Consider the following 57671-nt stretch of genomic DNA (forward strand, 5'->3'; position numbering starts at 1 on the left):
TCATTCAAGTTTTTTATATTACTTGCTTATAATTCGAAAATTTTATATAAATTTGTATGGTAAACAATAAGGTAAACGATATGTTTGAACAGCAACAAAATACAGGGAAAAGTACGTCTTTGGCAGAGAAATATGCCAATGCCGTAGGCCAGTTGTCCGATGCCAATGATCGGGCAGCGCATGCAGAGCATGACCTGCAGGTGGAGCGCATTACTCGTCAAGACTTGATTGACGAGGAGGTGGCTCGCCGTGTTGCTGAAGCAGAAGAACGTATCAGAAAAGAGTTGGAAGCTCAATTAGCAGATAAGACCAAGGAGTTGGAGGAACGTAATAAGGCTTTGGATAAGCGTGAGTCTGATGTAGATAAGAAAGCGGAGACAATCGCCCAAAATGTAAGTGAACAGGTTCGCCAGCAGATGTCTGCAGCTAAAACCCGTTTCGAGAAAACTGCGCTGAATCGTTTGGCTGATATGTTTGACATGTTCATGCAGGCGTTCATCGCCCTTGGTGACAAGGATTCTTCCAAAGGTCAGGAACTGTTGCAGAAGTATCAGCTTGCGGCAAAGGAAGCGCATGAGTCTTTGACGGATGAAATCAAGGATAAACTGGCCAAGGTTGAAGCTAAAAGCAAGTCTAAGACCGAGCAGATAGCCTCTCTTGTCAGAATGATATTTACTCAAAAGCGTGAGCGGGTAGTCTTTAGTAAGGAAGAACGTGATACCATCTATGATAAGGTAATGGCATCAGTTGAGTTCACTGATGAGGAAAAGAAACGTTACCAAGAGTGCCGTGAATTCTGTGAGGAATATCGCAAGCGCAAGGCTATAAAGAAGCTTTTGAATAGCCAGAAGGAACAGAAGGGGCATGGACGAAATCCTATACCTGAGGATATGCCTCGCTTGGAGGAAAAGGTACTTTGGCCTGAAGGCTATATAGGACATGAGGATGAATATGTAATCGTTTACCAAGGCAAGGTGCAGGAGTTTATCGTGCCAGCCAAAGTACGCTACTTTGTTCAGCCATATCGTCGTCCTGTTGTTCGTCGCAAGGATGATCCAATGCAGAAACTCTTGCAGTCTCCATGCTATGAGGACGTATTTTGGAAGAGTTATGCTTCGGCAGAGTTGTTGGCACAGTTAGAGTGTAATAAGTATGTTCTTCATCAGCCGTTTAACCGGCAGATAAAGAAGATGAAACAGGATGGCTTGATACTCGCTCCTTCAACTGTTGATGACTGGCATCAGGGTGTATGCGACAAGATAGAACCTCTCTACAATCTGCAGATGGATCGGGTAATGTCCAGTTTGCTGCTTGGTGCTGATGGCTCTCCATTCCCGATATTGGACTGCGAGAAGCATAAGACGGTAAATCATTACTTGATTCAATATCGTTCTGTGGCGACAGGCATCCCAATCTTCATGGTTAATACGAAAAACAAGCATGGTAGGGGTACTGCTGACATCATGGACAACCTCAAAGATTGGAAAGGTGTGGCGCTGATGTGTGATGGTTACTCTGGCTATGATTGGCTGAAGAAGATAAATGGTCGCATATTGTGTCGTTGTGTCGTTCATGCCCGAAGACCAATGGAACGAGCCTTGAAGGAAAATCCTAATCTTGCAAAGATAGGTATTCTCTTCTACCAGAACATTAACCTGATTGAGGAAATGATAAAGGAGAAGAAACTTGAGGGCGAGGAGAAGGCACAGTTCAGGAAGGACAATGCTGAGCCACTATGGGAGGACTTCAAGCTATGGGCTGCAAGTGCCATCTTGGATGTGCCAAAAGACAGCAATATATACCAGGCATTGAACTATATGTTGCGCAACTATACAGAGTTGACCAATTATATAGACATCCCAAATATGCCATTGGATAACAATGATACCGAACGCCTGATCCGTGACATGGTGATGGGTAAGAAGGCTTATTTGTTCTGCCGTGACTTGGATGCTTGTAAGCGTGCAGCAATGATGTACTCCTTGTTTGGAGCATGTAAGGTGCTAGATAAAAATCCTGAGCGTTGGCTTTGTTATGTGTTGAAGCACATAGATTCTACGCCTGAGGATAAACTTTATACTCTTCTTCCTGAGTTTTGGGAAGATGAAGAACAATAAAAATGAATTTAATATTTAGTCAAATTAAGGTATAACCTCCATTAGCTTGTGCTGATGGAGGGCTAAATTGCGTATTCTTGTCTCAAAATTAGAAAAATGATGCCGCCGTGCAAAGGTACAACATTATTTTGAGATTTGCAATACGGAGTTGAGCGGATACTTACAATAGTCGTGGTCGTAAACTGTCTCATGATATTCCTAGAGAGAAACGAATGCGTAGGTATCCTGCTGTACTTATAGGAAGGCTTGGAATTAATGTTGACTTTCGTCATCAAGGTATAGGGTCAGAATTATTGGATTTCATTAAATCTTGGTTTATTGATGAAGAAAATAAAACTGGATGTCGTTTTTTGATAGTTGATGCCTATAACTGTATGGTTCCATTGGATTTTTATCAAAAGAATGAATTCTTGTTTTTGTTTTCGACGGAACAGCAAGAAGCTGAGAATCTTGGTTATGACATGACCAAGTCGTTGCATACGCGCCTCATGTATTACGATTTGAAGAAGTTAACTTCAAATTGAAAAACGTATTAATTCTATGCGCCATTTGTATTATCAGAAGTTTGACAAGAACCAGAGTTTTTTCTGTCTAGAGTTTTTGAGCTGTCCTTCCGATTTATGTGTTGAAGTGGAAGTATCATGCCTTGATGACAGAAGCACTTTTAGTTAAAGCTGCTTTAAAAATCGAAAAAGTCTAATTTCTTAAAATACTCTGTATCCCCAGTAAACACTGGGGATGGAGTGCTATTGCCTTAGGGGTTGGATGCTTACATAGTGATCGTAAATATATAGGTATATCACCATTACAGCGTAAGGTTTTAACACATTAAGTATTTACCTTTGCATCCGAATTCTTAAAAATCAGAATTATGGAAACAAAGGAATACTTCGAAAAGGTGATACAGGACTTTAACCAGAACCGTAGAGGTCGAAACATGCGTCCTTGGCTGATTTTCACCAAGCTCTAACAAAAGAAGAAGGTATTATTCCTAAAAATAAAGGAGATGAAGGGAGAAAGAAGTTCTTTGTAGTTGTGGGTAAAGACCAAGAAGGAAATGCGATTGGTTTTGTACTTGTCAACTCAGAAATTAATAAGAATGATTTGGTAGAAATAAAAAAGGCTATTTGTTCTTATGAGAATGTTTCCATGAAGTTGTTGAAACGTTTTGGATTGATATAACTGGGAAATTTATTGTGATTTTCTTGGGTGAAGGAGTATACTTAGCAATCCTTCACCCTAATAACGATACAAAATAACTTTTTTCGAAAACCTACCCATATCTAGAAAACACAAAAGGATTAGAATTTAATTTTTTAATTATATACGATAAGATTGGCTGAGCTTTGAATAAAAGCTCGGCTCATCTTGTTGGCTTATTTGCATTTAATGCGCTGGTTCTGGTATTGTGGAATAATATGAATACATCTGTTGTCTTATTGAACTTATTGCGAATTGCGGATAAAGGCTTTAGAAAATTCGATTTTCATACGCTTAACCACTTTTCAAAATCTTCTTGTTCTTCTTTATTGGCACGGATGAGACCCTCTGGCTGCTCTTTTCTTAATTTGGCATAGAGCTTTGCATCTTCGTAATCCTCGGCTATACCATTAAGTATATCCTCAATATAGTTTTTGAGGTTGGTTCCCTTCTGAATAGCCATTATGGATAGGGTCTTAAAAGTATCATCTTTTAAGTCGATGATCTTTCTTTTGGAAGGTGTTACTGAAACTGTACTCATAAATGTATTTATTTAAATGGTTCTACTTTTTGCAAAGATACATAATATATTCCATATATATGATATATCTCTATGTAAAATTAACAAAGATTTAAAGTTGAAGGAATTTCTTGGTGTTTTAGAATATGTTTATTAGCATAGACCAATCAATGGGCTATGCTGATGAGTTTACTACCTAGAGCTGTAGTCATGGCATTCTCAAAGAGAATCTATTGGTATCGCTGATATTATCCGGAGTAGTCAAACAATATGGCGAAAATATAACAATATTTAATTATAATTTGAAAATATGAATGTAATCAAGCTTTTTGATTACCAAGAGGATATGAAGGAACGGATTGAGAAGGCGTTGCGCCTTCATCGGTCCGTGATGGCACAAATGCCAACGGGTACGGGAAAAACGGTTCTACTCGCTTCGGTCGTAGAATCGTTTTTGAGGGAACATTCCAATTGTCATGTTTGGATTGTTGCCCATAGAAGGGAGTTGGTTTCTCAGATTCGAGAAACCATTCAAAGAGTTTTTTCGAAAACCCACCCGTCCTCCCTTACCCTTAAGGGAGGCTCCACCTCTTTCCCCAAGCCCCTTTCCCCTCAGGGGACAGGGGATGTAACCGCTCCTCCTCGTCGCTCGGAACCGCTACGCTCTAAGGATGGCGGACCATCAAAGGTCTCGCCAGATTGTTTGTCGGCTGGCGCATTAAAGGGGGCGTCAAAGGTCTCGCCAGATTGTTTGTGCGGTGTAAACCGCCTTGCTGAAAAAGAGGATGATACTTCTTTCAATTTGATAGAAAAGCCGTTGGATTCTTCACTCTTCACTCTTCGTTCTTCACTTATAAAGGCTGTGTCGATACAATGGTTGTCGAAACACTATGACGAGATAGAGGAAGAACCGGGAATGATAGTGATTGACGAGGCGCACCATGCGCTTGCCAAGACTTACAAGGGAATGTGGGATAGATTCCCGAAAGCTAAATTCCTGGGACTGACGGCTACACCTTGCCGATTGAATGGTAAGGGATTCACGGATTTGTTTGACGTATTGGTGCAGTCGTGGAGTGTTCCTGAGTTTATCAGCAAGGGAAGATTGGCGACATACGATTTCGTGAGCATCAAATCGGATGGTGTGACGCAAGGGCTCATTGATTCCTTGCAGAAGCGAGGAGCAGATGGTGATTATCAGAACAAGGAGATGGATCGGGTTTTGAACAAGAAACCGAGCATTGAAAGGCTTTATAAAAGTTTTGAGAAGTATGGCAAAGACAGGAAGGGCATCGTGTATGCCATCAATATCAGTCATGCTAATGCTATTGCCGAGTTCTACAGAGAACACGGCATCGCGGCTGTTGCTATTGATAGTAAAACGCCAAGTTCTTTACGAAAAGAACTTATTGAAAGATTCAAAGCTTCTTCTAATACTTCTCAATATTTTTCGAAAACCCACCCGTCCTCCCTTACCCTTAAGGGAGGCTCCACCTCTTTCCCCAAGCCCCTTTCCCCTCAGGGGACAGGGGATGTAACCGCTCCTCCTCGTCGCTCGGAACCGCTACGCTCTAAGGATGGCGGACCATCAAAGGTCTCGCCAGATTTTTTGTCGGCTGGCGCATTAAAGGAGGCATCAAAGCCCTCGCCAGATTGTGCGGGATGGGACCGCCTGGGTGCTACTTGTTTGCGGGCTGCTGATGGGGCTGCTCCTATACAAGTATTGGTGAATGTGGATATCTTCTCGGAGGGCTTTGACTGTCCGGATATTGAGTTTGTGCAGTTGGCTCGTCCTACCTTGTCGCTTGCCAAGTATCTGCAGATGGTAGGAAGAGGATTGCGAGTAGCCAGGGGAAAGAAGAGCTGTGTGATGATAGATAACGTGGGATTATACCGGGTGTTCGGATTGCCATCACAGGTATGGAACTGGAATGCGATGTTTGAAGGAAAGCTGAAAGTTGGCAAGAAGAAGGAGACTGCCAAGGAAAGAGCGTTTTTCCAGGGAAGTGAGGAGCAAGAGGGGCATCAGGATGATTCTGATTCGGAAATGGAGATGGTGGTGAGCCATGAGGAGTTGCTCCAGACGCTGCATTATCGAGAGTTTGTGGACAGTAGAGGGGAGTTTGCCATCATCAAGCTTCCTGATGGGAAGATGACGGTAGTGAACCGGCAGGGAGAACAAGTCTTGGAGCCAGGCGATTACCGTGACATGAAGCTGTTGGATGGCAACATCCTGTTCTACCGACATCGCAGAAAGGAGGTCTGCTATTATGACCTGTTGTCTGGAGCTATTATTGACGATGGTCCCAATGTTTACGATGTTCCAAAGGTGGTTACGCTAGAAGGTTGGGAGTTCATCAAATATGGAGATGTTTATATGTCTCGCACCTACGAACATTTCTCTTGGCCATATTGCCCTTCCAAATATGACCTGTTCAATTTTGGGGATTACCTGATATATCGTTATAATTATTTAGTAGATAGTGGTTGCCAGGAATGGTACTATTATGAAGGAGGCAAAGGCTTGATGATGAAGGCTACTATAGATAGTAATCGAGTATGTTTCTTGCGTGGTGATTATGAACATGTGTATTGGAAGTGTGCCACTCTTCATTGTGGTTGTATCGTGGTTATGGACAGCAAGCAGGACTACTACCTGGTGGATTCATATTTGAAGAAGACCTATATTGGATGCAATAACCCAAAGAATGAAAATGAAGATCTTCATATTGTAATGCCTCGCCTTGGCAAGAAATACTTTGATGAGATGATGTTACAGGAGAAGAAAAAGGAAGCAAGCGAGATGATCCTTTTGCATGAAAAGTCTGTAGCAGGACATGTGGAATTATATCAGGCTGGAAAGAAATGGGGCATAAAAGTGGATGGCAGAGTTGTCGTGCCACCCCTTTATCGCAGCATAGCGCAACCTGTTGGTGCCTATTGTGCCTTTGAAGAGATTCCAAGATATTGGGGTATTATGACCTTAAAAGGCAAGGTGATAGTTGATGCCAAATATGAGAAGGTCGAGATTCGTGATGGAGGGATCGCCGTGGTAACTGATATCACGGGGAAAACACAGACCATCCATCTGAAATGATCTATTATAGGGGCGTCAGTCTGAGAATATTAACAAAAAAAGAGTGTGTCATGAATTTATGATACACTCTTTTTTTTATTCTGTTTAATTACATCTTCTTTATCCGTTTGCGATATTTCCGAAGAAATCGAATGAGGCATCCCAATCCTTCCAAACTGGTTCTCTGCCCAATTCCTTCAATCTCGCATTGATTACCTTGGCGGTACGCTCATCGCTTACGGTGAACTGCTCCAATGCCTGAGGATAGGTATGATAACCACCAGGATTTACCTTTGATTCTGCCGACATGGTGGTGACACCCAGTGTTGCCATGTTGTCACGGATGTAGGCAGGCTCACGGGTAGAGTAGGAGATATCTACATCGTGGTCGAAGATACGCATGGCGAAAGTTGCCTGTGCCAACTGCTTATCGGTCATATAGCAGTTTGGCTGGAAACCTTCGTTCTGTGCAGGGCGCATACGAGGGAAGTTCACGCTGTACTTGGTCTTCCAGTAATGCTTCTGAAGGTAGCGCAGGTGATGAGCCATCATCACAACATCCGTGCGCCACTCCTTCTCCAAGCCGATGAGCACACCCATACCGATGGAGTGTACGCCTGCCATACCCATGCGGTCGAAACCGTCGCAGCGCCACTCAAACTTGCTCTTCATGCCACGTGGGTGGTAGAGCTTGTAGTGCTCGTGGTTGTAGGTTTCCTGGAAACAGATTACGCCGTTCATACCATGGTCGGCGAGGGTCTTGTAATCCTCTGTAGAGAGCGGCATCACCTCAATCTTCACGTTAGAGAAATACTTCTTGGCAATGTCGATGGCCTTGGCAAGATAAGGGGTGCCAGCCTTTGCCGGGTTCTCGCCCGTAACGAGAAGGATGTTCTCGAATGGAGCCAACTGCTTGATGGCCTTATACTCGTTCTCAATCTGCTCTGGGGTGAGGATGGTACGAGCCATCGGATTCTCACGATGGAAACCGCAATACACGCAGGAGTTAGAGCATGAATTGGTGATGTAGAGAGGAATGAACATCGACATGGTCTTGCCGAATCGCTCCTCGGTATATTTGCGGGAAAGACGCGCCATTACCTCCAGGTATGGCTCGGCTGCCGGTGAAATCAGCGCCATGAAGTCGTTTACATCGCAATGGTCCTTGGCAAGGGCACGGCGCACATCATTATCGGTCATTCGAGCAATGCGCTCCGTGGTCTCCTCCCAACTGATATTCTTTAATTCGTCTGAAAACATTTTCTTACTTTTTAAACTTTCTCAAATCGTGTGTCAACTTGGCTGCGCAGAAGTTTGGACCACACATGGTGCAGTACTCACCGTCTGTATGACCTGCCTCCTCGAAATACTTCAAGGCAAGTTCTGGGTCGAGAGAGAGGTGGAACTGGTCTCTCCAGCGGAACTCGAAACGTGCCTTGGAGAGGGCGTTGTCGCGGATGGTTGCGCCTGGATGACCCTTAGCTAAATCGGCTGCATGAGCAGCAATCTTATAGGTTACCACACCTGTGCGCACATCTTCCTTGTTAGGCAAGGCGAGGTGCTCCTTTGGTGTTACATAGCAGAGCATGGCGGTGCCGAGCCATGCAATCTGGGCGCCACCGATGGCTGATGTGATGTGGTCGTAACCTGGAGCGATATCGGTAACCAATGGGCCGAGGGTGTAGAATGGTGCCTCGTGACAGTGGTCGAGCTGGCGCTCCATGTTCTCCTTGATCTTCTGCAATGGCACGTGACCAGGGCCCTCGATGAATGCCTGTACATTCTTGTCCCAGGCACGGGTAACGAGTTCGCCCATGGTATCCAACTCGGCAAACTGGGCTGCATCGTTGGCATCGGCGATACAGCCAGGGCGCAGACCATCGCCCAAAGAAAGGGCTACGTCGTACTGTGCCACGATGTCGCAGATATCGTCGAAGTGCTCATAGAGGAAGCTCTCCTGGTCGTGATAGAGACACCACTTGCTCATGATACTACCGCCACGGCTCACGATTCCGCAGAGACGGCTATCGGCGAGATGCACGTTGTGGCGACGGATGCCGGCATGGATGGTGAAGTAGTCAACACCCTGCTCGCACTGCTCGATGAGGGTATCACGGAATACCTCCCAGTTTAGATCCTCTACCTTGCCGTTTACCTTCTCCAAAGCCTGGTAGATAGGCACGGTTCCTACTGGTACAGGACAGTTGCGCACAATCCATTCACGGGTTTCGTGGATATTGTCGCCGGTAGAGAGGTCCATCAAGGTATCGCCTCCCCACTTGCAAGACCATACAGCCTTATCCACCTCTTCCTCGATGCTGGAGGTAGTGGCAGAGTTACCGATGTTGGTATTGATCTTCACGAGGAAGTTGCGGCCGATGATCATCGGTTCGCTCTCTGGGTGGTTGATGTTGGCAGGAAGAACGGCACGTCCGCGTGCAATCTCATCACGCACATATTCAGGGGTGATATGGGTATCGATGCCCAACTCCTGGCAGTTCATGTTCTCGCGGATAGCCACGTACTCCATCTCTGGAGTGATGATGCCAGCCTTGGCATAAGCCATCTGAGTGATGTGCTTGCCAGCCTGAGCACGGCGAGGCAACTGGATGTGCTCGAAGCGGAGGTGGTCGAGGCTATGGTCAGCAAGGCGCTGCTTGCCATACTCGCTGGTAACTTCCTTGAGCTGCTCGGTATCGTTGCGGTCGAGAATCCACTGCTCGCGCATTCTTGGCAAGCCCTTCTTCAAATCTACCTGATAGTTAGGGTCGCTGTAAGGACCGCTGGTATCGTAGATGTAAACCGGAGCGTTTGGCTCTGTATGTGGAATGCCGCGCTCATCCTTCACAACAGTAGGAGTGAGGTTTACCTTGGTCATTCCAACCTTGATCTGTGGGAAAAGTTTTCCCTGCATATACGCCTTTTCTCTCTGGGCGTAAGCTTTCTTATCGTTTGGCATTATAATGTCGTTGTTACTATATATAAATAATGTGTAATATTAGTCGTTGAGGAATGCGGTGAGTGGAGAACTTGCCTCGGCACAATCGCTGATGGCTCCGAGACCAGCCTCGTAAGCACGGCGACCGCATACTACTGCCTCCTTGAATGCCTTTGCCATTTCTACAGGGTCTCCTGCAACGGCGATGGCTGTGTTGACCAAGCAAGCGCTGGCACCCATCTCCATGGCCTCGGCAGCGTGGCTAGGCGCACCGATACCTGCATCTACTACTACTGGAACAGTAGCCTGCTCGATGATGATCTGCAGGAAGTCCTTCATTCTCAAACCCTTGTTGGTACCGATAGGTGCAGCGAGTGGCATCACGGTAGCAGCACCAGCCTCTTCGAGGTGCTTGCAGAGGGTAGGGTCTGCCTGGCAATATGGCAATACCACGAAACCGAGTTTTACCAGTTTCTCAGTAGCCTTCAGCGTCTCGATTGAGTCAGGAAGAAGATAGCGAGGGTCTGGGTGGATTTCGAGCTTGAGCCAGTTGGTTCCGAAAGCTTCGCGAGACATCTGTGCTGCGAATACAGCCTCCTCGGCGTTGCGCACGCCACTGGTGTTAGGAAGGAGCTGGATATTTGGGTTCTGCACGATATGAGAGAGCAGGTCGTCCTGCTTGTCTTCGAGTTCGATACGCTTCATGGCAACGGTTACCATTTCTGTTTCAGAAGCCTTGATGGCTTCAGCCATGAGCTGGTTGTTGTTGAACTTTCCTGTTCCGAGGAAGAGGCGGGAGTTGAACTCTCGTCCTGCAATTACTAATTTTTCCATTTTTTTTGTATTGTTATTTTTAATGTTTGCTTATCTGAATTCCTTCATCATTTCCATGATATCATGGGTTTCTGATGCCGGGTTCTTGGCATTGAGGATGCTGCCGCTGAGGGCGATACCGTTAACTCCCGTCTTCATGATTTCGGGGATATCCTCCTTGGTGATGCCACCGATGGCAACGATAGGGATATCGATATTTTCTGCCTTCATCTTCTGGATGATCTCGTGATATCCTTCAAGACCGAGGATAGGCGAGAGCTTCTCCTTGGTGGTGGTGAAGCGGAACGGACCGCAACCGATATAATCGGCTCCAGCTTCATAGTGAGCCTTCACATCCTCGAAGGTGTTTGCCGTTCCGCCGATGATGAAGTCGTCGCCCAGAATCTTGCGGGCCTCGGCTATCGGCATATCGTTCTTGCCCAGATGCACGCCGTCGGCACCCACCTCTTTCACCAGTTCCACGCGGTCGTCGATGATGAAGGTAACATTCATGATCTTGCACCATTCCTTCACTTTGTAGGCGATGGGGCGCACTTCATTATCAGAGGTATCCTTCATGCGGAGCTGAACCCATCTGCAGAGTCCTGTTATCGCCTCGTGGATGCCATCCAGATAAGTCATCTTCTCATTCTGGTGAGAGATGAACTGCAGTTGAAAACTGTCTAAAGGTATTTTTGCCATAGTCCTGTAAACTATAAATTATAAACTGTAGCTTATCCTCCGCAGAATGCCTTGACAATCACGATGTCGGCCCCTTCCTGGATGAGATGGTTTTCCCATTCATCACGTGGCACCATTTCGTTACTGATGGCTACAGCGCAACCTGTAGCAGGAAGGTCGAGCTCCTGGGCAAGTTCCTTTACGTTCTTTGCCTGAGTTTCTGTCTCTTTGTTGTTGATAGTTACTTTCATAACAGTTCGTTTTTATGATGATATTCATCATGGGAAAAGAAAGATGTTTATCTTTCGCCATCAATGATAATCATCGTTGTTTACTCCTAATAATAATATGTAATCAACACGGAGAACTGTTCTTGAGAAAGTCCGGTATGAATAAAGCCCCTAATCCTAGCAGAAGTTGCACGGAATAGGGGCTCTATCATGATAAGCTTATATCGAATCCCTGCGACAGCATTATCTGTGTCAGGTTCAATGGGTATAATCTCAGCCGAATTTTCAGCACCCCGTGATAATCGTTCGCAAAAGTAATGATATTCTTGGAAAGGAGCAAGAAAGGTGGTTGATTTTTAGGTAATATTAACGATAGAAGGATAAAAGGTCATACCTTATTGAAATAAATGAGAATTTTTGTTTAGTTTTTTGTTGAATTATTTGGTGGTTTCAGCAAGATATATTAAATTTGCAGTGTAAATATTTTAAAAAGTTATAGGTAAAAATGAAAAGTATTAAAATGATGGCTTTGACAGCAGTTACAATTCTTGCGCTGTCATCTTGTGGTACCACTCAGCAGGTGCCTCTTACTGGTAGAACTCATCGCATCTCGGTATCCGATGAGCAGGTCTTGAGCTTGTCTAATCAGGAATACACCAAATATATGGCATCGGCTAAAAAGTCGACAAACGCTGCCAATACTGCCATGGTGCAACGTGTAGGTAAAAAGTTGGCTAATGCTGTAGAAACTTACCTGAAGAATAATGGCTTTGCCAATGATGTGAAGAATTATGCATGGGAGTTTAATCTCGTACAAGATAAAAACGTCAATGCATTTTGTATGCCTGGCGGTAAAATCGTTGTTTTCGAAGGTTTGTTACCTTATACTCAGAATGAGACTTGTCTGGCTATTGTGTTAGGTCATGAAATTGCGCATGCCGTGGCTAAGCATAGTGCCGAGCAGTTGAGTAAGCAGCAGAACCAGCAGGTAGGTACTGCCATTGTGGGTAGTGTGTTGAATCAGGCTGTAGGTAATGGCGTTGGCGATGTGGCTAGTGCCGTAGCCGGACAGTATTTCTCTTTCCGCAACTTGAAATATTCCCGTGACAACGAGACTGAGGCTGATTACATGGGACTTATCTTTGCTGCCATGGCAGGTTACGACCCTCAGCAGGCAATTCCATTCTGGCAGCGCATGTCGCAAGGTAAGAGCGCCAACCAGAGTGATATCTTCAGTGATCACCCTTCGGACGCCAAGCGTATTGCTGCTCTTCAGAAGGAAATGCCAGAGGCTTTGAAGTATTACAAGCCGGCTACTTCTACCTCCAAGACCGTGAAAACCTGGAAGGTGCCTACTCATAAAACAACTAAAAGAAGAAAGTAGTATTCACTAAATATTAACAACTATGATGGATTATATTTCACAAAATCTTTGGCTGTTCTGGACAGTAATCATGTTCATCTGCCTTATACTGGAGTTGTCTTCGGGTGACTTCTATGTTACGTGCTTTGCCATCGGAGCTTTAATCAGTATTCCTGTGGCCGTGATGGATGCTCCCTTCTGGGTTCAAGTAGTGGTATGGGCCGTTTGCTCGGTATTGAGCATTCTCTTGATTAGACCACATCTTGTAAAGGCAATAAGACATGGGGCAGATAACAGAAAGAGCAATTATGATGCTTTGGCTGGACAGATTGGAGAAGTGAGTGAAACCATCGTGGCTGGCGGTTTCGGACGCGTGAAACTTGATGGCGATGACTGGAAGGCACAGGCTCCTGATAGTACTGAAGACTTGCAGGTGGGTCAGCGAGTAAGGGTGCTGGGACATGAGTCTATCATTCTGAAAGTAGAAAAAGTTTAATTCTTGTTTTCTGGGAAGAATTAATTATAAAGGTAGAAATAATAATTATTCACTTAATATCATAAACATCATGAGCATAGGAATTTATGTACTTGCGGCTCTCGTATTGCTCGCACTTGTCGTGGTTAAGAAAACCATCGTTATCATTCCTCAGAGTGAAACGAAAATCATTGAGCGTCTGGGACGTTATTACGCCACCTTGAAGCCAGGTATCAATATCATCATTCCTTTTATCGATCATGCCAAGGAAATCGTGGCTATGAGAAATGGAAGATATACTTATACCAACAGCATTGATCTCCGTGAACAGGTATATGATTTCGACCGACAGAATGTGATTACTAAGGATAATATCCAGATGCAGATTAATGCCTTGCTGTATTTCCAGATTGTAGACCCATTCAAGAGTGTATATGAAATCAACAATTTGCCAAATGCTATCGAGAAGTTGACTCAGACTACTCTTCGTAATATCATAGGTGAGATGGAATTGGACCAGACCCTGACCTCTCGTGATACCATCAATACCAAACTTCGTGCGGTACTGGATGATGCTACCAATAAGTGGGGTATCAAGGTGAACCGTGTAGAGTTGCAGGATATTACTCCACCGGAAAGCGTGTTGCAGGCAATGGAGAAGCAGATGCAGGCAGAACGTAACAAACGTGCCACCATCCTTACCTCTGAAGGTGAGAAAGAGAAGCAGCGTCTGCTTTCTGAGGGTGAGAAGGCTGCCATCGTCAACAAGGCAGAGGCTGCCAAACAGCAGGCTATCCTCAGAGCTGAAGGTGAGGCAACAGCCCGTATCCGCAAGGCAGAGGCAGAGGCTATTGCCATTCAGAAGATTACAGAAGCTGTGGGACAGAGTACTAATCCTGCCAACTATCTTCTTGCCCAGAAGTATATTGCCATGATGCAGGAAGTGGCTCAGGGTAAGGATAATAAGGTGGTTTACCTGCCTTATGAGGCTACTAATCTGATGGGATCTATTGGTGGTATCAAAGATTTGTTTAAAGGTTGATTTTTAATAAACGGTACTTTATTATAAAAAATGAGTAAGAATATATGTATTGTAGCTGGTGCCAGACCAAATTTTATTAAGGTGGCACCAGTCATTAGAGCCATTCGCAATGCCCAGAAGTCGGGCGTTGATGTAGAATATCAATTGGTTTATACAGGAAGAAAGGATGATCCAACACTGGAAGCGTCTCTCTTTACTGACTTGGATATTCAGAGTCCTGACGTTTTCCTTGAGGTGGATTGCGAGAATATGAATGAACTGACGGGTATGGTAATGGCTCAATTCGAGCGTTATCTTCAGGATCATCCTACGGATGTAGTTATCGTTGTTGATGACCTGGCTTCTACCATGGCTGTTGCTATCGTAACCAAGAAGCAGGGCGTGCAGTTGGCTCATATTGCTGCAGGAACCCGCAGTTTTGATATTACGATGCCAAAGGAAATCAATCGTCTTGTGATTGATGGGCTTTCTGACATTCTCTTTACCGCTGGTATTTCCAATAACAGTATTGCCAATAAAGAGGGAGCTGAGCTTTCCAAGGTGTATATGGTAGGTAATGTGCTTATCGACAATATCCGATTCCTACAGCAGCGCATGCAGCGTCCTGCGGTGATGGATGAGATGCATCTGGAAGAAGGCAAGTATATGGTGCTGACCCTAAATCGTAAGGCGATAGTCAATAACATTGATGAGATGAAGAGTCTTATCACAGTTATTGATTCCGTGGCTCGAAAGGCAGGCATCAAAGTGGTTGCTCCATTGCGTGGTAAGGCATTGGGTTTCGTTCTGGCATTCAAGGCTTATCAGGATGTTGCCGATCATCAGTCGGGCATTATGGTGGTACAACCACAGGGTTATCTCGAGTTCTCATATCTTACCGCTCATGCGATGGGCGTCATTACAGATTCCGGTAATGTGGCTGAAGAGGCAACCTTCAATGGTGTGCCTTGCATTACGCTCAACAGTTATACCGAGCACATGGAGACTGTGACTGTAGGTACCAATGAACTGGTGGCAGAGGACCCTGAAAAATTGCAGAATGCGATGGAAAAGATATTGAATGGTGAATGGAAAAAGGCAGGTATTCCTGACAGATGGGATGGAAGATCGGCAGAACGCATCGTTCAGATTCTTGTTGAATAATCCTTTGAAGAAAGGGGATTCATATAGCATGGTAAAGCGCCCTGAAAAGGCAGAAGCATTGATACTTAATGCTCTTGCTTTTTCAGGGCGTTTTTTTTTATTTTGCTGTATTATTTGGCGTAGGATAATCGTATTTCTTGAAATAAGAAGGAGTTTTATTGTCATACCAGATACCTTCTACATTCAGACCGATGGAGAATGTTTTCTTGTCATTGGTGTATCTGATGCCACCGCCTAACACGTTGGCTCCCGGTACTCCCATGCCATAACCTCCAGGCATAATGCCGTGGCTCCAATAACCTGGATGCATTCCAAAGCCATAAGGACCGTAACCGTAGGCACCATATCCGTATGGACCGTAACCGGCATATCTGCCATAGATTGAGTTGTAATTATTGGCAACGCTCAGTTGACCATATACGTAAGCCTCCCAATTCTTGTTGATTTTATATCCCAGAATGCCATAGAGACCACCGTCATGATAACTGTCGCCTCCATAATTGGTATTTGTAAGATAAACGCCCAATGCCATCCATAACTTTTCGTCCTTACTGAGTGGTGTAAGATAGGTGGCATCTATCGTCTGGGTAAACCCGCCACGATGAGGCGCATGCTTGCCGAAGGTGGCAAAGGCAGAAAGATCAACCGACATATTGAGTCCTTTATGAAGTCCCCAACCGTAATCTCCCCATCCATATCCGTAATCGGTTGGAGTAGGATTGGAAAGGCAAAAACTTGTCTGAAGGCTATCTTGTGCAGAACTGTATACTGCCGTTGGAGCAAGTCCATTAGATGCGGATTCATTGATATGTCGTAACGGAACATAAGAGTTCTGCATAGGCTTTCCGCTATAAATCATCTTGTTGCCATCCTGTAGAATGGTATCGCCTGGCAAAATCCAATCTTCACGAGGACTGTCAAGACTATGCAAAGGCCCGAAACTGATTTGTTGGGCGTATGCATGGGTCATCATCAGACAGGCCGACATGAAGAGGATATATAGTCTTTTCTTATTCATTGTATATTGTTTTTTATAAATTCTTTACTCAGATTCCTGAAATCCCAGATTCAGAATGCCATGACCGTCATGTAATTCTACTGAAAAGCAAGAAATAAGACGTAAAGTTGTATTTCAGACGCAAAGTTATAAAGAAAGTTTGAGAAACACTCATCTTTTTAGAATAAAATCGTTATCTTTGCACTCGATAACATAAATAAGGGTAAAAATTGAAGAAAAAATGAAAAAAGTATTCTCTTTATTCACTATTTTGCTCATGATGACTGCAACAGCCGTTCATGCTCAAAATGCAAATATGGGTTCAAAAGGAAATTTGATGGACAAGGCAGCTCTGGATAGTACCATGCAACTCTTGCCTTGGGAAACTCCTCATGATCCAACCTGTCATCAGGTGATGATCGAAACCAATATGGGCAATATTCTTGTGGCGTTATATAATGATACACCGAAGCATAGAGATAACTTTCTGAAACTTGTGAATTCCGGATTTTACAATGGCTGCATCTTCCAGCGAGTTATCAAGAACTTTATGATACAGGGTGGTGACTATTCGACCCGAAAGGTGACTCCAGGAAAGGTTGAAAAGTTTGATGTTGATTATACCGTGCCAGCAGAAATCATTTATCCTAAATACTATCACAAACGCGGTCAGCTTTGTGCTGCTCGTGAAGGAGATGATGATAACCCAACCAAGGCTTCGGCTTCTACTGATTTTTATATCACTTGGGGTCGCAATTTCTCTCCACGTCAAATGGAGTATACCGTCAACAAAATGAAGAACGAGGGTAAGAACTATGCCATTCCTTCTGAGCAGATTCAGCAAGGATATATGAAGCATGGAGGTGTGCCACATCTCGATAACGGCTATACCGTCTTTGGAGAGGTGCTGGAAGGCTTGGATGTGGTAGACAAAATTCAGAATGTAGCCACTAACAAAGAAAATAACGACCGACCTTTAGAGGATGTAGTAATCCTCAAGGCTACACAAGTAAAATAAAATCTATAAATAACTGAAAAAAACATTATTACGATGAAATCTTTAAAGGAATTGTACAGAATAGGTAAGGGACCATCCAGTAGTCATACCATGGGACCTCAGCGTGCAGCAAAGCTGTTTATGGAACGTTGTGCAAATGCCTCTACTTACGAAGTTACCCTCTATGGAAGTCTTGCGGCTACTGGTAAGGGGCACATGACTGATGTTGCTATTGAGGAGGTCTTCAGGCCGCATAAGTTAGTTCACATCATTTGGGAGCCACAGACCTTCCTGCCTTTCCATCCAAACGGGATGAAGTTTGTGGGTAAAGATCTGAATGGTGATATTATTGAAGAGTGGACGGTTTACAGTATTGGTGGTGGTGCTCTTTCTGATGGCACAGATGGCCATGATGAGTTGGGGGCTAAAGATATATATGATTTGAATACCATGCACGAGATTCAGCAATGGTGTTATGATAACGGCCGAGCATTCTGGGAATATGTAGAAAAATGTGAGGGTAGTGATATTTGGAATTTCCTCGGTACTGTCTGGCAAACAATGAAACAGTCCATCCGTAATGGATTGGATCATGAAGGCGTATTGCCTGGTCCTCTCAAGCTTCAGCGCAAGGCTGCTACTTATTTTATCAAGGCAAGGGGCTATCGTGCCTCTTTGCAGAGTAGAGGATTGGTTTATTCGTATGCTTTGGCAGTAAGTGAAGAGAACGCTTCGGGTGGTACCATTGTTACTGCTCCAACTTGCGGCGCTTGTGGAGTGTTGCCAGCGGTACTTTATCATATGCACACGGCCCATGACATGAGTGAACAGCGCATCCTTCGTGCTTTGGCTACTGCCGGATTGGTGGGTAATATCGTGAAGCATAATGCTTCTATCAGTGGTGCAGATGTTGGTTGCCAGGGTGAAGTAGGTGTGGCTTGTGCAATGGCTTCGGCTGCAGCCTGTCAGCTCTTTGGCGGAAGTCCTGCACAGGTAGAATATGCTGCCGAGATGGGTTTGGAACATCACTTGGGAATGACCTGCGATCCTGTTTGTGGCTTGGTTCAGATTCCTTGTATTGAGCGTAATGCCTTTGCGGCAGCCCGTGCTTTGGATGCAGATCTCTATGCTTCCTTCTCTGATGGTCATCATAGTGTTTCATTTGATAGAGTGGTGGAGGTGATGCGCCAGACAGGACATGATTTGCCTTCTCTTTATAAGGAAACGAGTGAGGGTGGACTGGCTAAAGGTTTCAATATAAATAAAAATTAATTGAAAAGTTTCGCCTCAAATGGCAGATGTATACATTTTTTTTCGTATCTTTGCAGAAAATTATAGCTATAAAAAATAAATAATGGGATTATTCGGATTTTTCAGTAATAAGAAAAAAGAAACTCTCGATAAGGGTTTGGAAAAAACCAAAGAGAGTGTTTTCGGAAAATTAGCTCGTGCGGTGGCTGGTAAGTCGACCGTAGATGACGATGTGCTTGATGATTTGGAGGAAGTTCTCATCACTTCTGATGTTGGTGTAGAGACTACCGTGAAAATCATTCGTCGCATCGAAGAGCGTGTAGCACGTGATAAATATGTTTCTACTTCAGAGCTCAATCAGATCTTGCGTGACGAAATCGCCAATCTCTTGTCTGAGAATCATTCTGATGATAATGATGATTGGGATTTGCCTAGCGATCATAAACCATACGTTATTCTCGTGGTTGGCGTGAATGGTGTAGGTAAGACTACCACCATAGGCAAATTGGCTTACCAGTTTAAGAAGGCTGGCAAGAAAGTTTATCTCGGTGCTGCCGATACATTCCGTGCGGCTGCTGTAGAGCAAATCTGTATTTGGGGCGAACGTGTCGGGGTGCCTGTTGTAAAACAGCAGATGGGTAGCGATCCTGCCAGTGTGGCTTTTGATGCTCTGCAGAGTGCTAAGGCTAACGGTGCTGACGTAGTTCTGATTGATACAGCCGGTCGTCTTCATAATAAGGTGAACCTGATGAACGAGTTGAAGAAGATTAAGGAAGTGATGAAGAAGGTGCTTCCTGATGCACCTGATGAGGTAATGCTGGTTCTTGATGGCAGTACTGGTCAGAATGCCTTTGAACAGGCTAAGCAATTTTCGGCTGTTACCAATATCACTTCGCTTGCCATCACCAAGCTGGATGGTACAGCAAAGGGTGGTGTTGTTATCGGTATCTCTGATCAGTTGAAGGTACCTGTTAAGTACATTGGACTTGGTGAGGGTATGGAAGATCTCCAGCTTTTCAATAAGCGTGAGTTCGTTGACTCTCTTTTTAAGAAATAGTAGTGAAAAAATAGATGAAGAAAAATCAGATAGATATTATAACTTTGGGTTGTTCGAAAAACCTGGTTGACAGCGAATTGCTCATGAAGCAGTTTGAGGCCAACGGTTATCATTGTACTCATGACCCAAAGCGTCCTCAGGGGGAAATAGCCGTTATCAATACCTGCGGTTTTATAGAAGATGCCAAGCAAGAGAGTATTGATACCATTCTGGAGTTTATCCAGGCTAAGGAAGAAGGAAAACTGAAGAAACTTTATGTAATGGGTTGTCTTTCACAGCGTTATCAGAAGGAATTGGAAGCTGAAATGCCTGAGGTTGATAAGTTTTACGGCAAATTCAATTATAAGCAGTTACTTCAGGAATTAGGTAAGGCTGACGTTCCTTCCTGCGATGGACACCGTCATCTTACTACTCCTCGTCATTATGCTTATGTCAAGATAGCAGAGGGCTGTAACCGTCATTGTGCCTATTGTGCCATCCCAATCATTACAGGAAAACATGTTTCTCGCCCTAAGGAGGAGATTTTGAATGAGGTTAGGGAGTTAGTGGCAGAAGGAGTTAAGGAATTTCAGATTATTGCTCAGGAATTAACCTATTATGGTGTTGACCTTGATGGCAGGCATCATATCACAGAGCTTATCAGCGAAATGGCTGATATTCCAGGCGTGAAATGGATTAGATTGCATTATGCTTATCCTAATCAGTTCCCTATGGATCTGCTCGATGTGATGCGCGAGAAACCAAATGTCTGCAAGTATCTTGATATAGCGTTGCAGCATATCAGTGATCACATGCTTTCCCGTATGCACCGTCATGTGTCCAAGCAGGAGACAATAGATCTCTTGAAGGCTATCCGTGAGCGTGTGCCAGGAATTCATATCCGTACTACACTGATGGTTGGTTTCCCAGGTGAGACTAAGGAAGACTTTGACGAATTGATGGATTTTGTACGTGAGCAGCGTTTTGAGCGTATGGGAGCCTTTGCTTATTCTGAAGAAGAGGGAACCTATAGTGCTACCCATTATGAGGACGATGTGCCTGCAGATGTGAAGCAGCGCCGGCTTGATGAACTGATGATTCTTCAGCAGGACATCAGTGCTGAAATAGAGGCAGAAAAGGTAGGCAAGGTCTTAAAGGTTATCATCGACCGTAAGGAAGGTGATTATTATATAGGTCGTACAGAATTCTGTTCTCCGGAAGTAGATCCAGAAGTATTGATTCGTGCTACGGAGAAGCGCCTGCGTGTGGGTTGTTTCTATAATGTTAAGATTACTGCAAGCGAAGAGTTTGACCTCTATGGTGAAGTGGTGAAATAATAAATGGCTTATGAATAATAAGGAATTTGTCGCTGAGTTGGCTCAGCAAACTGGTTATTCGCAAGATGACACTCAGAAGTTGGTACGTAAGGTTATCGATGCTATGATAACTGAGTTTGAGGATGGCGAGGTTGTCGCTATCCCCAATTTTGGTACGTTTGAGGTAAAGAAGCGTATGGAGCGTGTGGTGGTTAATCCTACTACCAAAAAGCGCCAGTTGGTGCCACCGAAGCTCATATTAGGATTTCGTCCGGTAGCTGCTGTCAAGGAGAAACTTAAAAATGGAGGGGATGCTGTATGAGTAAGAATAGTCTGAATGGATTGGCTGATAAATTGGCCGAGAAGAGTGGGCTGAGCCAGATTGAGGCAGAACTTTTTATTCGTAAAATGTTTGATGTCTGTCATCAGGGGCTTGCTGCTGATAAGATAGTCAAGATGCGCTGGCTCGGTACTTTCAAGGTTACTTCCGTGAAGGAACGTGAGAGTGTAGATGTGAATACGGGTGAGCGTATCGTTATAGAGGGACGTGATAAGATTTCCTTTACTCCTGATAATATTCTCAAGGAAATTGTCAATAAGCCTTTTGCTCAGTTTGAGACTGTGATTGTGAACGACGGTGTTGATTTCGAGTCAATAGATAAGAAATATGAGGATAGTTTAGAGGATGAGGAGCAAGAGGAATCTCTTGAGAAACCTAAGCCTATAATAGAGGTTGTTGAACCTACGGAAACTCCTTTACCGGACGTTGTTTCAGAAGAAACTACACAGGCTGAAGCTGTTTCCTCTTCAGAACCTACTACTAGTGGAGTTATAGATTTTCTGGATGTTCCTGAAAATCCATCTGAAGATAGTAGTGTGGTGGTGGTTGGTGAAGACTCGACGATTGAACCGCAGACAACTGTTTCTCAGGAAGTACCAACGGAGGAGATTTCTTCATCTGTATCAGATGATATTCAGGCAGATAGCAGGGAGGAAAATTCTAATGCAGAAATTGAGGCTGAGACTGATGCAGAAATTGAGGCAGATGATGAAGTTGAGATACGTCGTCGTCATTTCATCATTCCAAAATATGTGGTGATTATTGCAAGCTTCACCTTATTATTATTAATAGGAGGCTTGGGATGGTTTGCCTTCAATTACGGGCAGATGTCAGCTCAACGTGATCATCTTGAATTGCAATTGGCGCAATATAAGACGGATAAGAATGTCGTAGCGAAGCCTGCTAATGTGAAGAGTCAAGAGCAACTTCTTCTGGAAAAAGCAAGACAGGACAGTTTGCGTATGGCAAAGGCAAATGATGCCATTAAGGCTGCAGAAAGAGCAGATTCATTAAAATCGGCTGCTGTAGATAAAGAAAAGTCTGTAAAGAACTTGAAAGCTGATGAAAAGTCTACAGAACTTAAAAAGAAGTCTGCAACAGATAAAAAGCAGGATAAGGCAGCTGAACATGCAAAGGTAGTGTCAGATAAATATGACAGTGACCCAAGGGTTCGTACTGGTGCCTATCGTATCGTAGGTGTAGACCAGGTAGTAACTGTTGGCGAGCATCAGACAATGGCTACACTCAGCAAGCGATATTTAGGTCCTGGTATGGAATGTTATATTGAGGCTCTTAATGGTACCTCTACTATTAAGAGTGGACAGAAGGTCAAGATTCCAAAGTTGGAATTGAAAAAGAAAAAGGCAAAATAACATTTGTGTTTATACCAGCTGAAGGGGGATGAGTGAAAGTTGTATGATTCACTATCCGAAGAAATAATACGCCCTGTAAAGGCAAAGGCTTTCATTTTCATGCTTTTGTCCTTACAGGGCGTCTAGATAACAATAAGGGAATACCCGTTTTCACGAGATGCTCTTTTCTTATTCTTCTCCAAATTGTGCAATGAATTGCTCTTCGGTTATGATAGGAATATTCAATTCATGCGCTTTCTTATTCTTTGAACTTTGTGATTCTGCATCATTGTTGATGAGATAATGTGTGCTCTTGCTCACACTGCCAGTCACCTTTCCACCTTGGCTCTCGATGTATGCTTTCAGCTCATTGCGATTTTTATAATGATGTACATCTCCCGTAACTACGAATGTCAAACCATCACACTTCGTACCTTTTTCTATAGGCTCCTGCTTCTCGATGACGAGATGTGGAAGGAGGTGCGCTACATGAGCTCTATTGTCTGCATCATGGAACCAGTTGATGAACTTAGCACTTTTTTCCGGTCCAATGCCATCAATGTCAGCAAAGTCATCACCAAACAAGCTGGTGCTGTTTTGGGCTATATCTATCAATTCCTCTAACGGGTAGCGCTCTATCAATTTCTTGGCAACATCGCCACCGCAAAGGGGAATGTTGAGCGCATAGAGAAGATGACGACCATCGGTATGACGGCTTTTTTCTACACTGTTCAGTAAATTGCTGACGCTTTTCTTGCCAAAGCCTTCAAAGTTAGAAATTTTAAAGACTTTCTCAGGTTCTCTGAGTTTATAGAAATCAGCATATTCGCTTATTAATCCTTCATTTACGAATTTCCAGATAGTCTGCTCTGAAATCCCTTCGATATTGAGACCTTCTTTGCTGACGAATCTGGCAAATTTCTTCAGTTGCTTTGCTGCACAATGTGGGTTTGTACAATGTAGGGTTTTTGTACCGCTCTCGCTTTTCTGTACTTTGGCTTCAGCATGGCAAACCGGACAGAACTCAGGTATTTCGAAAGTTCCTATAGCTTCAGTGACATGAATCACTTTAGGAATAATCTTATTTGCTTTAATCACCTGCAATTTCGTTCCCTTACCACCGATACCCAAGCGCTCACATTCGCTTACATTGCAGAGAGATGCACGTTGCACAGTGGTTCCTTCCAACTCTATTGGCTTGAAAACGGCAACAGGCGTGATGGTATTTGCAGCACAAGACCATTCGATATGGTCTAATTCTGTATCTGCATGCTCGTCTTGCCATTTAAAGGCAAAGCCAGCTCTGGTTGCATGATGGCCCGTAACAGAACCTGTAGCACCATACACGGTATCATCGTAGCAGATAACCAGACCATCGACAGGAAATGGATTTTTCTTGTTGGTTACCTTTTTGGTAAAGACATCAATTTCCTGTAGGATGTGGTCTTCCGTAGGATGCTCTATCAACTGTCGTTCCACAGGATGTAGTCCCAGGTCTTCCAATAACTGCATACGTTTTCCCCACGATGTGATTTCATGCTCGGTATATACCAGTGTAAATGGAATCCATTGTATATGGCGCTGCTTAATCACTTCTACATCTTTCAGTGAGAGGGAGCCTGATGCCAGGTTTCTAGGATTGGCATAGTCGCCTTCACTTTCAATGATGAACTGTTCGAAATCGGCATAGGAGATGACTGCCTCACCACGTATAACAAGATGACCCTTCTCCTTGATTGTTGCTGGAATACCACTGATAGCTGGAGCCAGGTGGGTGATGTTGGTGCCGATATGTCCATTACCACGTGTTACCACCTTGCTAAGACTACCGTTATCGTAAGTTACCACCAAAGTCAGACCGTCCAGCTTCCAGGAAATCCATATCGGGCGGTCTTCAGCCCACTTGACGAGATCGCTCACCTTTTTTGTCTTTGCAAGGGATAGTGCTGCAAATTCATGCTCTTCTTTCTGACCGGCAATCTGGTCTTCAGAAACTTTATTGGTAGGGGAGTCGGGTAGTATTTCACCAGTTTCCTCTTCCAGTTTTTTCAGTTGGTCGAACATGGCGTCCCACTCGTAGTCGGTCATCCGTTCGCCTTCACCATTATAATAAGCAAGAGAAGCTTGATTGAGTCGTTCAACCAAGCTTCTCATAAGTGATATTTTATCGTTCATTATTTTTCAATTTCCATAGTCGTTTTTTCAAATGCAAATCTCATACCTCTCGTTCCGTAGTTTACTTGTCCGCAGATGCAGAATCCCATTGAAGAGAGAAGATTTATCATAGGTAAGTTGTCATGATTGGTATCAACCTTGATACTTGGTACTTTTTCTACTTCGCAAAGGCTGTTAACCTTATCGATAAAGATTCGAGCCAATCCTTCTCTCTGGAACATCGGCAAAGTAGCGAAACGATGAATTACATAGTAATCTCCATTCGTTAGCCATTCTCCTTTAAGGAAGTCATATTGTGGTTCTCCGTTCAGCATGACGGCACCATAGACAGCTACTTGGTCATCAACCGTGATGACAAAAGCATTACCATTGTCTATGTCGTTTTGAATGTCTTTAACAGACGGATAATCGTTAGTCCACTGGTGTCTTCCAGAAGCAATCATGAGTTTTCTTGCCTGGTCTATGACATTCCAGCAAGCTTCAAAATCTTTTTTGTATGCAGGTCTGAAGTCAGTCTTCATATTATCTTTTCTTTTATTATATTAACTACGCTGCTATTATATTAAATCCGCTGCAAATTTAACAAAAAAAAACGAAATAAAAGCGAAAAAGGAGAAAAAACTACACCAATGTGTCGATTTTTCTCCTTTTTTCTCTATTTTGAGGCTATTATAGCTTCAAATTCTGAAACTATAGTCTTCAAAGATGCCCTAGCATGTTGCTACAAGCTCAAACATTTATCGAGCTCCTTGATGATGGCATCCTTCTGCTCTTTGATGTGCTGGCCGATAAATACGATTTTTATCATTCGGTCACCATACTTGTCATCCCATTCCTTCTCCAGTTGAGGGTTGTTTCTGCGAAGCTCAGCCAATTGGTCAGCTGGCATCGTTGCGAGCCATTGTCCTGCCTGCTTTACAGTTTTCTGCTGTCCTGCCTGTTCGAATACATAGCACATGTCAGGTTCGTCAGCAAAATAGCAGATACCCTTGGCACGTACTACGTCACGAGGCCATTTTCTCGCTACGAATTCATCAAAGAGAGATAGATCGAATGCCTTACGTCTATAATATACAAAGGTTCCGATTCCGTATTCTTCTACCTCACCACCTTCATGGTCATGGTCGTGATCGTGGTGGTGGTGGTGGCAATGGTCATGATCGTGGTCATGGTCATCGTGATGATGGTGCTCATGTTCATCATCGTGATGATGATGTTCATGTTCCTCATGTTCGTGATGATGTTCATGCTCCTCATGTTCATCTTCCTCGCCATTTCTTTCAGCCTCTATCTCCTGAATCCAACCAGCAGATGTAGCTACAGCCTCCCAATCAAACTTATGGGTATTCACGATTAAATCGAGATCAATATCACCATAGTTGCATTCAAAGATCTCTGCCTTAGGCTGTATGGCACGGATAATCTGCTTGAGATGTTCCAGCTCCTTAGGCTCTACCTCTGCAGCCTTGTTCAAGAGGATGATATTACAGAACTCTATCTGCTGGATAACAAGCGATGCAAGATCTTCCTCGTCAAGATTTGACTTCATCAAATCAGAACCGTTTGCAAACTCATCCTTCATGCGGAGAGCATCTACGACGGTTACAATGCTGTCGAGACGCAAGATACCATTCTTGATATACTGAGGTCCCAATGATGGAATAGAGCAGATGGTCTGGGCAATAGGAGCTGGCTCGCAGATGCCGCTAGCTTCGATTACAATATAGTCAAAGCGCTTCATGTCTACGATTTCCTTCAACTGTTCAACCAAGTCCATTTTGAGCGTGCAGCAGATGCAACCGTTCTGCAATGAAACGAGCGAGTCATCTTTCTGACCCACTACGCCACCTTTCTCTATGAGTGCTGCATCAATGTTGACCTCACCAATGTCATTCACAATAACTGCGAATTTGATACCTTTCTTATTTGCCAAAATTTTGTTTAGCAGTGTGGTCTTACCACTGCCAAGGTAACCTGTGAGTAGGAGTACCGGAACTTCCTTGTTGTTCATCATTGTAATCAATTAAATTCAATATATATATTTATAGATTATTTGCTGGTAATCTATAATTCCAGATTATTTTCTGTAATTCTCAAGTCCCTTGTGCAGGAAATCGAGATAGGCACTGACGTCCTCCTTGAAGCTGAATGCTGCATTCAAAGGCTTGCCATCGTTGTCTACTGGTACGTAGAAAGGCTGGGCATTGGCACCAAATTTACTTGCCTGCAGATAGCTCCACTTGTCTCCGATGGTGCGGAGTGTACGCTTCTCGCCATTGAATTCTACTTCCATTGGCTGAGGCAACGGAGTCTTGTCATCTACATAAAGAGAGATGAGGACGTAATCCTTTGTCAAAATGTCTGCTACAGTAGGATCTGTCCATACTGATGCTTCCATTTTACGGCAGTTTACGCAGCCAAAACCTGTGAAGTCTATGAGTACTGGCTTACCTGCTGCCTTAGCTGCTGCCATACCGGTTTCGTAGTCTTTGTAAGCTGGTTCTACGGTCTTGGTATTGAGATTGAAATCCTGTGTATTGATAGGTGGAGCGAAAGCGCTGACAGCCTTGCAAGGTGCACCCCAAAGTCCAGGAATCATATATACAGAGAAAGCCAAAGAGCAGAGACCGAGCATGATGCAAGGTACAGGCATAGGCTTCTGGATGTCGCCACCAATGGCGTCAACCTGGAACTTCAACTTGCCGATGAGATACAGGCCTAAGAGACCGAAGATGACAATCCAGAGAGAGAGGAATACCTCACGGTCGAGGATGTGCCAGCCGTATGCCAAATCTGCAACAGAAAGGAACTTCAATGAGAATGCCAACTCGATAAAGCCCAGTACAATCTTTACTGTTTCCATCCAAGAGCCTGACTTAGGAGCAGACTTCAACCATGATGGGAACAAGGCGAAGAGGGTAAATGGAAGTGCCAAAGCAAGGGCAAAACCAAACATACCGATGGTAGGAGCCAGCCAATCGCCAGAAGTAACAGTCTGTACTAAAAGCAATCCGATGATAGGAGCGGTACAAGAGAAACTTACGAGCACGAGTGTGAATGCCATCAGGAAGATGCTGATCATACCTGTAGTGCTGGAAGCCTTGCTGTCTACGGCATTTCCCCAACTGTCTGGCAATTTGATTTCAAACCATCCGAAGAATGAGAAGGCGAAAACTGCCAAGAGCAGGAAGAGGATGATATTGAACACAGCACTGGTGCTGAGTGCATTCAAGGTACTAGGACCTGCAATGGCTGTAACGGCAAGACCGAGAACCAAATAGATGACAACAATGCTCAATCCGTATGTGCATGCATCGCGAATACCCTTTTTCTTATCGTTCTTAGCTCGTTTGAGGAAGAAGCTTACAGTCATAGGGATGATAGGCCAGATACATGGCATGACAAGTGCTAGAAGTCCGCCTACAAAGCCAATGATAAAGATATAGAAGAGTGAATGGCTTGCAATGTCGTTATTGCCACCGAAAGCCTGAAGCTCTTTTACTACCGGAGCCCACCAGGCCTTTGCGTCATCACTATCTACAGAGAATGCAGCATCGATATTGGCTGTACTGTCCATCTTTTCAGCTACTCCCTGAAGTGAAGAAGAGTCGGTGTTGGCCTTGACGGCATCAATGCCTTCAGGACCGTTAGCCTTGGTAGCTTCCTTACTGTCAGTCTCAGCCTTGCCATCTACTGCTGGAGATTTTCCACTCTTCTTGAAACTTGCCTCGCTAGGAGGAAGGCAATTCTGGTCGCTGCACGCACCGTATTCAACGTATGCATCGATATGGTAGTTTGGCTTGACGAACTTCACTTTCTGAACGAAAGTAACGCTGCCTTCAAAATAACGTAGCTTCATCTCGAAGAGTGGGTCAAACTTACTAATCTCGTTACCACGAGCTTGAAGTTTGCCAACCAACTCTACACCATCCATCTTGTTGACATTGAAAGTAGCTGAGATAGGTCCGTCTGCTCCCAATCCTGTAGAATAGACATGCCATCCCGATTGGATTTTACCATTAAATACGATTTCCGCTATTGCGGTACCATTGGTCTTGAGCGAAGTAGAGAACTTGACTGGGTTCACCATCTGCGCCTGCGCCAACATTACTACTAGGAGTAATTGTAAAACTGCAAAAATTTTCTTCATTTCTATATTTGTACTAATTTTGATTGCAAAGTTACGAAATAATACTTATAAATGCGCCTATAATTTTGATTCGGGTATAGGTCTTTTTATTTTTTTAAGAAAAAATGCTATAAAAACATCTGTTATTCTTGGTGGTTAACCTTTTTTTCTGTAATTTTGCGCAAAAATTTAGTATGCAGAAGAGAATACTGTACATATTCTGTCTTTGGATAGCCACCATGAGTATCATGCTATCTACGGTGATGATACATCATCACCACAAAGGGCGTATCTGTATGGTAGAAGAACAATGTGAGCAGGACGGCAATATCAATGATGAGCATACTGAGCATCATGATCAGGAGAGCGAAGGTGATCGTGAGAACTGTAGCGTTCGTCAAATGCATCAGTTTGTAGTCAATTCCAAGGTGGTGAAGAATATCCGCAAGTTGCTGGTAGATGAGAACCATCAGTTTGTGGTCTTGTCTTGTTCTTCCCTTTTAACCCTCCCTCGTCTCTCACTCATTTCAGTGAGATGGCAGCATGTGGCTGCTTCTCCTCTTGCTGAGGAACTGGCGGCAGGCTATAGCAGACGGGGACCTCCTTCTATTTTATGATTTTACAAGTTTGCCACTTGGTTGCAGAAATCGGTTTGAAGATTCGAATGCAACTGAGTTGCAAGATTTTTTGTGTACTTTTGCCAACGGATTTTTGATAAGATTCGTTGTGTGAAATTGTAGTGTAGAATTATAAAATAGAAGAAAAGACAAACATGAAAAGAGTCATTTTGATTGTCGCCGTTACGGCGATAGCCTGGGCTGGATTCGCTTTCTTTGCGAAACAGACCGGTTCTGAGGCTCATGCACACGAGGAGCATGAGCATGAAGAAGTGGATTATGATCATATTCCGTTGACAGCCAAGCAGGTCAGCACCGTAGATTTGAAGATGGGTGAGGCTGTGGAGCGCGAGATGGATGCCACCATAGAAGCAAAAGGATCGCTCGTACTGCGTGCACAGGCGATGGGTGATGTTGCCTCCTTGATGGGCGGTATTGTGAAATCTATTTTTGTAAAAGAAGGGCAGCTTGTTCATAGAGGACAGGTTGTTGCTACTGTTGAAAATACAGATGTGGTAAGTCTTCAGCGTGAGTATTACTCTGCTGCCAAGGAGTGTGAACTTGCCAAGGCTGATTGGGAGCGCCAACTTCTGCTCAGTAAGCAGGGAGCAGGTGTGAAGCGCACCTTACAGCAGACCCGAAAAGATTACCAAGTGGCTCATGCCAATCTTTTGGGTATTGGCAGACAGCTCGCTCAGATGGGCATTTCTACCTCGGCTGTTGCCAAAGGTAAGTTTACTACGGCTTTTCCTCTTCGTGCACCTATCTCCGGTGTTGTCAGTCAGTTGACGGCAAGTCTGGGTAGTTATGCAGATATGCAGACTCCACTGATGAAAATTCGCAATACTCAGGCAGTGGAATGCGATCTGAATGTTTTTGAGAAAGATTTGGCCAAGGTGAAGGTGGGTAATCGCGTAACTTTCTCTTTGACCAATCAGCCTGGAGTCAAGCTGTCTGGTACAGTTTATGGTATGAACCAATACTTTAACGACGGTTCGAAATCTGTTGCTGTTCATGTAAAAATGGATGATGCGTCATTGAAAACAAGTCGTATCAATCATATCAAACTCTTTGATGGTATGTATGTGAGTGGACAGATTGCTACTGGTTCACAGAGATGTCTTGCCTTGCCTTCTGAAGCAATTGTTTCTACCGATGGTAAGCAGTATGTCTTTGCTCTCAATGGAGAACCAAAGAAGGGTGAGTATAGTTTCTCCCGACATGAGGTTAGCACTGGCGTTACAGACGGTGGATTTACAGAAGTGAAGCTTTGCGACCATCTGAAGGCAGGCAAGAAGATAGTTACCGACAATGCGTTTTATCTCGCATCGCTTACAGGCGAACATGGTGAACATGCCCACTAAGCTTTAGTTGATTATTTATCAATAGACAGTAAAAGATTTTAGATTAAAGCTTATGTTTCAGAAATTGATTACTTATTCCATTCGCCATAAGCTGGTGATTGGAGTTCTCTCTATAGCCCTAATGGTATGGGGCATCTGGTCCCTTGTTCATCTTCCATTTGATTCTACTCCTGATATTACTGATAATCAGGTTCAGGTGATAACCCAAGCCCCTTCTCTTGGAGCGCAGGAAGTGGAACAATATGTAACTACTCCTGTGGAAATGGCACTCGCCAACATTCCTAGGCTCCAGGAGCGTCGAAGTATTTCGCGTAGTGGTCTCTCTGTCATCACCTTGGTGTTTGATGATCAAGCAGATATCTATTGGGCTCGTTCGCAGGTGAGTCAAGTGCTGACTCAGATAGAGAAAGAGTTACCAAAGAATACCGATACAGAGATGGGACCTATTGCTACCGGATTAGGTGAAATCTACCATTATACGGTAAGGGCCAAGGAAGGATATGAGCATAAATACTCTCTTACCCAATTGCGAACTTTGCAGGACTGGATAGTAAGAAAGCAGCTTTCGGGAACTCCCGGTGTTGCAGAAGTGAGCGGTTGGGGCGGTTACGTGAAGCAATATGAGGTGGCAGTGAATACTGACCAGCTGAATGCCAACAATATTACCGTTAGCGAAATGTTTGATGCGCTGGAAAAGAACAATGCCAATACCGGTGGCAGTTATATAGAAGAAAATGCCAACCAATATTATATCCGTGGTATCGGAACCGTCAAGAGTTTGGAGGATATTGCCAATATCACGGTGAAGACAGTTGGCGGTACACCGGTTAAGGTGAGCGATGTAGCTAAGGTTCAGTTAGGACATGCGACGAGATTTGGTGCTGTTACCCGCAATGGAGAAGGTGAGGTTGTGGCTGGTATCGCCATCATGCTGAAAGGCGAGAACTTTCAGGAAGTAAGCCACAATGTGAAGGAGCGTATTCAGCAGATTCAGAAATCGCTGCCTGAAGGCGTTGTGATAGAGCCGTTCATTGACCGTACTAACCTGGTGGATAGAGTAGAGGGTACCATTGCCCGAAACCTGATAGAAGGTGGACTCATTGTTATCTTTGTGCTGGTTATCTTCTTGGGTAATTGGCGTGCGGGTTTGGTGGTAGCCAGCGTGATTCCGCTCAGTATGCTCTTTGCATTCGGTATGATGAAGACTTTCGGTATTGATGGAAATCTGATGTCGCTCGGAGCTATCGACTTTGGAATGATAGTGGATTCTGCCGTTATTATTGTTGAGGCGGTAGTAACACATATTAATACGGGGCATTTTTCGCAGCCAGAAGTGAGGGCTGCTTATCTGGCTCAAAGTCAGAATGGCGGACAGAATATTCCATTTGCTCTTACACAGAAGCAGATGGATGAAGAGGTGCATTTTTCAGCTTCACGCATCCGACAGAGTGCTGCGTTCGGTGAAATTATGATCATGATAGTTTATATTCCGCTGATGACCTTGGTTGGGATTGAAGGCAAGATGTTCCGTCCGATGGCGCTGACTGTTTTCTTCGCCATCCTTGGCGCTTTCATTCTTTCGCTTACCTATGTACCAATGGTCAGCTCGTTGTTGTTGAGTCGCAAGGTACATAACCGAAAGACTTTCTCTGATAAGATGATAGAGAAACTCCAAGGTTGGTATCGACCTGTCCTTGACTGGGTGTTGGCGCGCAATAAAGATGTCATTACTGCCGCTATCGGATTGTTCTGTGTGAGTATCGTTGGTTTCAAATTCCTTGGAGGTGAGTTTATTCCTAGTTTGGAAGAAGGTGATTTCGCCGTAGAGATGAGTATGTCACAAGGTACTTCGCTCTCTCAGATGGTAGAGAGCTGTACCAAGGCAGAGAAACTGCTGAAGGCGCAGTATCCGGAAGTCAAACAGGTGGTGAGCCGCATTGGTAGTGCAGAGATTCCTACAGACCCGATGCCTGTAGAACGTGCTGACATCATGATTGCTCTCAAACCGAAGGCAGAATGGACGTCTGCAGAAACTACTCCGGAGTTGATGGAGAAGATGGAGGAGACCTTGAAGGCGATTCCTGGTTTGGAAGCAGAGATTTCGCAGCCGATACAGATGCGTAACAATGAGTTGCTGACGGGTATCAAGCAGGACGTGGCTATCAAAATCTTCGGTGAAGACCTTGATGTCTTGACTTCTGAAGCCGGAAAGGTAAAGAAGTTGATAGAGCGTGTACCGGGTGTTAGTGGTATTTTTGTAGAGGAAGTATCGGGTTTGCCTCAGATTCAGGTGAAATACAATCATGAACGCATGGCTTCTTATGGAGTGAGCGTAGATGAAATCAATCAGGTCTTGGAAATCACCTTTGCTGGTGCAGTAGCTGGTGCACTTTATGAAGGTGATAAGAAGTTTGATGTTGTGCTTCGTATGGACCCTTCTCAGCGTAATGCAGAGTCCCTGCAGGAATTGAGTATTCTATTGGCTGATGGTTCTAGGATTCCTCTTTCACAGGTTGCGGATATCGTCTATGAGCCTGCTCCGGCACAGGTGTCTCACGAAAATGGTGCCCGTCGCATCTATGTGGGATTCAATGTAAAGGGGAGAGACGTGCAGAGTACTGTAGAGGATATTCAGAAAATTCTCGATGAAAAGTTGAAGCTGCCGGAGGGCTACTATTATAATTATGGTGGCGAGTTTGAAAACCTGCAGAGTGCAACGCAGCGTTTGATGGTCGTAATACCGATAGCGCTTGTCATCATTTTGCTGCTGCTCTATGCTACAGTCAAGAATGTTCGTGAGTCGCTCTTTGTGTTCTCTGCCATTCCTTTGGCTGCAATCGGTGGTGTTTGGGCTTTATGGTTCAGGGGTATGCCGTTTAGTATTTCGGCTGGTGTTGGATTCATTGCTCTTTTTGGTGTGGCAGTTCTCAATGGCATTGTACTCATCGGACAGATGAATCTGATGCAGCGTGAAGAGAAGGCTTCGCCTGATAACACTTCTGCCAATCTCTCTGAAGTGATTCATCATCGCATCATCGAGAGTTGTATGGTTCGTTTGCGCCCTGTCTTAATGACAGCTCTTGTTGCTTCTATGGGCTTCTTGCCAATGGCACTTTCGCAGGGCGATGGTGCAGAGGTGCAGCGCCCGTTGGCTACTGTAGTGATAGGTGGTTTGATAACAAGTACGTTGCTCACATTGCTTGTATTGCCAGCCATCTACAAGACTTTTACTAAAAAATAACTTATCATGAAGAAGTATATAGGAACATTTAGAAAGGTAATATTCTCGGTCATGACATTGCTGCTGCCAGGAACAGTCCATGCCCAGTTTTTTGATGCGAGTCTGCCTGGGAAGAAAATGACTTTGCAGCAGTGTTTTGATCTGGCTGAACAGCAGAATCTCTCGCTTCAGGCAGTGAGAAAAACGATAGAACGTGCCAAGGTAATGGAAGGTACAGCTTGGGATGTAGATAAAACCGAGGTGGCTTTCTCTCAGAATCCTGCTTCGAGCGGTGATACAGATAATGGACTTACCTTTTCTCAGAGCATCGATTTTCCTACTGTCTATGCCGCTAGGAAGAAACAGTTGAAAGCAGAGACGCAGGCTGAAAAGAGTAGATTGAATGTGTCCAGGCAACAGTTGAAGCAGGAAATTGCTTCTACTTACTATGCGATGCTGTATCAGACCTATCGTCTGAGTATTCTTCAACGTCTTGATTCTATACTGAATCGTTATTGTGATATTGCCGGCAAACGATACAAGGCGGGAGAAACCCGCCAGTTGGAAGTACTTACCTCAGAGCGTCTACGTAATGAGAATCAGGTGGAGATGAGAAATGTGAAGTCGGAGGCAGAGAATCAACAGATGATTTTAATGAATCTTCTGAATTCTGATCAGCCTATATTGCCGTCAGAATCTCATCTTATTATATTGGATTCATCTATCAGTAGTTCGTTTAATTATCAGCAGACGGCTGATGCCCAGTATCAGCAGGACCGCCTGAAGGTACTCGATCAGGAGATAAAAAGTGCCAAGACTGGGTATGCGCCTTCGCTTTCTCTGGCTTTGCGTTCGCAGTTGCTGATTTCCAGTTGGGATCCATATCATATCGACCGTCAGCGTTTTACAGAGGGTAATTTCTTCGGTTTTGAAATTGGTGTGGGTGTACCTCTTTTTTATGGGGCAACCAAGGCCAAGGTGAAGGCTGCAAGGAAAGACCGGGAGCTGGCAGAGCTGAATATGCAACAGGAACGCCGCGAGAAAGAACGTGATTACCGGTTGGGGTATAACCGTTTGCAGAATGCTACGAAGAAGTTGCAATATTACAACGGAGAGAATATTGATAAAGCCAATGAGATAGTACGTCTGAGTACCACGGAATATGAGAATGGTGAAATCAATTATGTGGAATATGTGAATGCCTTGAACGAGGCAATCGATATGAGAATGAAACAAGCTGATGTTATCAATGAATACAATGAGGCTGTACTTGCCTTGATGGCGCTTAATAATAGCTTGTAGAATGATACTTTAAAAAGTAAAGCCCCTGTGCTCTTCTTTTAGGCACAGGGGCTTCGCTTTATGTATTTAATGAAGTGTATTGATTCTTCCTTTTTTATTTGAAAGTCAACTCATCCTTACCAGGGCATTTCCCGACATTGATGATGCTTCCTTTTTCCAATTTACCCTGCATCAGCAGCTCGCAGACTCCATCTTCTATATAGGTTTGGATGGCGCGCTTCAATGGACGAGCACCAAATTGTACATCATATCCCTTCTCGGCAACCAGTTGCTTTGCCTTTTCTGTTATCTGGAAGCCATAGCCCATATCGTTGATGCGCTTGATGAGCGAACTGAGTTCCAGGTCAATGATTCGCTTGATGGCATTGATGTCGAGCTGGTCGAAGGTGATAATCTCGTCAAGGCGATTCAGAAATTCCGGTGCAAACTGCTTGCTCAGACTCTTCTGTATCACATTGCGGGCGTATTCCTTGTCCGTATCCGACATGGTGGCAACATTACCTATACTGCCAGACTTGAAGCCGACACCTTTACCGAACTCTTTTAACTGGCGAGTTCCGGCATTTGAAGTCATAATGATGATGGTATTGCGGAAGTCGATGAGACGGCCATTGCCATCTGTGAGTCTACCTTCGTCAAGTACCTGCAGAAGCATGTTGAAAATCTTGCCGCTAGCTTTCTCTATCTCATCGAGTAAGACGATGCTGTAAGGCTTGCGTCTAACCTTCTCGGTAAGTTGACCACCTTCATTATATCCTACGTATCCCGGAGGTGCACCTACCAGTCTGGATGAGTTGAACTCATCAGCGTATTCGCTCATGTCTATGCGGATCAGTGCACTGGAATCTCCGTAAACTTCTTCAGCAAGTTTTTTTGCCAGATATGTCTTTCCAACACCTGTAGGACCCAGGAACATGAATACTCCTATTGGATGATTTGGATCTCGCAAGCCGATACGATTGCGCTGTATAGCTTTTACAATCTTGTCTACGGCATTATCTTGTGCGATGACCTTACTCTTCAATTTTTCTGCCATCTTCAAGAGTCTGCTATTCTCAGCCTCAGCCATACGTTGTACCGGAACACCAGTCATTTTGCTCACCACGGCAGTAATGTCATCTACTTCTACTGGTGTGCGATGACTGTCGCTTTCACCGTTTTGCCATTTTTCTCTGGCACGTGTCAGCATCTTCTCCATTTGGGCTTGCTGGTCACGATAAGCAGCGGCCAATTCATAGTTTTGATTCGCTACAGCATTTTGCTTATTTGTAATCAATACTTCTATATTATGCTCCAATTCCAGAATGTCATCAGGAATGCTTGCATTTTTAAGATGTACGCGCGAGCCGACCTCGTCAAGAATATCTATGGCCTTGTCTGGGAAGAAACGGTCAGTAACATATCTGTCAGTCAGTTTCACACATGCTTCCAATGCTTCATCACTATAGGTAACCTCATGGAATTTCTCATAGGTGTTCTTGATGTTATGAAGTATCCGCAGTGTCTCCTCTGGCGTTGTCGGATTGATGATTATCTTTTGAAATCGTCTTTCCAGTGCACCGTCTTTCTCAATACTCTTGCGATATTCATCCAGTGTTGTTGCACCGATGCATTGTATTACTCCACGAGCCAGAGCCGGTTTCAGGATGTTGGCTGCGTCCATGGCACCTTCAGCTCCTCCTGCACCGATGAGCGTATGAATCTCATCGATGAAGAGGATTATTTCCGGGTGCGTCTCCAGTTCGTTCACGATTCCCTTGATACGCTCTTCGAAGGAACCGCGATATTTAGTGCCTGCGACAAGACCCGTAAGATCGAGGCTGATGACACGCTTATCAAAGAGGAGTGGGGCAGACTGGTGGTTCTTGATGAGTTGGGCTAACCCTTCAACGATAGCACTCTTACCCACGCCTGGTTCACCAATGAGAACAGGATTGTTCTTCTTGCGGCGTCCCAGAATCTCCATCACTCTCTGTACCTCGTTTTCTCTTCCAACCATAGGGTCGAGAATTCCCTTAGCTGCATCCTGAGTTAAGTCGTGACCATATTTGTCGATGAAAGGAGTGTTTGTCTTTGTCTTTTTCTCCTCTTTCTTAGCCGTTTTCTTATTGTCTTCAGGATTGCTGTTGAGGTCCAGGGGCTCATCGTCTGAATCCAGGAGGTTAGCTTTCGGACGTTCACTTTTCTGTTCCATATCTTCTTCTGTTTCAACTGCGTCATTCTCGTTGTTTTCATCTACAGCCAACTCACTTTCTGCATGAGTATCTTCTATGTCTGTTTCAGTAATCTCTCCATGTTCCATTTCTGAATCTTCAGCCTCAGCAATCTCTTCTGCCTGATGTTTTGCTTCATCATCCGCTTTCCTGTTCTGGTTTTTCAGATAATCTCTGAGACTATCGTAGGTGATTCCATTGCCGGAAAGAAAATTGGAAATAGGATTATTGTTCTGTTTCAGCAGAGCCAGAAGTACATGCTTAGGCTCCACATAAGGTGAATTGTCGCAGATATAAGCCTCCTTAATTGCACTACGCATCAGCTCGGAAGCTGTTGCGTCCAAAGAAGGAGTTCCCAGTTCAGATTCTTCTGAGTCGCAATTTGATTCTTTCGCAATTTCTTGATTGAGTGAATTTTCAAGAACGTTGATGTCGACCCTGAATCCTGTCTCCAATATGTGGTTTATCTCTTTATTCTTTCGCACGAATTCCAAGATTAGATGTTCTATCGTAATCTTGTTGCCATGGCGGCGAGCTACATTCTCACCACACTGTGCTAGAATCTTCTGTATATGTTCAAATGGATTTTGCATATTCTATGTTCCTTTTTTAATAAAGTAGTGCAAAGTTACAAATTATTTTGGTATTTGCAAACCTCCAGCCAACTTTTTTTCTTCCTCAAAAGACAAATAATGCTAAAAGATTCATTTTTTTTGCCTGTAAAGCGTTTGAGTATGGATATTTTTTTGTATCTTTGTCGAGATTTTTGGAGAGGCAAAACGGCTTAGAACGCAAATAAATGCCCTTCTGAGCGATTTTCCATTAAAATCATGGTAATAAAAATACATAAACATTAATATAAGAAATGGACGAAAATCAGACAATGGATCATGATAGAATCATGAAAATCAACATTGAGGAGGAGATGAAGTCTAGCTACATCGACTATTCGATGTCAGTGATTGTGGCTCGTGCCCTTCCTGATGTACGTGATGGTTTCAAGCCTGTGCACCGCCGTATTCTTTACGGTATGCTGGGAATTGGAAACACCAGTGACAAACCATATAAGAAATGTGCGCGTGTTGTAGGTGAGGTGCTCGGTAAGTACCACCCACACGGTGACTTTTCCGTATATGGTGCCTTGGTTCGAATGGGCCAGGAATGGAATATGCGATATACTCTCATCGACGGACAGGGTAACTTCGGTTCTGTGGATGGCGACTCTCCTGCTGCTATGCGTTATACAGAGTGCCGTCTTTCAAAGATGGGTGAACACATCATGGACGACCTCGATAAGGAGACCGTTGACATGATGAACAACTTTGATGATACTCTTCAGGAACCTACCGTCATGCCAACAAAGATTCCTAATCTCCTTGTGAATGGCGGTAATGGTATTGCTGTAGGTATGGCTACAAATATCCCTACCCATAACTTGGGCGAGGTGATTGATGGTTGCTGTGCTTATATCGATAATCCTGATATCGATACAGATGGCTTGATGCAGTATATTCCTGCACCAGATTTCCCTACAGGTGCTACTATCTATGGTATCCAGGGAGTGAAGGATGCCTACGAGACAGGTAAGGGTAGAATCGTGGTTCGTGCTACTGCTGAAATTGAAAGTGGTGAAAGTCATGATAAGATCGTAATCACTGAGATTCCTTACGGAGTTAACAAGGAGCAGCTCGTAATGGCAATTGCCGATCTTGCCAAGGAAGGCAAAGTAGATGGAATTGCTAACGTAAATGATGAGTCCGGCCGTCAGGGTATGCGAATCGTTGTCGATGTAAAGCGTGATTCCAATGCCAATGTTCTCTTGAACAAACTCTTCAAGTTGACAGCTCTTCAGAGTTCATTCTCAGTGAATTGCATTGCTCTTGTCAATGGTCGTCCGCGCCTTTTGAGTTTGAAGGAATGCGTGAAGTACTTCGTTGATCATCGTCATGATGTAACAATCCGTCGTACTCAGTTCGAGTTGAAGAAGGCACAGGAGCGTGCTCACATTCTTGAAGGTCTGATTATCGCTTGTGATAATATTGATGAGGTAGTACATATCATTCGTGCCAGCAAGACTCCATCTGATGCTCAGCGCAACTTGGAGAAGCGTTTTGAACTGGATGAACTGCAGAGTAAGGCAATCGTTGATATGCGACTCAGTCAGTTGACAGGCTTGCGTCTGGAACAGTTGCATAACGAGTTCAATGAGTTGATGAAGACCATCGATTACTTGAATCAGATCTTGAATGACCCTGAGCTTTGCAAGAAGGTAATGAAGGATGAACTCAATGAGGTGAAGGATAAGTATGGTGACGCTCGCCGTACCATGATTAAGCCAGATGATCATGAGTTCAATCCAGAGGATTTCTATCCAAATGATCCTGTGGTTATTACCGTGAGTCACCTTGGTTATATCAAGCGTACTCCATTGTCAGAGTTCCGTGAACAGGCTCGTGGAGGTGTAGGTTCTAAGGGTGCACGTACTCGTGATAAGGACTTCACTGAGTATATCTATCCTGCAACTATGCACCAGACCATGCTGTTCTTTACCAAGAAGGGACGTTGCTACTGGCTCAAGTGCTATGAGATTCCAGAGGGCGACCGCAATTCAAAGGGTCGTGCTATCCAGAACCTCCTCAATATCGAGAATGATGATCAGGTAAATGCATTCCTCCGCCTGAGAGGCTTGAATGATGCCGAATTTATCAATAATCACTATGTTGTCTTTGCTACCAAGAACGGTACAGTGAAGAAGACATGTCTCGAGGCATATTCACGTCCACGTACTAACGGTGTGATTGCTATCAACATCGTAGAGGGTGATGAGGTGGTAGATGTTCGTTTGACAAATGGTCATAACGAGTTGATTCTTGCCAACAGAAACGGTCGTGCCGTTCGTTTTGATGAGAATCAGATCCGTACCATGGGACGTACTTCTACCGGTGTTCGCGGTATGCGTCTCGATGAGGGTGATGATGCTTTGATTGGTATGATTGTAGTCAATGATCCTGAGAAGGAAACCGTGATGGTTGTCAGCGAGCAGGGTTATGGTAAGCGTTCTGACGTAGTAGATTACCGTGTAACCAACCGTGGCGGTAAGGGTGTGAAGACTCTTAACATTACAGAAAAGACCGGTCGTCTGGTAGCTATCAAGAACGTAACCGATGATAACGACCTCATGATTATCAATCAGAGTGGAATCGTGATTCGTCTTGCTGTTGCCGATTGCCGTATCATGGGTCGTGCTACACAGGGTGTCCGCCTCATCAATTTGGCTAAGAAGAATGATGTCATTGCCAGCGTATGTAAGGTGATGAGTTCAGAACTCGAAGCTTCTGTAGAAGAGGAGAGCCGTTCAGCTTGGGCAAAGAAGAGCGAGGAAATAGAAAACGATACAGTTGGTGCCAAGACTGCTGAAGAAGCAGCTGAGGCAGAAGCTGAGTTGGAGAATCAAGATGACGAGAATGTTCAGGAGTAATCCCCTGAACACTCGTTCATATTATATTGACGAAGCGTAAAAAAATATAAATTTCAACTTTTTAAACTTTAAACAAAATGAAAAAGTTAATCGTAGCTGCTATGTTGGTACTAGGTGCCACATCAGCATTCGCAGGTGACAGTGATGCACTCAAGGCTGTCATGAAGGCAAAGACTTATGCTGAGGCTGAGGCTTTGGTAAAGCAGAACTTGGGTCAGTTTGCTAATGATGCCGAGAAGGCTAAGGCTTACAACAAGTTGGTAGACCTTGGTATGAAGGATTTCAACGATCAGCAGTCTATTCAGCAGACCAACCAAATCATGAAGAAAAATGATCCAGTGGATGAGAATGCTATGAATGAGGGTGCTTACAATGCATTGATGAATGCTATTGAGTGCTATAAGTACGATCAGCTTCCTAATGCTAAGGGTAAGGTTGCTCCTAAGTTCAAGGGCAATGCATCACGTGTTTGGGCTGCTCGCCAGCAGCTTGTAAATGCAGGTCAGGCTGCAGCTCAGAACAATAAGGCTGATGAAGTTTTGAAGTATTGGGGTGCATTCTTGGATACTGATGCTGAGCCTCTCTTCGCATCTATTGATGCTAAGCAGAAGGAAGGTGAGAAGGAGTATATTGGTCAGGTTGCTCTCTTCGCAGCTCGTTATGCTTATCAGGCTAAGGATGCTGCTCGTTGCGAGAAGTATTGCGACATTGCCATGACAAGCGAGAAGGAGGCTAAGGATGCTCTTAACCTCAAGCTCTATGTAATGAAGGATGGTTTGAAGACTAAGGAAGACTCTTTGAACTACGTTAACAAGCTGAAGGATCTCTATACTAAGGATCCATCTAATGAGGTAATGCTCGATGGCTTGAACTCTATGTATTCTGCCTTGAAGATGGAGAAAGAGCAGACTGAGCTTTTGGATGCAGCTATCGCTAAGGATCCTAAGAACTTCGTAGCTCTTGCCAACAAGGGTATGATGTATATCCAGAAGAATGATGCTAACAACGCTATCAAGTGCCTCAAGCAGGCTCTCGAGGCAAAGCCAGACAACGTTGTTGTTATGACATATCTTGGTGCTTGCTATAACAGCAAGGCTGGTGAAATCCAGGCTGTTCAGGGTCGTAAGGTGGTTTATCAGGAGGCTATCAAGATTCTTGATAAGGCTAAGGAACTCGATCCTGAGAAGGCACAGGCTAACTGGGGTTACACTCGCTACCAGGCTTACTATGGTTACTATGGTCCTAATGCACCTGAGACCAAGAAGGCTGAGGAAGAGAGCAAGTAATCACATAGGATGATATAAACTTATAATCGCCTTGCCGAATTATCGGTGAGGCGATTTTTTAGGCAGCCCAAAATGATTTCGGTCACTGCATAGCAGGAGTTATACGCTTGCACATCACTTGTTATGCGTGTGCATATCAGCTGCTATGCAAGTGCACAACAGCTGTTGTGCGGTTTCAGATATTATCTATATCGGTGAAACTTACGGTCTTTTTCAACAACTTCTATAGTCTTTTACGACAATTTTTACTGTTTAATGAATAGATATGATAAAAGGCAAAAGAAATCGTTTATCAAATAGATATAATAGAAGTGAGTGGAATTTTTATCATATAAAAAAGTAATCAAAATGAAGAATATTAAACCATTTCTTGCAGTTTTGTCCTTCTTTTCTCCTGTAGTGTATGCGCAGAATGTAGAACAGAAAGGTGAGGGTGTAAGTAAGATGAATCTTTCTAGCAATATTGAATGGAAAGCTGAAATGCAGGGGACTTTCTCTAAAGGTAAAACTCCATTATGGCTTAATGCAAATAAGCATGGACTCAGCTCTCTGGAAGAATGCAATGGCTATTTACGTGGAAGCCTGGTTCGTCCTATGGAATCAGATTCAGCCCGTCGCTGGGCTGTAGGTTATGGCTTGGATATTGCTGTTCCGGTTAATTATACAAGTCATTTTATTGTCCAGCAAGCTTTTGCCGAGGTTCGCTGGCTTCATGGAACAATGACTATAGGATCTAAGGAATTTCCTATGGAATTAAAGAATCAGACTTTATCAAGCGGCAGTCAGGCATTAGGTATTAATGCCCGTCCAATACCTCAAGTCCGATTCGCTTTACCAGAATATATCACGCTTCCTTTCCTGAAAGGTTGGTTGCAGTTCAAAGGTCATGTCTCTTATGGAATAATGACCGATGATCATTGGCAGCACGCATTTACTTCTTGTCAATCCAAATATGCCGATCATGTCCTTTTTCATAGCAAGGCGGGTTATCTTAAGATAGAAAATCAGAGGAAGAACAGTCCTTGGAGCGTAGAACTAGGTTTGGAAATGGGCGCTGAGTTTGGAGGAAATCTCTATCGGCTGGATAATGGTGTAAAGGTGCAGATACCGACAGAAAAGGGTTTGAATGGATTTTGGCATGCGTTTGTTCCAGGTGGTTCCGATGCTACTGATGGGGAGAAATACCCAAATATAGCAGGCAATCAGTTGGGTTCTTGGGTTATGCGCGTTAACTATAATGCCAAGAAATGGGCGCTTCATGCCTATTTGGATCATTTCTTTGAGGATCATAGCCAAATGTTCCTTCTGGATTATGATGGTTATGGTGAACAATCTAACTGGACGAAAAAAGAGAAGTTCCGTTTCTTCCGTTATGATTTAAAGGACATGTTGTGGGGAATAGAGTTGAATTTAAAGAATACACATTGGTTGCAAAATGTAGTCTTTGAATACCTTTATACGAAATATCAGAGTGGACCAATCTATCACGACCATACAATGAATATTCCTGACCATATAGCAGGTACGGATAATTATTATAACCACGGTATTTACAATGGTTGGCAACATTGGGGTCAAGTAATCGGCAATCCTCTTTTCCGTTCACCTATATATAATACGGATGGTAGAATTTATGTAAAGGATAATCGTTTCATAGCTTACCATTTAGGATTTGACGGCCACCCGGCAAAACGATTGGGATACCGAGCTTTGGCTACGTATCAGAAAGGTTGGGGTACTTATCAGGAGCCTTTTACGAAGGAGCATCACAATGTGAGTTTCTTGTTGGAATCGCAGTATGATTTTAATCATGGCTGGTGTGTCAAGGCTGGTTATGGAATGGATTTTGGAAGTAATCTGATGTTGGGACACAATGCGGGATTCCAATTAACCATATCCAAGAAGGGGTTGTTAAAATGATTAGTTTAACCAAAGATGCATAAAGATATGATAAAAAATATGAAATATGTTTGTTTTTTGCTGATGTTGATGCTGGGTAGTGCATTGTTGAATTCTTGCGAAGTAGATAGCAGTGATAATGGCGATCTTGATGGATTCTGGCATTTGGAGAGTGTTGATACACTGGCCACTGGGGGCAGATGTGACTATAGCAATCAGCGGGTGTTCTGGGGAGTACAGTATAAGTTGCTGACAGTGAATAATTACAAGGGAGGAAGTTTTAATTTCCGTTTCCGTCAGACTTCCGATAGTCTTATACTTTCTTCTCCCTATAAGAATCATGGGCATCAAGATGTAGAGAATGGTGGGGATATTCCCATCACAGAAATCAACGAAACTCTTCGACAATGTGGAATTAACCACTTGGTAGAGTCATATTATAAGGAGAAATTGAGTGGTAATAAAATGATTCTTCTTACAAAAGATTTAAGATTGAATTTTAAAAAGTTCTAGTTTCAAAAGGAAACTAGAACTTTTTGCCGAAAATGATGTTGATAAAGGTCTTAACCAGAATTTTAGTATCAAACCACCATGAGCGATGCTCCAGATAGTAAAGGTCTAGCTCTAATCGCCTCAACATCTTTTCCATTGTATCAGTATATCCATTGTATAGGGTTGCATAGGAAGTTACTCCCGGTCTTATCTGATACAAGTATTTATATCTAGGATCTTGCTCAATGATTTGGTCTATGTAATACTTACGTTCCGGACGCGGACCGATAAAAGCCATATCTCCCTTCAGGACATTCCAGAGCTGAGGTAGTTCGTCCAAATGATGTGTTCTCAAGAATCTTCCCACCTTTGTCAGTCTGGGGTCTCCGCTAGTTTCCAATAGGTTGGGCCCGTCTTTTTCTGCATCTATTTTCATTGAGCGGAATTTATATATATGAAAGGGCTTTCCGTACCGCCCGATTCGTTCCTGGCTATAAATGACAGGTAGTCCATCCTCCCGTCTGATAGCTAAGGCAATAATAGCGAAAAGAGGAGAGAAGATTATTAAACATCCTCCAGACAAGAAGAAGTCTATCGAACGCTTTACAAACCGTTCGATAAAACTACTCTTATCTATGTATGTCTTTTCTTTTTCTTTCATGAAATGATAGCTTTGTTCCTGATACCTTTATTAATGAGCAAATGGAGTAGGATATAGATTACTATATCTGCAACCATTGTAATGGTCAAATTACAGCCCCAGTTATACATCAACAGATTGATGATGATATAAAGCAAGGCTAGTAGGATGATACTTATCAGCGCAAGATGCTGGTTCATGCCCAGTTGCATCAGTTTATGATGTATATGGCTTTTATCAGGACTGAAAATCGGTTTCTTCTTGCGTATACGATGTAATACTACTCTCACGACATCAAATGTTGGGACTATCAGTAGACTGTAAGCCAGGAAAACTCTTCCCATGGAAATAGGCATTACGTTAGGGCTTACGGCTATTGATTTTACGAACAGGAAAGCCAGGATAAAACCCAGGGTAAGACTGCCTGAATCACCCATGAATATTTTCGTGCCCTTTGCTGAATTTCCCCAAACATTGAAGTAGAGATAAGTAGCCAATACACCTATTAATCCTGAAATCATTACTTCGTAAGCTGTAAGACTATACTGCATGAAGCAATATACAAAGCCGCATAATGCTATCAATGACAAGCTGGCTGCCAAGCCGTCAATGCCATCAATCAGGTTTATTGCATTGTCAATAAAGACGATGAGAAATACGGTTAGCGGTATTCCTATACATGCAGGCACTTCGTATATTCCCAGAAGACCATACAGATTATTGATGCAGAGTCCACACAGCGGTAATATGGAAGCTGCAACAATCTGGATGAAAAACTTGATATTGGCATTCAGCCCTATGATGTCATCCACTATTCCTGCAGCATAAACCAGGAGTAAGCTGAGTAGAAAGCCCATGCTCCATAGGCTGATTTGGATTTTGCCATTCATTGTGTTGGAAGTCATAGTATACATGACGATGACTGCTGCAATGATCATGCTGGGTATGAATGCAATACCTCCAAGTCGCGGAATCATTGTATGGTGCACCTTTCTAAGGCTGGGCAAATCGTATAGATTCTTTTGCTTGCAGAAACGCAATAATGCAGGGATAAACAGGAATCCGCAGCAAGCGCTGAGCAGGAAAGACCCTATAATGGGTAACAATATTTGTGTCATTATTTAGTATTTTATTTTTTCTCTTATTTTATTAATAACCTTAAATGTAGTTATTTATTGCATCAACAACCAATATTTTTATCTGCAGGCATAAAATAATCATAAAAGTTTGGCAGTTTCATACAAAAGATGTAAATTTGCAGAAAGATAGTCTTGCACTTTTGCTTAGTGAGATGAATCTATTCAAATAATAATTAATGAGATGAAATGAAAATTAGTATAATTACAGCCTCTTATAATAGCGGTAAGACAATCAGGCATACTGTAGAATCTGTACTTCGTCAAACATATCCAGATTTTGAATATATTGTTGTCGATGGAGGTTCTACAGACAATTCTGTTGATATTGTGAAGGAATATCAAGTCGCTTTCAAGGGTAGATTGAAGTGGATTTCAGAAAAAGACAAGGGAATTTATGATTCGATGAATAAAGGAATCAGAATGGCAACCGGTGATGTTGTGGGAATTTTGAATTCTGATGATTTTTATACGGATGAAAATGTATTGCAGACAGTAGCTGATAATTTCATGAATCATTCTGTTGATGCAGTTTATGGTGATATTCATTTTGTTCATGATGCTGATTTAGGCAAATGTGTGAGGTATTATTCTTCAAGATTATTTTCTCCATTTTGGCTTCGTTTTGGTTTCATGCCCGCTCATCCTTCCTTTTATTGCAAACGTGAGGTTTTCGACAAGGCGGGGTTATATAGTTTGGATTACAAGATTGGAGCTGATTATGAGATGATGGTTCGTCTCTTCAAAAAGCATAAGATAGTGGCTAAATACATAGCTAAGGATTTTGTTACCATGCGTACAGGTGGTGCAAGTAACAGCAATGCAAGAAGTCGCCTTACGCTTATCAAGGAGGATATAAAGGCTTGTCGTGACAATGGCCTTTACACCAATTCCTTGCTTGTCTGTTTGAAATATTTGTATAAGATCTTCGAGTTTAGAGCTAGGCTCTAAACTCGAATTTTCTTTCTATCTCGTTATACAAGTCAAGGTATTTCAGAAAAGTTTTCTCCCACGAGTATGTCTCAGCATTTTTAATTCCTTTTTTTATTATTTGCTGGCGATATGTATCATCTTTCAATTTATTAATTTGTCTAATGAAATGATTGATAGATGGACTATCTATTAACTGTTCCTTATCTCCTATGATTTCTTCTATTGAAGAATTTTTTAATGCTAGAACAGGGCAGCCTGATTTTTGTGCTTCTACAATCGGCAAGCCAAATCCTTCGTATGAAGAAGGATAAATTAAGGCAAAAGCTGCATTATAGAGTTCGTTTAACTCATCATTGGTGATATATCCCAACTCTTCATAATTGTCACCTAGAATTTGCTGCGTATTTATTTGTTCTTCATTAGTGAGTTTGCTTCCCACAATCTTTAGCTTAATCTTTGCTTCTGCTGCAACTTTGCAAGCTAACTCGAAATTCTTGTAATGTACTCTATTGCCAACGAACACTAAAAATTGTTCTCTCTCTTTAGTATATCTAGCTAATTCATTATTAATAACAAAGAAATCATCAGAGGCACCATTATAGATAACAAGAATCTTGTCCTTGTCTATACTAGGATTATATTTAATTAAATCCATTTTTGTATTTTCAGAAATGCATATTACATAGTCTGCCTTTTTTATTGCAAACTTTTTAGTTAATCCATGGATGGCTTTTTTCAATCCTTTCGCATAGCGCTCATAGGTAAAGTCGTGAACTGTAATGATATTGATGGCTTTACGGTTCATACATACTCTATAATATGTAGAGTGAAAAATAAATGGAGCATTATATTTCACTTGTATAGGCAAATAGCGTTTCATATTAAATCCCGCTCTATTTTTCGTTTCTAAAATGAGCTTAGCTGGTATGCATAGACGATTATAGAAAATATTGTTGTTGGTTCCTATTGTGTTAATAAAACTAATTCTATCAGTTAAGGAACTACATTTTAGCATACGTTTTATGAGCTCATACCAAACCACGGAAATGCCTCCAGACTTTTGCCAAGCAAATACAAGATTATCTATTATTACTTTCATTATTTCAACAATTTAATTATCTATTATACTTTAAATTAATGACTTATAAATCTTCTTATATTGAGCAACCATATTACAAAGTGAAAATCTTTTTGTGTTTTCTAGACCTAGAGCTATGTGCTCATTTCTAGATTCTTCGTCGGCTATCACTTTTATTATAGTCTGTTTGATGTCGTCTACATCAAATGGATTAACGTAAAATGCTGCCTGTCCACCAACTTCTGTCATTGGTGGAAGGTTTGAGGTGACAACAACTCTTCCAGTTGCGTTTGCTTCTATTATAGGCATGCCAAATCCCTCATATTCAGAGCAAAAGCTAATAATATCAGCATTAATGTATTCATTTATGATTTCAGCATCTGTTAAGTCTGTCTTATTGGTTATTTCAATATCGCAATTAAGAATAATCTTCTTTTGCTGATTCGTTAATTTCCCGATTATTGTCACTTTGCAACTAACATCTTTTAATGCAGCTATTGTGCGCTCAATATTTTTGTTCCAACTAGTGCCTATCAAAAGAATGTTAGGGCATGTCGTATTAAACTCTTTTGGGACATATTCAATTCCAGGGTCCATAGCGTTGTATACAACTTGTATGTCTTTTCGGTTCGTAAAACGGGTGATAGCATTCTTCGTTTCTTCTGATATGCACACAATTCTATTGGCTAATAACAAAGGGAGTTTAAACCAAAATAACTTCATGATAAGTTTTTTGAGTCCCCTTGAATTGTCATAAACGCATGCGTCATGAACTGTTAATACTGTTTTACAAAACATTAAAGGGATGATGCAATAGTGAACATCTCCTGTGATATGATTGATGCCAGTCTTATTGCGGTGCTTAAATGTATACCACATATTTTTCAATATGCTTTTTGGTGATGCATACTGAGATGGCATTTCGAAGACTTCTTTGTCTTCTATCTGGTTTACAAACAAATCGGATACTTTTTTTATACTATAACCAGCTTTATGATTTCTATAAAAATACGTAATCTTCATTTTTATGTCTACTTAAATTAATCTAATTTTTGATACATACTCTTTGCACTCAGAAAAATTACCTTTTATAAAGAATTTACCAGTCTCTATAACGAGAAAAAGCAATTTAAATATCTTATATGATATAGCATTATGATGCTTTTTCATGTAAGTCAAACAACTGGTACTTACAATTGTTCGTTTTTTTAAAGACAGTGTTTTCTTTTCGCTGCCACCACCATAATGCAAAATTTTTATATCTTTCAAAATATAATTTGTTTTCCCCATGTCATGTAATCTTTTTTGCATATCCGATTCTTCGAAGTACATAAAGAAAGTCTTGTCAAATCCTCCGATTTCGTCAAATAGTTTTCTTTCAATAAACATATCAGCACCACAAACATAGTCAACAGGAAAGTAGGCACACTCTTGATTTTGATCAAAAAGTGTCTTAACGTAATTATCGCTTGATGTGTGTATTGCAAGTAATTTTGCCAGTTCACTTGTGTATCTTGGAAATCTATCAAATGACTCAAATTGTTCTCCTTTTGTATTTAATAGCATTCCTCCAACAACACCTATACTTAGTGTTTTGTTATGCTTTTCGCAAAAATTAAAAAATGAAAACAAAGCATTGTCAAAGAGCAATGTATCGGAATTTAACAAGAAAAGATATTTACCTTTTGCTTTTTTTGCCCCACAATTATTTGCTCTGCCAAACCCAATGTTTTCTTTTAATGAGATGAGTTCCATATCTGGAAATTTTTCTTTAAGATATGCAACAGAGTTATCTGTAGAATTGTTATCTACGAGTATAATCTCAAAATCTATTCCATGGATATGCTTGTAAATGCTGGCAATGCACTCTCCTGTCATTTTGGCAGTATTGAAATTTACTATAATGATTGATATATCCATAACATTATCATTTTGTTGTTATTTTTTTGCCTATTAAAATATTTTACTTACAGTAGATGCCAAATCCTTATTTTTTAATATATAAACACCTGCTATAAGAACGTATGCGATGCACAATATACAGCATAAAGCAAACGCGAATATTTCAGAATAAATGATACTTTTGATGCCATAGCAAATAAGAGATAGAGGACTCATAATTATGGCATTCTTGACTAAATTAACATAAGGGAAACTTAATCCTAAATACTTTTTTACGCTATACTGAGAAGTTGTGAGAACTACCATTTCCGCTAATATTAAGACCATTGCAGATCCAATAGATCCGAATTTAGGAACTAATAAGATATTGGTTGTTATACCAACAGCTGCAGCTAAAGATGAGTTCCTCAATATAATCTTATCCTTGTTTAACGGTAATAGTGTCTGAAGAACTATGATTTGGTCATATCCGATTAAGAAAAATAATGGTGCCATAATTTGAAGAGGTAAGATTGCTCCCTCATAACCAGTTCCCGCCATAATTGAAATTATGCTTTTGCTAAAATACACCACAAGTATTATAAGTGGAATAACAAATAATAACAATGCATTTATCGCCTTGTTAATAAGTTCTTTAGCTTGCATCATACCTTTTTTTGTGTTGGAAGAAAGTACATTACTTATTCTGGGTACTAATACAGAAGTGACCGTGGTAAAGAAAGTCATGATTACTAGTAACAATTTATTGGCTGTCGTATAGTATCCGACTTCTGTATCATTGGCAATAAAGCCTAGATATGCTACATTAAATGTCGAATACATAGAGTTCATTAACCAATATACTCCTAACATAATAAAAGACAAAATAATTGACTTCGAAATATGGAATGTAAAGCGGAATGTAACTATCTTTTTTGCATACCAAAGATTAACCAAAGCATTTCCTGCAAAGGTTAAAAATATTAGAAAATAATATATCTTTGTATCGTCTTGGGTACCTACAAATATAAAAACTGATACAACAAACAGAACTTTTATAAGTATAGTTCTGATTGCGATATACTTGAAATTTTCCAATCCTTGGAAAAACCAATTTATGAGTAAATAATTAAAAAATAATTTGCCTATTCCAATATATAGTAATTCCTTGTAATCAGAAAACTTGGATATTAATAATGTTGCTAAAATTAAAGATACGACGGCAATCAATGTTGATATAGTATTTAGGGAGAACAATTGCGAGAAGGTCCTGTCTAGCTTTTTTCTGTCGCCCTTGCACTTTGCTATTTCTCTAATGCCTATAGTATTCATTCCCATCATAGATATAATCGTAAAATATTCTACGATACTATCAACAAAGTTGCATGCTCCTATATTGCTAACACCAAGTATTCGGGATACATAAGGGTATACCATGAGTGGAAATATGTATCCACTCATGGTAAGTATGGCATTGTATATAAAATTCTGTTTTAAAGATGGCATATTATTATCTTGTATATTGTCGATTATAGTCTGTGTTTATAAAAATACCTTTATATGGAAGGAAGTAATCGGTTCCTTCACCATACCCTGCAAAGCCTTTAAATGTAAAGAAGATTGTATATGCAACCAGTAAAAAAGTAGCAATCAATTTTCCATAATTAGGTCGAAGCAAAGTGAAAGCTACTGGGACCAAAAACATCTCCATGATATTGAAATATATGAGAGCTCTACTTACAATGATTTGTAGAATAGTGCCGTTACAGAGAATGTAAAACACGGTTCCAATTAAATATAAGTTGAAGAAGAGGTGGTAACCTTGAGGCTTATCTTCTACTCTTTTTTCAAAGACCATGAGTGGAACAATCCATATTAGCCTTCGAATGGTAGCTAAAAGCATGGATGCCATACTGGTTGCATCTCCATTTATCGAATAATATTCCATTTTATCGCCAGCTTGGTCACCTAAAAGGGCGAATAGTCCGATAGGTAGTCTGTTTATAATGCCCGAAGCTGCAATAAGCATCGTGATGGCTAGTATTCCTATAACCCATATCGTATTGAGTTTCTTGTTAAGGAATAATGCAATTAATCCCATCAAAATTGTTTTGTGGAAGAAAGCTCCAAGAAGAATCATGAATATGTATATGCCTTTTTTGTTTTCTATCATTTTAACAAGACCTATAGCATACAACATCATAGCCATAAATTGGCGATTCATTCCCAAATAGTATACTGTACACATGTAGAATACCAGAAGCGATGTGAATGGGTACTTGGATGCTTTAAATATTAAATAGAAGAATGATCCGTAAAAAAGAATGGCGTATATCGTGAGAAAAACCGTATAATTGTCTGTCAATGTTCTTATAAAATACGTAAAATAGACATAACCTATGTCAAATTCCGAATCTTCTGGCTGCTCTGATATGGTGAGTTCTTCAAAGAAATTGTGGTATGGATCCCAATCGGTTCCAGTTTCCCATCTAAAGCCGTCTTGGAAAACTAAGAGTGCAAAGCAAGTAAAGGCAAATACATACTTGTATTTCTCGATAATGTCCTTGTTGAACATTTCGAGAAATACAAATAATGATATAATTCCTATAATGGCAAAATACATATACTATATATGACTATGATTTTTTAGATGCATCCCTATAAAGGACATATATGCTAGTAAACACAAAAGCTGCAAAGATGTATGCTATTATAATAGTCATTCTCTTTGGTCCATCTTTCTTAAGTGGAACTGTAGCAGGTTTTATTACAGTGAAGGCTGGGGTACGTTCTTGCACTTTGGCTTTAGCCATTTGAAGTTGTTGTGCACATTGATTGTAAATGTTATAACGTAGTTGCATTTCATTTTCCATTTCTTCCTGTTTAGTCTTGAACGATGTCAATATAACATCCTCGTTAGCATCAGAATATGAACTATACAATTGTTGTGCCTTTGTATATTGTGCTTTTGCATCTGTGCAAAGCTTCTGCATATAGAGCAAATCATTTTTTGCTTTTTTTGTTCTATAGTCTGTAATATATTGCTGTATTTTAGCTCTGACCGTGTCTGCTAATGTTGCCGATACTAGCGGGTCTTGTGTAACCGCAGATATAGTAATGAGACTGGTCTTTTTATCTACATTACATTTTATTGTTTGTGAGATGTTTTGCAATATATCATCCTGCTCTTTATTGAGCTTAAAATTATCTACTTTTTCCTCATTTTTAGCATTGGCATCTTGTTTCTTAAACAGAGAGGTTGCTACGCCAATCATTTTAGACCACCACGTATTTTTCTGATAGCTTTTTAAATATGTGTAGAGGTCAATGTCTTTTAAACCACTGTTTTGTGTAGAAATTTTTACAGAAAATAGCTCTGTAACAAATGGTACGGATTGAACTATCTCAGGATATAATTCAGGATATATAGCATCTATTGCGCCATTAGAATTACCCACATTTATACCTACCATTGATGCGATATCGCTTAAACTTCCAGACAAATTCATGCCTGATGATAATTCTGGAGCCAAAACAACTTCTGCCTTGTATGTTTTGGGTATACTAAACGACACTATAACTCCAATTATCAAAGCTATACTGCAAACTTCAATAAATAACTTTTTAGATTTCCACAATACTTTTATGATGGAAATTAAGTCAATCTTATCCTCGATCTGTTTGTCTGTATTCATATTATTCTATGTTATTTGTCAGCTGTACACATACGTACTTACATTTATTTACTTGCTCAGATTAGCTATCGTCGCAATCATGGCTGCGATGCTGCTCATGCTTGTACCCAGACTCATGGTTTCTGCAACGCTCATCTTGCGCTTCATCTTGGCAGGTACTACTATCTCGCAGCCTGGCTGAACCTTGGTGCCATGTCCCACCTTGGCTACCTTGCCGTTCATGTAGATGATGTAGGATTTGCTCTTGTAGGCGTCTGAAGCATAGCCACCAGCTTCGGCAATGTACTTGGATACGCTCTTGCCCTTCTCGTAGGCAACCGTATTGGCGTACATCACAGCGCCGTTGATCTTGACCGTACCGTTATATTGAGGCACAACCAGACGGTCACCTTCCCTGAGGATGATGTCTGCATCTGAGCCAGGCTTGTTCAACGCTTCTTCCAAATCAATACCAACAGGATATTCTTCCGGCACATTGAACTTCAGAAGATCCGCGTCCTTGGCTTCCTTTGCTGTCTGCGTGATGGCGCTAGCATTGTTGCTGCTGGCAGCCAGTTGCAGAAGATTTTTCTGCTGCTGTTCACGTTGCATTTTCAGGACGGCTTCCATACGAGCTTTTTCGGCTTCGTTTGCCTTACGCATCAGGCGGGCACCCTTGATATAGGCTTGCTCGGTTGCGCCACCAGCTCTTTGGAAGAGATCACTGAGGCGCACATTGCGACGGCTCAAAGTATAAGTGCCACCAAACATCACCTCCCCCTCAATCTTTACGTTCTGCTGTTCTGCATAGGCAGGACTCTTGCGAATGCTTACCTCGTCAAAAGGCATCAGCTTGAAGCCCGGAGTTCCGTCAATGACAAAACCGTCCTTCAAAGACAGGATATAGGTCTGCGCAATGATGCTGTCGGGTGCTGTTGCCTTAGCATCGCTTACTCGTCTGCTTACCATCACGTTAACCGTTGAAGCCTTGTCAGTCAAGCCTCCAGCCTGGAGTACGAAGTCTTCAACTGTTTCATTCTCAGCATATTTGTAGACACCAGGATACTGCACTTCGCCACGTATGGTCAGGGTGCGCTCTGTTGTCTTGTCCTGTCGGGTAGGGATGAAGAGTACATCGTTTTCCTTCAATGGAATGTCCGGTGTGTTGCCTGCCATGATTCCGGCTAAATCCACGCTGATTACTTCCAGGTTGCGGTCTGCCTTCATGCGATGCATTACGGCTCTGTTGGTGAATGCATCTTCGGTGAGTCCTTCTGCATGCTCTATCAGTGAACGGACGCTGTTTACCTGTTCTCCAAGGTTGTACATTCCAGGGCGGAACACGGCACCCTTTACCTCTACGGTGTTGGCGTAACGAGGCAGAATGGAATCTACGCTTACTGAGTCGCCATCATCAATGCGGAAGTTGGCAAAATCAAACTCTTCTACGTTATATACGGATTTTTCCCTTCCGGTCTTGCGGTTCACGCGGACAGATTTTCTGTAAGCATCTCCAGCAAAGCCTCCTGAATATTTAAGAAGGGAGTTGACGCTCTCATTCTTCTTCATCTCATAAATCATCGGGCGCTTTACCTTACCCGTAATGGTTACGAGACAATCGTATGGACCAACGACGATGACGTCATTATCTGCCAGTCTTACATTGCCCGTAAGCTTGCCGTTGAGGATGTAATCATAGATGTCTACAACCGTTACAAGGCGGTTGTTACGATAAACCTTGATGTTGCGCAAGGTTCCCAGGTCGTTTGTTCCTCCTGCCATATAGAGTGCATGGAACACGGTGGCAAAGGCTGAGAGGGTGTAGGTTCCCGGTGCCTTTACCTCGCCCATCACGTTAACCATGATGGTCTTGGTTTGCCCAACTGTCAGTTTCACCCGGCTTGAACGGTAGCGGCTTCCCAGAGTGTTGCGGAGTCGGGCATTAGCCTGGGCTACGGTAAGACCACTTACGTTTACTGGTCCATAACCCTCGATAGTTACTTCTCCATCAGGAGAAACGGTGCTCTGAATGGTTTTCTGTGAAGCTCCATAGATGTCAATGATGACTGCATCACCTGGTCCCAGACGATAGTTCTGTGGGGTAGCGATGTTCATATTCGGTTCGAAACTCAATTCCTTGTTGTTGAAGATGTCACGACCGAAAACCTTCTTGCGGTTCTTTTCCTTTTCAGCAAGAAGGCGCTTGAGCATCAGGGTAGAATCAGGGATGATGAAATCCATCTCATTCTGAAAATCCATGAATTCCGCATCATTTTCATCGTAAGAACGCTTGAAATTTTCATCCTCTTTTGCCTTTATGCGATAATTACTGTAGTTTTCTGCCTTTTTGTTGACATTATTGTAATCTTCTCTCCTTTTTCCGTTGTTCGTACGAAGACGTGTTGCGTCCTTGCCGGCAATCTCTTCAGAGGCTCCGGCAATACCGCCTTGTTTCATCTGTCGTTCATACTTATTGCGAACGCGTCGGATTTGCGAAATGTCAACGCCTTGCTGCATCAGCTTGGTTACGATTTGGGCATTGGATGTTCCGCGCTCATGTTCCTTTACAACATATTTCATCACCTGATCATCAGTCATAGACGATGATTGGGCGTATATTGTATTTGCAGAAAAAGCTAGCAAAAGTGCCAGGATGATATATTTCTTCATTCTCAATTTATTATCAGTGTTTAAGATTCTCCTTTGATTAGGATTATGCCAGTTGGGTCATGTGATAACCCAGGTCCTTCAGCTCCATGGCAATACCCATGAGATACATTTGGTGAAGGGCCGCAATAAAGCCTCTGAAAGCTTCCTCGGTTCCTGGCTGCAGATTCTGATGAATCAGCAGGTGGAAGGTGCGGGCAGCGCATTCGGCTACGATGGCTGACAGTTCCTTATGCTTTGCTTCATCAAGGAGGAGAACTTTCTCGCAGATATAGTCGTCCATGTGGTCGAAGTCGATACGGTCTCTGAGATATTTGTAGTGGTCTTCTACCTTGCCGTAGAGTTCCCAATCTTCATCCCAATACTTCGCCAGAGCCATTCCTACGAACATGATCCAGCCCAGGCTGACGGTAGGATATTTGTTAAACTCCCGCAGTGCATCCGGAAGATAGCTTTCTCCAACCTTTGCCCAGAGTTGTTCCAAGTCAGGAGCTTCTGGCAGATGCTGGTCTACAAGGTCTTTACTAGTAAGATATTGATAAAGATCATTCTTGATGATTTCTTCTACATTTATTTTATTATTTTCCATTGTCGTTTCTA

The 57671-nt window shown here is 42.6% G+C and carries 44 protein-coding genes and 1 riboswitch; of the genes, 22 read left to right on the forward strand and 22 right to left on the reverse strand.

Going from position 1 to position 57671, the window contains the following annotated elements; all coding sequences use genetic code 11:
- Positions 1–56: 56 nt before the first annotated feature.
- Positions 57–2117: an IS66 family transposase gene (tnpC, locus tag F7D73_RS14725; RefSeq protein WP_153125918.1), complete on the forward strand. Its 2061-nt coding sequence runs from the start codon at positions 57–59 to the stop codon at positions 2115–2117.
- Between the two features lie 945 nt (positions 2118–3062).
- Positions 3063–3299, forward strand: coding sequence for a hypothetical protein (locus F7D73_RS14730; protein WP_153125920.1), 237 nt, complete (start codon positions 3063–3065; stop codon positions 3297–3299).
- A 304-nt stretch (positions 3300–3603) separates the two neighbouring features.
- Here the strand turns inward: F7D73_RS14730 and F7D73_RS14735 are convergent, their stop codons facing one another.
- Positions 3604–3858 carry a hypothetical protein gene (locus F7D73_RS14735; protein WP_153125922.1) on the reverse strand — a complete coding sequence of 85 codons (255 nt, stop codon included), beginning with the start codon at positions 3856–3858 and terminating at the stop codon, positions 3604–3606.
- Between the two features lie 289 nt (positions 3859–4147).
- Between F7D73_RS14735 and F7D73_RS16275 the strand changes: the two genes are divergently transcribed.
- Positions 4148–6934, forward strand: coding sequence for a DEAD/DEAH box helicase (locus tag F7D73_RS16275; RefSeq protein ID WP_228117764.1), 2787 nt, complete (start codon positions 4148–4150; stop codon positions 6932–6934).
- 99 nt (positions 6935–7033) lie between these two features.
- On the opposite strand, the gene thiH is transcribed toward F7D73_RS16275, so the two are convergent.
- The 5 genes from thiH to thiS are packed head-to-tail and all read right to left on the reverse strand — an operon-like array spanning position 7034 to position 11596.
- Positions 7034–8173 carry a 2-iminoacetate synthase ThiH gene (gene thiH, locus F7D73_RS14750; RefSeq protein WP_089542782.1) on the reverse strand — a complete coding sequence of 380 codons (1140 nt, stop codon included), beginning with the start codon at positions 8171–8173 and terminating at the stop codon, positions 7034–7036.
- Between the two features lie 4 nt (positions 8174–8177).
- Positions 8178–9872, reverse strand: coding sequence for a phosphomethylpyrimidine synthase ThiC (thiC, locus tag F7D73_RS14755; protein WP_022121899.1), 1695 nt, complete (start codon positions 9870–9872; stop codon positions 8178–8180).
- A gap of 39 nt (positions 9873–9911) precedes the next feature.
- Entirely contained in the window at positions 9912–10685 is a 774-nt protein-coding gene (locus tag F7D73_RS14760; protein ID WP_153125924.1) for a thiazole synthase, read from the reverse strand.
- 30 nt (positions 10686–10715) lie between these two features.
- Complete coding sequence (locus F7D73_RS14765) at positions 10716–11366, reverse strand: thiamine phosphate synthase (protein ID WP_153125926.1); 651 nt, start codon at positions 11364–11366, stop codon at positions 10716–10718.
- A 32-nt stretch (positions 11367–11398) separates the two neighbouring features.
- Positions 11399–11596: a sulfur carrier protein ThiS gene (gene thiS / locus F7D73_RS14770; protein ID WP_153125928.1), complete on the reverse strand. Its 198-nt coding sequence runs from the start codon at positions 11594–11596 to the stop codon at positions 11399–11401.
- A gap of 189 nt (positions 11597–11785) precedes the next feature.
- Positions 11786–11881: riboswitch (TPP riboswitch) on the reverse strand.
- A gap of 199 nt (positions 11882–12080) precedes the next feature.
- Here thiS and F7D73_RS14775 point away from each other — a divergent pair.
- The 4 genes from F7D73_RS14775 to F7D73_RS14790 all read left to right on the forward strand — a co-directional run bounded on the left by F7D73_RS14775 (position 12081) and on the right by F7D73_RS14790 (position 15598).
- Positions 12081–12959: a M48 family metallopeptidase gene (locus F7D73_RS14775; protein WP_153125930.1), complete on the forward strand. Its 879-nt coding sequence runs from the start codon at positions 12081–12083 to the stop codon at positions 12957–12959.
- Between the two features lie 22 nt (positions 12960–12981).
- Positions 12982–13434, forward strand: a complete 453-nt coding sequence (locus tag F7D73_RS14780; RefSeq protein ID WP_153125932.1) for an NfeD family protein — start codon at positions 12982–12984, stop codon at positions 13432–13434.
- A gap of 70 nt (positions 13435–13504) precedes the next feature.
- Positions 13505–14455, forward strand: a complete 951-nt coding sequence (locus F7D73_RS14785; protein WP_153125934.1) for an SPFH domain-containing protein — start codon at positions 13505–13507, stop codon at positions 14453–14455.
- Positions 14456–14485: 30 nt separating this feature from the next.
- Positions 14486–15598: a UDP-N-acetyl glucosamine 2-epimerase gene (locus F7D73_RS14790; RefSeq protein WP_153125936.1), complete on the forward strand. Its 1113-nt coding sequence runs from the start codon at positions 14486–14488 to the stop codon at positions 15596–15598.
- A 97-nt stretch (positions 15599–15695) separates the two neighbouring features.
- Here F7D73_RS14790 and F7D73_RS14795 read toward each other — a convergent pair whose 3' ends face one another.
- Positions 15696–16616, reverse strand: coding sequence for a hypothetical protein (locus F7D73_RS14795; protein ID WP_153125938.1), 921 nt, complete (start codon positions 16614–16616; stop codon positions 15696–15698).
- 220 nt (positions 16617–16836) lie between these two features.
- On the opposite strand from F7D73_RS14795, the gene F7D73_RS14800 reads away from it, so the two are divergent.
- The 6 genes from F7D73_RS14800 to F7D73_RS14825 all read left to right on the forward strand — a co-directional run bounded on the left by F7D73_RS14800 (position 16837) and on the right by F7D73_RS14825 (position 22908).
- Positions 16837–17613, forward strand: a complete 777-nt coding sequence (locus F7D73_RS14800; protein ID WP_153125941.1) for a peptidylprolyl isomerase — start codon at positions 16837–16839, stop codon at positions 17611–17613.
- 33 nt (positions 17614–17646) lie between these two features.
- Positions 17647–18864, forward strand: coding sequence for an L-serine ammonia-lyase (locus F7D73_RS14805; protein ID WP_153125943.1), 1218 nt, complete (start codon positions 17647–17649; stop codon positions 18862–18864).
- Between the two features lie 82 nt (positions 18865–18946).
- Positions 18947–19900 carry a signal recognition particle-docking protein FtsY gene (ftsY, locus tag F7D73_RS14810; protein WP_153125945.1) on the forward strand — a complete coding sequence of 318 codons (954 nt, stop codon included), beginning with the start codon at positions 18947–18949 and terminating at the stop codon, positions 19898–19900.
- Between the two features lie 14 nt (positions 19901–19914).
- The gene (gene rimO, locus F7D73_RS14815; protein ID WP_153125947.1) at positions 19915–21216 is read left to right on the forward strand and encodes a 30S ribosomal protein S12 methylthiotransferase RimO; all 1302 of its coding nucleotides are present in this window, start codon (positions 19915–19917) and stop codon (positions 21214–21216) included.
- A 10-nt stretch (positions 21217–21226) separates the two neighbouring features.
- Positions 21227–21517 carry an HU family DNA-binding protein gene (locus F7D73_RS14820; RefSeq protein WP_153125949.1) on the forward strand — a complete coding sequence of 97 codons (291 nt, stop codon included), beginning with the start codon at positions 21227–21229 and terminating at the stop codon, positions 21515–21517.
- Positions 21514–22908: an HU family DNA-binding protein gene (locus F7D73_RS14825; RefSeq protein WP_153125951.1), complete on the forward strand. Its 1395-nt coding sequence runs from the start codon at positions 21514–21516 to the stop codon at positions 22906–22908. The genes F7D73_RS14820 and F7D73_RS14825 overlap by 4 nt, the downstream gene beginning before the upstream one ends.
- Before the next feature lie 168 nt (positions 22909–23076).
- Here the strand turns inward: F7D73_RS14825 and ligA are convergent, their stop codons facing one another.
- The 4 genes from ligA to F7D73_RS14845 all read right to left on the reverse strand — a co-directional run bounded on the left by ligA (position 23077) and on the right by F7D73_RS14845 (position 29212).
- A complete protein-coding gene (ligA, locus tag F7D73_RS14830; protein ID WP_153125953.1) occupies positions 23077–25062 on the reverse strand; it encodes an NAD-dependent DNA ligase LigA in 1986 nt (661 codons plus the stop codon).
- Positions 25062–25583: a GNAT family N-acetyltransferase gene (locus F7D73_RS14835; RefSeq protein WP_153125955.1), complete on the reverse strand. Its 522-nt coding sequence runs from the start codon at positions 25581–25583 to the stop codon at positions 25062–25064. The genes ligA and F7D73_RS14835 overlap by 1 nt, the downstream gene beginning before the upstream one ends.
- A 200-nt stretch (positions 25584–25783) precedes the next feature.
- Positions 25784–27073 (reverse strand): CobW family GTP-binding protein, encoded by a 1290-nt coding sequence (locus F7D73_RS14840; RefSeq protein WP_153126202.1) that lies wholly within the window; start codon positions 27071–27073, stop codon positions 25784–25786.
- 66 nt (positions 27074–27139) lie between these two features.
- Positions 27140–29212, reverse strand: a complete 2073-nt coding sequence (locus F7D73_RS14845; protein WP_153125957.1) for a protein-disulfide reductase DsbD family protein — start codon at positions 29210–29212, stop codon at positions 27140–27142.
- 173 nt (positions 29213–29385) lie between these two features.
- Here F7D73_RS14845 and F7D73_RS14850 point away from each other — a divergent pair, with 173 nt between their 5' ends.
- The 4 genes from F7D73_RS14850 (at position 29386) to F7D73_RS14865 (ending at position 35694) form a co-directional block, all read left to right on the forward strand.
- Entirely contained in the window at positions 29386–29808 is a 423-nt protein-coding gene (locus F7D73_RS14850; RefSeq protein WP_153125959.1) for a hypothetical protein, read from the forward strand.
- Positions 29809–29963: 155 nt separating this feature from the next.
- Positions 29964–31172 (forward strand): efflux RND transporter periplasmic adaptor subunit, encoded by a 1209-nt coding sequence (locus F7D73_RS14855; protein ID WP_153125961.1) that lies wholly within the window; start codon positions 29964–29966, stop codon positions 31170–31172.
- Between the two features lie 52 nt (positions 31173–31224).
- Positions 31225–34413 carry an efflux RND transporter permease subunit gene (locus F7D73_RS14860; protein ID WP_153125963.1) on the forward strand — a complete coding sequence of 1063 codons (3189 nt, stop codon included), beginning with the start codon at positions 31225–31227 and terminating at the stop codon, positions 34411–34413.
- A 6-nt stretch (positions 34414–34419) separates the two neighbouring features.
- A complete protein-coding gene (locus tag F7D73_RS14865) occupies positions 34420–35694 on the forward strand; it encodes a TolC family protein (RefSeq protein ID WP_153125965.1) in 1275 nt (424 codons plus the stop codon).
- 94 nt (positions 35695–35788) lie between these two features.
- On the opposite strand, the gene F7D73_RS14870 is transcribed toward F7D73_RS14865, so the two are convergent.
- Positions 35789–38227 carry an ATP-dependent Clp protease ATP-binding subunit gene (locus F7D73_RS14870; protein ID WP_153126204.1) on the reverse strand — a complete coding sequence of 813 codons (2439 nt, stop codon included), beginning with the start codon at positions 38225–38227 and terminating at the stop codon, positions 35789–35791.
- A gap of 545 nt (positions 38228–38772) precedes the next feature.
- Here F7D73_RS14870 and gyrA point away from each other — a divergent pair.
- The 4 genes from gyrA to F7D73_RS14890 all read left to right on the forward strand — a co-directional run bounded on the left by gyrA (position 38773) and on the right by F7D73_RS14890 (position 45083).
- Positions 38773–41385, forward strand: a complete 2613-nt coding sequence (gyrA, locus tag F7D73_RS14875; protein WP_153125967.1) for a DNA gyrase subunit A — start codon at positions 38773–38775, stop codon at positions 41383–41385.
- A 77-nt stretch (positions 41386–41462) separates the two neighbouring features.
- Positions 41463–42671, forward strand: a complete 1209-nt coding sequence (locus F7D73_RS14880) for a hypothetical protein (protein ID WP_153125969.1) — start codon at positions 41463–41465, stop codon at positions 42669–42671.
- Between the two features lie 348 nt (positions 42672–43019).
- Positions 43020–44591: a capsule assembly Wzi family protein gene (locus tag F7D73_RS14885; protein WP_228117765.1), complete on the forward strand. Its 1572-nt coding sequence runs from the start codon at positions 43020–43022 to the stop codon at positions 44589–44591.
- A 27-nt stretch (positions 44592–44618) separates the two neighbouring features.
- Positions 44619–45083, forward strand: coding sequence for a lipocalin-like domain-containing protein (locus F7D73_RS14890; protein ID WP_153125971.1), 465 nt, complete (start codon positions 44619–44621; stop codon positions 45081–45083).
- A gap of 13 nt (positions 45084–45096) precedes the next feature.
- On the opposite strand, the gene F7D73_RS14895 is transcribed toward F7D73_RS14890, so the two are convergent.
- Positions 45097–45723, reverse strand: a complete 627-nt coding sequence (locus tag F7D73_RS14895; RefSeq protein ID WP_153125973.1) for a sugar transferase — start codon at positions 45721–45723, stop codon at positions 45097–45099.
- On the reverse strand, positions 45720–46679 hold the full coding sequence (locus tag F7D73_RS14900; RefSeq protein ID WP_367383729.1) for an MraY family glycosyltransferase: 960 nt from the start codon (positions 46677–46679) through the stop codon (positions 45720–45722). The genes F7D73_RS14895 and F7D73_RS14900 overlap by 4 nt, the downstream gene beginning before the upstream one ends.
- A 348-nt stretch (positions 46680–47027) precedes the next feature.
- Here F7D73_RS14900 and F7D73_RS14905 point away from each other — a divergent pair, with 348 nt between their 5' ends.
- Positions 47028–47789 carry a glycosyltransferase family 2 protein gene (locus F7D73_RS14905; RefSeq protein ID WP_153125977.1) on the forward strand — a complete coding sequence of 254 codons (762 nt, stop codon included), beginning with the start codon at positions 47028–47030 and terminating at the stop codon, positions 47787–47789.
- Here the strand turns inward: F7D73_RS14905 and F7D73_RS14910 are convergent.
- From F7D73_RS14910 to F7D73_RS14945, 8 genes are read right to left on the reverse strand one after another with little or no spacing between them, the layout of a single operon-like run.
- On the reverse strand, positions 47779–48870 hold the full coding sequence (locus F7D73_RS14910; protein ID WP_153125979.1) for a glycosyltransferase family 4 protein: 1092 nt from the start codon (positions 48868–48870) through the stop codon (positions 47779–47781). The genes F7D73_RS14905 and F7D73_RS14910 overlap by 11 nt on opposite strands.
- A 30-nt stretch (positions 48871–48900) precedes the next feature.
- Positions 48901–49872: a glycosyltransferase gene (locus F7D73_RS14915; RefSeq protein WP_153125981.1), complete on the reverse strand. Its 972-nt coding sequence runs from the start codon at positions 49870–49872 to the stop codon at positions 48901–48903.
- A gap of 12 nt (positions 49873–49884) precedes the next feature.
- Positions 49885–50769, reverse strand: a complete 885-nt coding sequence (locus tag F7D73_RS14920) for a glycosyltransferase family 2 protein (RefSeq protein ID WP_153125983.1) — start codon at positions 50767–50769, stop codon at positions 49885–49887.
- Positions 50770–50802: 33 nt separating this feature from the next.
- Complete coding sequence (locus tag F7D73_RS14925; protein WP_153125985.1) at positions 50803–52236, reverse strand: flippase; 1434 nt, start codon at positions 52234–52236, stop codon at positions 50803–50805.
- A 4-nt stretch (positions 52237–52240) separates the two neighbouring features.
- The gene (locus F7D73_RS14930; RefSeq protein WP_153125987.1) at positions 52241–53353 is read right to left on the reverse strand and encodes an EpsG family protein; all 1113 of its coding nucleotides are present in this window, start codon (positions 53351–53353) and stop codon (positions 52241–52243) included.
- A 13-nt stretch (positions 53354–53366) separates the two neighbouring features.
- Positions 53367–54425: a Wzz/FepE/Etk N-terminal domain-containing protein gene (locus F7D73_RS14935; RefSeq protein WP_153125989.1), complete on the reverse strand. Its 1059-nt coding sequence runs from the start codon at positions 54423–54425 to the stop codon at positions 53367–53369.
- Positions 54426–54473: 48 nt separating this feature from the next.
- The gene (locus F7D73_RS14940; protein ID WP_153125991.1) at positions 54474–57074 is read right to left on the reverse strand and encodes an SLBB domain-containing protein; all 2601 of its coding nucleotides are present in this window, start codon (positions 57072–57074) and stop codon (positions 54474–54476) included.
- A 43-nt stretch (positions 57075–57117) separates the two neighbouring features.
- Positions 57118–57660: a hypothetical protein gene (locus F7D73_RS14945; RefSeq protein ID WP_153125993.1), complete on the reverse strand. Its 543-nt coding sequence runs from the start codon at positions 57658–57660 to the stop codon at positions 57118–57120.
- Positions 57661–57671: the final 11 nt, after the last annotated feature.

The organism is Segatella copri (assembly GCF_009494395.1).
Taxonomy (GTDB): domain Bacteria; phylum Bacteroidota; class Bacteroidia; order Bacteroidales; family Bacteroidaceae; genus Prevotella.

What these genes read in the sequence shown, in the direction of transcription:
- rimO (WP_153125947.1), top strand. Translation starts at nt 19,915, where the DNA reads ATGAAGAAAAATCAGATAGATATTATAACTTTGGGTTGTTCGAAAAAC.
- F7D73_RS14930 (WP_153125987.1), bottom strand. Translation starts at nt 53,353, where the DNA reads ATGTATTTTGCCATTATAGGAATTATATCATTATTTGTATTTCTCGAA.
- F7D73_RS14900 (WP_367383729.1), bottom strand. Translation starts at nt 46,679, where the DNA reads ATGATTCCGCGACTTGGAGGTATTGCATTCATACCCAGCATGATCATT.
- F7D73_RS14895 (WP_153125973.1), bottom strand. Translation starts at nt 45,723, where the DNA reads ATGAAAGAAAAAGAAAAGACATACATAGATAAGAGTAGTTTTATCGAA.
- F7D73_RS14820 (WP_153125949.1), top strand. Translation starts at nt 21,227, where the DNA reads ATGAATAATAAGGAATTTGTCGCTGAGTTGGCTCAGCAAACTGGTTAT.
- thiC (WP_022121899.1), bottom strand. Translation starts at nt 9,872, where the DNA reads ATGCCAAACGATAAGAAAGCTTACGCCCAGAGAGAAAAGGCGTATATG.
- F7D73_RS14890 (WP_153125971.1), top strand. Translation starts at nt 44,619, where the DNA reads ATGATAAAAAATATGAAATATGTTTGTTTTTTGCTGATGTTGATGCTG.
- ligA (WP_153125953.1), bottom strand. Translation starts at nt 25,062, where the DNA reads ATGAACGATAAAATATCACTTATGAGAAGCTTGGTTGAACGACTCAAT.
- F7D73_RS14925 (WP_153125985.1), bottom strand. Translation starts at nt 52,236, where the DNA reads ATGCCATCTTTAAAACAGAATTTTATATACAATGCCATACTTACCATG.
- F7D73_RS14935 (WP_153125989.1), bottom strand. Translation starts at nt 54,425, where the DNA reads ATGAATACAGACAAACAGATCGAGGATAAGATTGACTTAATTTCCATC.
- F7D73_RS14800 (WP_153125941.1), top strand. Translation starts at nt 16,837, where the DNA reads ATGAAAAAAGTATTCTCTTTATTCACTATTTTGCTCATGATGACTGCA.
- F7D73_RS14850 (WP_153125959.1), top strand. Translation starts at nt 29,386, where the DNA reads ATGCAGAAGAGAATACTGTACATATTCTGTCTTTGGATAGCCACCATG.
- thiS (WP_153125928.1), bottom strand. Translation starts at nt 11,596, where the DNA reads ATGAAAGTAACTATCAACAACAAAGAGACAGAAACTCAGGCAAAGAAC.
- F7D73_RS16275 (WP_228117764.1), top strand. Translation starts at nt 4,148, where the DNA reads ATGAATGTAATCAAGCTTTTTGATTACCAAGAGGATATGAAGGAACGG.
- F7D73_RS14785 (WP_153125934.1), top strand. Translation starts at nt 13,505, where the DNA reads ATGAGCATAGGAATTTATGTACTTGCGGCTCTCGTATTGCTCGCACTT.
- F7D73_RS14905 (WP_153125977.1), top strand. Translation starts at nt 47,028, where the DNA reads ATGAAAATTAGTATAATTACAGCCTCTTATAATAGCGGTAAGACAATC.
- F7D73_RS14840 (WP_153126202.1), bottom strand. Translation starts at nt 27,073, where the DNA reads ATGAACAACAAGGAAGTTCCGGTACTCCTACTCACAGGTTACCTTGGC.
- F7D73_RS14920 (WP_153125983.1), bottom strand. Translation starts at nt 50,769, where the DNA reads ATGGATATATCAATCATTATAGTAAATTTCAATACTGCCAAAATGACA.
- F7D73_RS14940 (WP_153125991.1), bottom strand. Translation starts at nt 57,074, where the DNA reads ATGAAGAAATATATCATCCTGGCACTTTTGCTAGCTTTTTCTGCAAAT.
- F7D73_RS14790 (WP_153125936.1), top strand. Translation starts at nt 14,486, where the DNA reads ATGAGTAAGAATATATGTATTGTAGCTGGTGCCAGACCAAATTTTATT.
- F7D73_RS14760 (WP_153125924.1), bottom strand. Translation starts at nt 10,685, where the DNA reads ATGGAAAAATTAGTAATTGCAGGACGAGAGTTCAACTCCCGCCTCTTC.
- F7D73_RS14880 (WP_153125969.1), top strand. Translation starts at nt 41,463, where the DNA reads ATGAAAAAGTTAATCGTAGCTGCTATGTTGGTACTAGGTGCCACATCA.
- gyrA (WP_153125967.1), top strand. Translation starts at nt 38,773, where the DNA reads ATGGACGAAAATCAGACAATGGATCATGATAGAATCATGAAAATCAAC.
- F7D73_RS14825 (WP_153125951.1), top strand. Translation starts at nt 21,514, where the DNA reads ATGAGTAAGAATAGTCTGAATGGATTGGCTGATAAATTGGCCGAGAAG.
- F7D73_RS14805 (WP_153125943.1), top strand. Translation starts at nt 17,647, where the DNA reads ATGAAATCTTTAAAGGAATTGTACAGAATAGGTAAGGGACCATCCAGT.
- F7D73_RS14845 (WP_153125957.1), bottom strand. Translation starts at nt 29,212, where the DNA reads ATGAAGAAAATTTTTGCAGTTTTACAATTACTCCTAGTAGTAATGTTG.
- F7D73_RS14765 (WP_153125926.1), bottom strand. Translation starts at nt 11,366, where the DNA reads ATGGCAAAAATACCTTTAGACAGTTTTCAACTGCAGTTCATCTCTCAC.
- F7D73_RS14735 (WP_153125922.1), bottom strand. Translation starts at nt 3,858, where the DNA reads ATGAGTACAGTTTCAGTAACACCTTCCAAAAGAAAGATCATCGACTTA.
- F7D73_RS14835 (WP_153125955.1), bottom strand. Translation starts at nt 25,583, where the DNA reads ATGAAGACTGACTTCAGACCTGCATACAAAAAAGATTTTGAAGCTTGC.
- F7D73_RS14775 (WP_153125930.1), top strand. Translation starts at nt 12,081, where the DNA reads ATGAAAAGTATTAAAATGATGGCTTTGACAGCAGTTACAATTCTTGCG.
- F7D73_RS14885 (WP_228117765.1), top strand. Translation starts at nt 43,020, where the DNA reads ATGAAGAATATTAAACCATTTCTTGCAGTTTTGTCCTTCTTTTCTCCT.
- F7D73_RS14915 (WP_153125981.1), bottom strand. Translation starts at nt 49,872, where the DNA reads ATGAAGATTACGTATTTTTATAGAAATCATAAAGCTGGTTATAGTATA.
- thiH (WP_089542782.1), bottom strand. Translation starts at nt 8,173, where the DNA reads ATGTTTTCAGACGAATTAAAGAATATCAGTTGGGAGGAGACCACGGAG.
- F7D73_RS14870 (WP_153126204.1), bottom strand. Translation starts at nt 38,227, where the DNA reads ATGCGTAGTGCAATTAAGGAGGCTTATATCTGCGACAATTCACCTTAT.
- F7D73_RS14780 (WP_153125932.1), top strand. Translation starts at nt 12,982, where the DNA reads ATGATGGATTATATTTCACAAAATCTTTGGCTGTTCTGGACAGTAATC.
- tnpC (WP_153125918.1), top strand. Translation starts at nt 57, where the DNA reads ATGGTAAACAATAAGGTAAACGATATGTTTGAACAGCAACAAAATACA.
- F7D73_RS14795 (WP_153125938.1), bottom strand. Translation starts at nt 16,616, where the DNA reads ATGAATAAGAAAAGACTATATATCCTCTTCATGTCGGCCTGTCTGATG.
- F7D73_RS14860 (WP_153125963.1), top strand. Translation starts at nt 31,225, where the DNA reads ATGTTTCAGAAATTGATTACTTATTCCATTCGCCATAAGCTGGTGATT.
- ftsY (WP_153125945.1), top strand. Translation starts at nt 18,947, where the DNA reads ATGGGATTATTCGGATTTTTCAGTAATAAGAAAAAAGAAACTCTCGAT.
- F7D73_RS14855 (WP_153125961.1), top strand. Translation starts at nt 29,964, where the DNA reads ATGAAAAGAGTCATTTTGATTGTCGCCGTTACGGCGATAGCCTGGGCT.
- F7D73_RS14945 (WP_153125993.1), bottom strand. Translation starts at nt 57,660, where the DNA reads ATGGAAAATAATAAAATAAATGTAGAAGAAATCATCAAGAATGATCTT.
- F7D73_RS14910 (WP_153125979.1), bottom strand. Translation starts at nt 48,870, where the DNA reads ATGAAAGTAATAATAGATAATCTTGTATTTGCTTGGCAAAAGTCTGGA.
- F7D73_RS14865 (WP_153125965.1), top strand. Translation starts at nt 34,420, where the DNA reads ATGAAGAAGTATATAGGAACATTTAGAAAGGTAATATTCTCGGTCATG.